This window comes from Collinsella sp. AM33-4BH, assembly GCF_003469205.1.
In the GTDB taxonomy this organism is placed as follows: domain Bacteria; phylum Actinomycetota; class Coriobacteriia; order Coriobacteriales; family Coriobacteriaceae; genus Collinsella.
This window is the reverse complement of record NZ_QSIN01000003.1, coordinates 1-57,671: the sequence shown is the minus strand read 5'-3', so window position 1 is coordinate 57,671 and position 57,671 is coordinate 1. Positions and strand designations below refer to the sequence as shown.

Genomic DNA, 57,671 nt, shown 5'->3' with positions numbered 1-57,671 from the left:
GGCACGGGGCGTGGGGCATCGACGACCAGATCGCACGCGGCGCCGGTGTGCTCCTCGAGTGAGGCGGCGATCGCGGTGACATCGCCGAGCGTGGCGCTCATGAGCATGAATTGCGTGTGGGGCAGGGTGAGCAGCGGCACCTGCCAGGCCCAGCCGCGATCGGGGTCGGCAAAGTAGTGGAACTCGTCCATGGCCACGCAGCCCACGTCGGCGTCCTCGCCCTTACGCAGTGCATCGTTGGCAAGGATCTCTGCCGTGCAGCAGATGACGGGCGCTTTGGTATTGATATGCGTGTCGCCGGTGATCATACCGACGTTATCGCGGCCGAGCACCTGTACCAGGTCGAAGAACTTTTCGCTGACCAAGGCCTTGATGGGGGCCGTGTAATAGCAGCGCTTGCCCTGCGCCATGCCCATAAAGAGCATGCCCAGCGCGACGAGTGATTTGCCCGATCCGGTCGGTGTGCCCAAAATGACGTGATCGCCGGCGGCCAGGTCCATGAGGGCCTCTTCTTGGTGATCCCACAGCTCGATACCGCGGTCGCGCGTCCATTCAAAGAAGCGCTCGAAGGCCTGATCGGGCGTGAGCCACGGTTCGGGCTCGCTGCCATCCTCGGGCTCCCACCAAGTGGGGGAGAGCGCGCCGAGCGAGCCGAACTCTGCCTCGGTTCCCGTGCCGCCCGAGAATGAGCTGGCAGCGCCGGCGCCGGAGACGGTGCTGGCGGCGGTATCTGTCGTGGTCTGTGCCATGTGGTTGCCTTCTCTCGCGTTTGTCCGCCATCCATTATGGCGTAGCGGCGGCGCGGGATGCCAGCGCGCGAGAAAATGCAGGAAATGGGCGTTCTGCTCAGCCGTTTGGTGCAGGCGCTAGCTAAGTGAGTAGACTTTTTGCAATAGTGCGAGCATATGGCTTTTTCGCAAGGGCTCTACCTGCGGTTTTATTTTCTCCTATGCGGGTTGTGCTTGGCTATTGCTAAAAAGTCTACTCACTTAGGTTTGAGGGTCGTTCGCCGGCGCCTACTTGCGCTTGTTTACCGACGCCGCGACCATCAGAGGCCCCTGGGATTCTTGCGGCAGGCGCTTTTTGCCTTTACGGGCGCGGTTTTTAAAGTTCTCGACTGCCTCTTCCATGCCCAGAGGTACATAGATGAGCCCATCGAGGTTATCGGGCAGGTAACAGGCAAGACTTTGCTCCTGCATGCGCCCCGCCGTGAGCTCATCGTCACTGGGCTGTGCGCCGGGTGTGGCGCAAATGCCGTAGACGACGGCGCCCATATCGCGCGTACGGCACTCATATTCGGTCTCGGGATGCTCGGGATGGTCGCGGCGGACATCGTCACTTACCCAACGTGTGTCGTAGCCGGCCGCGGCAAACTGCCCCAGGGCGTAGTCGCGCAATGGTTTACTGTCGGTGCGCAGCGTGACGGTGGCGCCGGCTGCAAAAAGCGGGCGATAGAGTATCAGATGGTCGACATGGACGAGTCGTTTTTTGGCGTACTTGGCCTTGGGCTGCGGCGTGGGAAAGTTGATGGAGATGGCATCGAGCTCGCCTGCGGCAAACAGCTGCGGCAGCGATGCGGCGCCTCGGGGCAGGACGAGTGCGTTGGACAGCTCCTGCTCGCAGATTTTCTGTGCGGCATAGGCAATGCAGATGGGTTCCTGGTCCATGCCGATAAAGAGGGTGTTTGGCTCGTGGGCCGCGCGCTCTACAAGGTACGTTCCCTTGCCACAACCAAGATCCAGATGAAGGTGTTCGAAAGGCTTGCTGCCTGCGGGCGCACAGGCCTCGCGCCAATCTCCGGCATAGGCCTCGGGGTTCGTCTCAATCGCATCGGCGTAGCGCTCCAGGCGCTCCTCGAGTACAAAGTTCTTAGGCGTGCGAACGTGGACGGCTCCCATGAGGCTCCTTGGTCATAAGTATGGAACGCATGGCTGCACGTTCCGGTGATGGGTTAGAAGGGGGGCGATTTGCCCAAAAGATGCGGTGCGGCTCAGCGACGAGTCGCTGACGCCTATAGACGCTTGAGAATCACGTAACGGTTGAGCTCGCCGCTGCGACCGTCGGCATGGAAGCGCTCGAGCTCGCGCACGGGGACCTCGCCGCTCTTGTAGAACGTACGCACGCCGCGCACCAGGTCGGTGATCTGCTGATCGTCAAAGTGATGGCAATAGCGGTAGGCGTGGCGGTCGTTTTGCCAGCCGATGAGGTGGTCGCCGGCTTCAAACTGCGCGGAATCGTAACCCTCAAACGGCGGGGTGAGCTCGGCACGGGCCTCGGCGCGAACGGCCTTGCGCGCCATGCGCTCGTCGTTCATAAACTCCCAAAAGCTGATGGCGATGATGCCACCCGGGCGCGTCTGACGCACCAAGGCGTCGAGCACGCGTACGCGGTACTCGCACGACGGCACGTGGTGCATAAAGCCAAAGCAGACCGAGATGTCGGCGAGCGGGGCGTCGAAAAGCACGTCGGGTGTCTCGGCGGGGTTGAGCTTCATGAGGGCATCGAGCACATCGAGCTCCTGGAAGTGCAGGTTGGGGATGCGCAGGGCGTGGCCGCGCGCATCGATGGCCAGGTCCTGGCATGAGTCGACGCCATAGAACTCGAAGGGGCAGCTGGCGTCTGCCGAGGGGCTTGCGCCGTCTACGCCTTTGGCAGCCAGCGTGCCGCCGGCGGCAAAGTTCTCGAATCGCATGTTGCCGCAGGCAAGGTCGAAGACACGGACGGGATGCTCGATGGTGGCCACATCGAGCTGGTCGAGCGCGATGTCCATGGTGCGCACCCAGCCGGGCCAAGGGGCCTGGCGTGTATCGGAAAAGGAGGCGGAGTGCTCGCGATAGAACGTATTGTTGAGCTGGATGAGCGATGAGGCGAAATCGCGGTTCACGGCGCGGGACTCCCTCCGTTGGCGGTGCGGAATAAACAGTACGACCATACTACCGTTAACGCCGCAACGGGGACAACCGAGCTGCGGGTCATTGCTTTGTTTGGACACATTTCCGCAGCTCATATGTGCCCGCAACCGCCGGTTGTCAAAAATCTCACTAGAATAGGTGGCATGCTTTTGGCGGTGGCGGATAGATTTTTAACTGTGCAAGGCGCCTTAAGAACAAAAACGGTCCGGCGGCACGGCTGGCATCACATAGGAGGAACCATGAATGTAGAAACTGCGCAGCGGCTCGCCGACCTTCGTCGCAGCAAGGGTTTTAGCCAAGAAGGGCTGGCGCGAAAGCTGGGGCTGTCGCGCCAGGCGGTCAGTAAATGGGAGCGTGCGGAGAGTTCGCCCGATACCGAGAACCTGATCTCGCTCGCAAAACTCTATGGCGTGAGTTTGGACGAGCTCCTCAATCCGAGCGATGAGATCGAGGACGATATCGAGTTTGAGAACGAGGACCGCGCCCGTCAGCGCGAGGCCGAGGCGGCGGAGCGCGCCCGTACCCATGAGGCGGCGGCACGTGCTACCGAGGCGGCAACGCAGGCGAGTGATGCCGCCGCCAAGGCGGCGCAAGCGGCAAGCTGGAGCGCGCAGGCAGCTAATGCGGCGACGGCTCAGGTGACGGGTGCCGGTGCGACCAGCGTGACTCCGGTGAAGGGTCCGTTCCAGTCGTTCCCGTACTGGGCCGTGTGCTGGCTGCTGTTCTTTTTGCTGATGTTCCTGTTTGGCGCCGGCCCCTTTGCCGCGCTGATTTTCTTTACGATCCCCATCTATCACTGGGCGGCACGTGCGCTCGATGGCGATTGGGCGCGCGGGGATATCCAGGTTGGTCCGGCGCCGGCGGTCGCTAGGACTAAGGGGGAGGACGTTTCCACAGCGGTTGACGCTGACATGGCTGCCGCGACCACCACTGAGTCGAGTGCCAAAGAAGGTGATGAATGATGAAGCTCTCGCATGAGTCTAAGAGGCGCTTGGGCATTGGCATCGGAGCGTTTGTGCTCATCATCGGGCTTGTTTTTGGCATTTCGCGGACTTTGATTCATTTTGATGGCCCGTGGGGTCTCGACGATGTTGTATCCGGCTTGTCTGGTATGGGCGATGCGTTCGACGAGGACGATTCCTTGAATAGCGGTAACTATTCCGCTCGGCCTCAACAGCTTTCGAGCGAAACGTTTGATGCCGACGCGTTCACATCCCTTGACTTGGATGTGACGTCGGGTACGGTTGAGGTCAAGTGCGTTTCCGACGGGCCGGTACGTGTCATCGAGAGTGGCCGCGTCGCAAAAGGAGTAGCTGCTTACGATGCGGCAACCCAGAATCTGGCCGTGGTTAAGGGTTCTGCGCTCAAGATTAGCCAGTTCGATTGCGATGACGAGCGCGCCATTGACCGCACGGTTACCGTCGAACTGCCGCGCGAAGTTGCCGATAACATGGTGGGCATTACAGCGAATGTAGGATCGGGCGATCTGACGGTCACGGACATTGCGTGTCATGACCTCAACTTGACTTTGGACTCGGGAGACATCGAGTTTGCGGGTACTGTAACCGACACCCTGAATGCCAAGGTAGGTTCGGGCGATGTGACGTTCGAGCTCTACCAGGCCCCCGCGAAGTCTATGGACGTAAGCGTGGACTCGGGCGATGTGGAGATAACGGTTCCGAACTCTACGGGCTTTAAGGCGAGCCTCACCGTGGGCAGCGGTGACTTCGAGAGCGATTTCCTTCCGCTTGGCTACGATGGCGAGACCATATTGAATCTTGAATTCGACAACGGTGATAAGTCTGCCACGTATCGTTTTAAGGTCGGTTCGGGCGACATGTCGTTCGATCCGGAGTGACATGCGGTTTTCGGAGGTCGGTGCATATAGGCATGCTCTTTGATGGAGGCGCCGGGGCCGTGACTGGCTCCGGCGCCTTTGCCTTTACAATGGGGGCATGGAACAGATTATTTTGAACATACTCGAGGCTCTGCGTCGCGGCGAGACCGTGGACGACAAGACCCTCGTCAAACTGATACATGCCGAGGCGCGCCGCGAGGGTGCCGACAAACGGGACCTGGCCAAGCGCCGACTGCTGCCGTTTTACCAGCGGGTTAAACGTGAGGAACCGGCTCGTTGGGCTGGGTGGAATGTCGACGCCGATCTGGAACGTCAACTGCTGCAGGTGCTGCGTATGAAGCCGCGCCGAACGGCCTCGGGCGTGGCGACCATTACCGTCATCACCAAGCCCTGGCCATGCTCGGGCGATTGCCTGTTTTGCCCCAACGATCTGCGCATGCCCAAAAGCTACCTGCACGCCGAGCCGGCGTGCGCCCGTGCGGAGCAAAACTGCTTCGATCCGTATCTGCAGGTGAGCGCCCGTTTGACGGCGCTTTCGCAGATGGGGCATGCGACCGACAAGATCGAGCTCATCGTGCTCGGCGGTACCTGGAGCGACTATTCGCAAGGGTATCAGGCATGGTTTATGTCGGAGCTCTTCCGTGCGCTCAATGATGATGCGGTGGCGGGCGTGGCGGCAAACCCCATGTTGGCGCGTCCGGGCATCAGCCGTGCCGAGGCGGGGCGCCTGCTCGATGACGCTCCCGCCGATGCCCTGCCGCCGGTGGTAACAGAGCGCCGCGAGCGCTATCGGGCTGCCGGCATTGCGACAGACGAGGCCAAGCTCGCTGCCGGCGTTGCCGACGAGCAGGAGCGTGTAGATGTTGCCGTGGGCGGCTATAACCGCGCGGTGTGTCGTCTGTACGGCCCCGGTACGCCGTGGGGCGAGGTCACCGAGTGGCAGACGGCAACGATGGAGGAGCTCGAGCGTCAGCAGCGCATCAACGAGACGGCGAAGCATCGCGTGGTGGGACTCGTTATCGAAACGCGTCCCGATGCCGTAACGCCGCAGGCGCTTACGCTCATCCGCCGCCTGGGCTGCACCAAGATACAGATGGGCATCCAAAGCCTTGACCAGCATCTACTCGATATCAACGAGCGTCGCATTTCGGTGGCGCAGATCGAGCGGGCGTTTTCGCTCGCGCGCCTGTTTGGCTTTAAGATCCATGCGCATTTTATGCTCAACTTGCTGGGCGCCACACCCGAGGGGGACAAGCGCGACTACGAGCGCTTTATGACCGAGGGGGCCTTTATGCCCGACGAGGTCAAAGTCTACCCGTGTGCGCTCATCGAGGGCTCGCGCCTGGTGGGCTGCTACGAGCGCGGCGAGTGGCGCCCCTATACCGAGGAAGAACTGCTCGATGTGCTGGCCGATGACATCGTGGTGACGCCGGCGTTCTGCCGCATCAGCCGCATGATTCGCGACTTTAGTTCCGATGACATCATGGTGGGCAACAAGAAGCCCAACCTGCGTCAGCTCGTCGAGAACCGCCTGGCTGCTCGGGGTGACGGTGCGACGGTGCGTGAGATTCGCTATCGCGAGATCAGCACGGCGGGTGCCGACCTGGACGAGTTGACCCTTGATGAGGAAGTGGCGTACGAGACGCCGGTGACTTACGAGCACTTTTTGCAATGGGTGACGCCGCGGGGCAAGATCGCGGGCTTTTTGCGGTTGTCGCTGCCCGATCGCGCTTTTGTTGCCGCGCATGTGGACGAGCTGCCGACGACGCCGGACGAGGCGATGATTCGCGAGGTGCACGTGTACGGCATGGCGGCGCGCGTGGGCGATCAGGGTCAGGCGGCGCAGCACCATGGATTGGGACGTTTGCTCGTGGAGCGTGCGTGCCAGATAGCTCGGGATGCCGGTTATACGCACATCAACGTGATCAGCGCGATCGGTACGCGCGAGTACTATCGCCATCTTGGGTTTTATGACCATGGACTCTATCTGCAGAAGGAGCTCTAGATGAACAAGCCAAGTGTTTCTGCCGGCGTCGTTGCCGGCGTTGCCCTGGGAGCCGCGGCGCTTGGTGCGGCCGCCGTCGCTGTTCGCGCTGCCTGTTTGCAGGTCGCACGTACCCGCAACGGGTTGGCACGTGTGAAGCGTGTGCACGACGAGAGCGGTGACGAGGTCTGCGTGCTCGTACAGGGCGGCGTCTACCAAAGCGCGAGCTATGTTGGCGATCGTTGGGCGGAGCCAGTCTTTGCGTACTATCGTGCATTTGACGATGTGTTTGAGGCCGAGGACGCAATGCGTGATGCTTACGGGCATGGTATCGACCGTATGCTCATGCTGGGCGGCGGCGGGTTTGCCTATCCCAAGTTTGCGCTGATGTCGCACGAGGGCCTGCGCATGGACGTCATCGAGTATGACGGAGAGATAACGCGCTTGGCGCGCCGTTGGTTCTATCTGGATGAACTGGAGCACGCGGTGGGCGATCGCCTGCGGGTGATTACCGCTGAGGCTCGCTCGTATCTGGGTGTGACGAGCGTGGGCCATCGTAGCTACGACGTGGTCGTGAGCGATTGCTTTGGCGGTGCCGAGCCCGTGCGCGAGCTGGCGACCGTTGAGGCGCTGCGCCTGGTGCGGGGCAGCCTGAACCCCGGGGGTATCTACGTGGCCAATATCGTGAGCGCAAACGAGGGGAGCGATGTGACGTTCCTTCGCGACTGCGCTGCCACGGCGCTCGAGGTATTCGTCCACGCCTGGGTGGTCCCATGTGGCGATGCGAAGTTCAGCGGCGAGGAAAACTACCTGCTCATCGCCAGCGACGGCGACTACGCCTTTGCCGAAGCCGTGCCCTTCGACACCGACTTCCTCGGCACCGTCCTTCACGACAAGTAAGTCTCCCCGTCCCAAAAAAGACTGGTCTTAGGCGTGGTCGCGCCAGCCGTGAACGCGCTGCTTCATGCCCTCTATGTCGAGCACGCCTTCGGCAAAGCCCTTGCGCACGAGCTCTTCGGGAACAAACTCGTCGTAGCGGTCAAAGTAAGGCACCTCGCCAGGATAGACGAGCTCGATGGGATCGAAGTCCTTTTCGGCCTCGGCGGCAAGCACCTCAAAGAACGTCTCCTCGTCGGCCTTCATCTTAAACTGCATAAAGTACGGGCGTGACGGATCGAGCCCGCGAAGGCCCAGCTCCGCGGCACATTTAATCTTGAGCATGCGCTCGAGCGCCAAAAAGGCGTAGCTGCCCAGCCAGGGGAAGAGCACCCAGGTATCGCCGCCCAGGTTAATGAGCGGCTTGGTTCCCGCCCCCGAAATCTCGGCGGTATGACGAGCCTGCGCCAAGCGGGCCCGTGCGTTACCCATAAGGTACGGATATGTCGCGTGCTCGTTGAGCGCCTTGCGCATGCGCTCGAGCACATGCGTGTTAATGTCGCCGGGGCAGTCGCCAAAGTAGGCCGGCACCCGGCCCTTGACCTGCGTGGCAAAGACAGTGTGGCGCTTCCAGTCCACTTCCTCGACAATCCAACAGTGTCCGGCGATGGCGATGCGCTCACCGGGCGGGGGCGGATTAACGATCGTGCCCAGCTCGGCCGATTCGCTCCGGACGGTAAACTCCTCGTTTTCCTGGAACACGGCGTAGAATTTAAAGTTGTTGATGATGCGCTCGCCCGCGAGACCCACGATGAGCCCGCCACCTTCGGTGACCTGGATATGGTCGATCTTAATGAGGTGACGTAGCAGCACGCGGTAATCGTCTGCCGAGACACGGTGGAAATAGCTGAGCGTGAGCACGCGCTGGGCAAGTTCGGCCGGCGTGAGCTCGCCGGTGCTGGCGAGGGTCGACATAGTCTGGTGATAGAGCAGGCTGTAGGGGAGACGATCGAGCTCGGGTGGCTCGACCCACTTTTCCTCGCGATAGAGTTGTACGAGCGCGATACCCTGCAGGAGCTTCCAGGGAATGGTTTCGGGCATCATCGTGCGCGGCTCGGGCTCTTCCTCGCGCATGACAAACCACATCTCGGGCGGAAGATCGCGACGGCCCGTGCGCCCCATGCGCTGCAAAAAGGAGCTGACGGTAAACGGCGCGTCAATCTGGAAGGCGCGCTCCAGGCGGCCGATATCGATACCGAGCTCCAACGTAGAGGTGGTGACGGTTGTCTGCGTCTGCTCCTCGTCGCGCATGAGCTCCTCGGCCGTCTCGCGTAGCGATGCCGAAAGATTGCCGTGATGGATGAGAAAACGGTCGGGCTCGTGCCGGCTCTCGCAGTAGCTGCGCAGCATGGAGCACACGGCCTCTGCCTCCTCGCGCGAGTTGGCAAAGACCAGGCACTTGCGGCCGCGCGTATGCTCAAAGATATAGCCCATACCGGGGTCGACGTTGTCGGGTGCCGTGTCGGTGGGGTTGAGAAGCGCCTGCTCGGTCGCACGTGGGATGTCGACTTCGCCCTCGGGGGCCGAGGAAGTGCGACGGTCTTTGGGAGCGGCCTTGCCCCGCGCCTGCTCACGACGTTGACGGTGTTCTTCCTGTGTAAGCTGTCCGCTGTGGCACATGTCTTGTCCGGATGCGGGCAGCGCCGCGGGCGCCGCCGTCTCAATACGCTCGCAAGCAAGCACTTCGGCTTCTTGTGGACCTGTGCCTACGAATCCTCGTTGCTGAGCCTGGGGGCCCGAGTTGTAGAAGTGCTCCATGGAGATGCGCCACACGCGGCGCGGTTCCTCAAAGCGGGGGATAACGCAGTCGCGCCCCGTTCCCTTCGAGAGAAAAGCGCCCGTGCGCTCGGGGTCGCCGATGGTGGCCGAAAGGCCAATGCGTCGGGGCTGTACGCCGGCCATGCGCGAGAGTCGCTCGATAAGGCAGAGCGTCTGCCCGCCACGGTCGCCGCGCATGAGCGAGTGGACCTCATCGATGACCACATAGCGTAGGTCGCAGAACATGCGCGGGATCGCCATGTGCTTATGGATTAAGAGCGCCTCGAGCGACTCGGGCGTAATCTGCAAGATGCCGCTTGGCTTTTTGATGAGCTTGGCCTTGTGCGACTGCGAGACATCGCCATGCCAGTGCCAGACGGGGATGTCGGCTTCTTCGCACAGGTCATTGAGACGGACGAACTGATCATTGATGAGCGCTTTGAGGGGGCCGATGTAGAGGGCGCCCACGCTCGCGGGCGGGTTCTCCCAAAATTCGGTCAGGATGGGAAAGAAGGCTGCCTCGGTTTTGCCGGAAGCCGTGGATGCCGTCAGGAGCACATTATCTTGCGTGTTAAAGATGGCATCAGCTGCCGCAACCTGGATAGAGCGCAAGCTCTCCCAATCGTGGGAGTAGATGAAGTCTTGGATAAACGGGGCGTAGCGGTCAAAGGCGTTCACGGGGCCTCCTTTCAAAAGCGAATCTCTCAACGCGGCGGGCAGTGGCTTGCTGCATTACTGTTTCAACGTTTGCCCAGATAGAGCCTGCCAAAATAAACCTGTCCCTTTTTGGCAGGTTAGATGGTGAATTCGGCGAAGTTACGGTCGCCGCCTGCGGTATCGGTGTCGCCTGTTGCGGCTGCCGGCGCCAGCGCGTCGCCGCCGACGCTTTGCAGCAGCTCGGCCACGTTGGCGTCGGGGTTTTGGCATAGGATGTCGAGCAACTCGATAAAGTCACGAATGACCTCGCGCGGCGTCAGGTGCGTGTCGGCTCCCACACGACCGAACTCAATCTTGAGGAAGTCAACCAAGTCGTTTTCGGTCAGCGTGGGCGTCCAGCCAAAGTAGCCGGCGTGAATTTGCATGAGTTTTTCGATCAGCACCAGCAACTCCTCGTAGGTGAGTGGTTGCAGGCGGATGATGGGCGCAAGCATGTCCTTAAGGTCCTCGCGCGCAAAGCGGCCCTGGGCGAGTCGGCTGCGTAGGGCCTCGTAGGAAAACACACCGCGGCGGCGGTCCTCGATGGAGGTCGGCGTGCCACCCATGATCATGCCCAGGTACTGCGCCTTGCCCTGAAGTGTGTCGTTGTACATGGTCAGGATCTTCTCGTAGTTGTACTGGCGCGTGATGGCGTTGGGAATCTTATACAGATTCACGAGCTCGTCGATGAGCACCAGCATGCCCTTGTAGCCGCTGCAAACCAAAAAACGCGCGATGAGTTTGACGTAGTCGTACCAGTCATCGTCGCTGATGATGGTTGAGGACCCCAGTTCGGCGCGAGCCTCGCTCTTGGTGCGGTATTCGCCGCGGATCCATTTGGTCACGCGGCTCATGGCCTCTTCGTCGCCCTCGGATACGGCCGTGCGATAGCGGCGAAGCATGCGGGTGAAGTCGAAGCCGTGGACCATCTCCTCGAGCGGGGTCAGTTGGGCATTGACGACCGACTCGTCGACGTTGGCACACGAGGCGACCCAGCGATCCAGAATAAGGTTGAGCGCACCGCCCTCGGGGCGCGTCTTGGTCGATATATTGCGGATGAGCTCGCGGTAGGTGGCAAGGCCCTGCCCCTGACCGCCCTGCAGGCGTCGCTCGGGCGACAAGTCGGCATCGGCGACGACGAATCCCTCGCCCATGGCGTGCGTGCGGATGGTCTGGAGCAAAAAGCTCTTACCGGCGCCGTAGCGACCGACTAAAAAGCGGAAGCTCGCGCCGCCATCGGCGATGAGACTTAAATCGGTGAGCAGGGCGCGGATCTCGACCTCGCGCCCTACGGTGATGTAAGGAAGGCCGATGCGCGGGACCACGCCGCCCTTGAGCGAGTTGAGAATGACGGCAGCGACGCGCTTGGGCACGCGGGGTGCTGCGGATGCGGTATCACTCATGGTCTAGGTATCCTCTCACGTCTGCTTCGTAGTCCTCGATAATCTGCGGCCCTGCCGCGCCGAATTCGATAACGGTGTCTCCCACCAGGTCAAAGAGCGCCTCGTTGATGGTATCGACAAGCATGTCCTCACTCTTGCCCGACTGCGCCACCGCCGATGCCGTCTGCGCTGCGTTTTGCTCGAGTAGTGCTCGAAGATAGGCGTCTGCGGCGGGATCGAGTGCGGACGCGGTGTCAGCGGACGTGGGTGCTGGTGCGAGGAGCGGGGCCACGACGCCAAACTGCTCGGTGGAGATGGTCGGCTCGCTAGCCTCGTCCTGCTGCATGGTCGTCGCGACTGGTTCGGCGATCGTGCCGGCCACGGGCTTGGCTTCCCGTCGTTCGGCAACTGTCACCTCGGCATCCGCAAGCGTGCCGTCCTCGTGTTCCTCGTCGATCAAAAGCGCTTCGCACGTTTGTGCGGCAGCGCTCCGAATGTGCCCCAGCTGGCTCAAATCGATATCGATCTTGACGGGCTGGTGTGCGGCGTCCCACGAAAGCCATGCCACAATCTCGTCATCGATAATCTTGGCCAGATATTTGGGGACCTTTTCTTCCTTAAGGGGATGGGCGGGGTCCAGCGCCAGGCGCAGGCGTTGGTCGCAGGCGCGCATCATTTCACCGAGCTTGCTGCTCTTTTGCCTGCTACCGTGAATCCGCATGCATTCCCAAAAACCGTTTTGGCAACGGTAGATATGGATGGGGTCCAGACGGTATTCGCAGTCCTCGTGGCGCTCGGGCGCAAAGAATACGGCCGAGGCAAACATGGTGTAGGGCATGGCCGTCTCCTCCCCAAATAAACTTGCCACGATGCCGGTCTTTCGGTGCGTGTCATAGTAGCGCGCCATGCGGACATACACGGCGCACGCCACGTGGCGCAGATCACGGTGGTGGCTGCGGTCGAGCCGCGAGCTACTTAGGTTGTACGTGGAGAGGGCGTTGATGGCGGCCATGAGTCGCTCCTCGCGCACCTCATCGGGCGGAAGGGGGAGCGTGGGCTCGGAGGTTTTGCGACGCTTAGGGGTCTGGCCGGACGGTGCCGGTACAAGGTCTCGTGCCGCGCGCCGCAGTTCGATAAGGGCGTTATCGAACATGACGGTTTTAGAGTCGCGAAGCAGCTTGGGGTCGAGCCCGTGGAACACGGCGTAATCTTGCAGCCACACGCGCGCAAACCGGTCGATGCCGGGCTCGAAGGCGCGATAGACATCCCAAAAAGCCTTGATCTTGTTAAAACCATCGAGTGGATTATCTACGCCAATGCCGCAGATCAGCTCATAGAGATACAGAAAGGCAAAGGACGTAGACGTTTCCTCGACGGTTCCGCGGCGCACTTGGGCACGCCAGGTAAAGTAGCCGCGCAGTTGCCGGTCGCTCATGGCGTTGTAGGTGGGAAAGTACGACTTAAAGGTGCCGTTGTAGGGACAGTCGTCCTCAAAGTCGGCCATCAGCAGGCCCTGGCGGTAAAAAAGCTCGGCTTCCGAAAGCCAGCGGCCCGCACCGCCCTTGGGGTCATCCTGCCAGCGCGATATCTCGCGCATTTTACGGTACTGGTCGGGGAGGAAATTCTGCATCTGTCGGCCGGTTTTGAGAATCGGCTCGTCTGCGTAGGTTTCGTTTGAGAAGCGGGCGGACTGATGGGTCCGGGCCTCGGCCATAATGCGCTCGATGAGCATCTTGATGTCCTGGTCGGCCACCGCTCCTCCTCTCGAACGCAGCTACGGTGACCTCATATCATAGCACAGCATCAAACAGATGTTCGAGATACCGCTGCGTTGCTAGATTTAGAACAGGAGGGCGTATATGACGGCGATGACGACGGAGGGAAGCATATTGGCCGTGCGGAAGGTCTGAGGACGGATGAGGTTGACGCCGACGCAGAAGATGAGCATGGAGCCTACGAGCGAAAGGCTGTTGAGGGCCGCTGCGGTCATGATGGGGGAGAGCGCGCCGGCAAACAACGTAATCGTCCCCTGGAACACGGTGACGGGCAGGGCGGAGAAGATGCAGCCGCGGCCAAGCGAGGCCGTCATGGTGCAGACGATGATGCAGTCCAGTGCGCCCTTGAGGGCAAGCGTTGACCAGTCGCCGAGCAGGCCGTCCTGAATCGATCCCACAATGGCCATGGCGCCGATGCACACGGTGAGTGAAGTCGAGACAAAAGCGTTGGTAAATTCGTTATCGCCCTCACTGCCAGTCTTGCGCTTGAGCCATTCGCCAAGGTTCTCGATGGCGGCCTCCAAGTTGATGGCCTCGCCGATGAGCGAACCGAGCGCAAATGAGACGATGAGCATGGTGGTACCGGTGGTCGCTAGCGCCTTTCCATCGATGATGAGCATCTTTTGCATGGTGCCGCTCAGGCCGATAAACAGGACGCACAGCCCCGATGCTTTCATGAGCGTGTCTTGGATGCGCGGTGTAATGAAGCGGCCGCCCGCTAATCCCAAAAGACCGCCCGCAACTAAAAGCGCAACGTTGATGATTGTTCCCAAGCCCGGCATGAGCCCTCCTGTATTGATGCCAACGTGGCAATCGTAGCAGAACGAAATGCGAGGCACATCGCGACTCATCTAATACGTTATATAAGTGGTATTAGGAATGATGCGCAGCATTTAAGCCTCAGGTGGTTGTCGGGACATAGGGATAGTAGTCAAAGCGCAGTGTCATAAGCCGCTGTGGGGATTCAATAGCCGCGGCGATGATATTGGCATCGCGGGCACGATCAAACCCTTCGAGTTCGATCTGATACGAGACGTCTTGCATAATGTCCAGACGTCGCCAGGCTAGAAGTGTGTCGCCATCGAATTCCAAGGTCTTGCTTCCGTCTGGGGCAACGGCGTATAGACGCAGTTTAGCGGTGGTTGCAGGGTCGACAACCGTGACCTTTTTAATTTCGTTTCGAGTATTCTTGGCGCCCAACAAGGTGAGCAGTGTTGGGGCCACGACCTCGCCCGATGGCAAAAAGACGACTTCGATGGATTCGGGAAATGCGATGATGGCCGACTTGCGGACGGGCTGATTGGCGGCGGCAACTTCGTTGTTTGCAGCATCGATGACCTCCGTGTGGTCGAGGGCGGCAAGCACGCAGCAGTTACCTTCATCGATCTCCTGAGGATCAGCAAGCCCCAGACTGTCCGCGAGCTCGGGATCGTTTGGACCGGTAGCGGGCTCATTCGGCGCTTCGAAAGAAGCTGGGACGCTGTTTGTCGGCGACGGCGTGTCGCCCGCACCTGCTTCTTTGTCCGTGCTCTCTTCTTGTATGGTTGCGTTGATGGGTTCGTCGTTTGAGGGGAGCGTCTTGGCGTCAAGCGCGGAGGGGAGAATTCCGATGGCTCCGGATCCATTCCACTCCATTTCGAGAAGCGCCGGGTCGGCAAGAATGCGTTGCCTGCTTTGCGCGTGGGCATCGATTTCAATAGGGCCTGCCTCTATCCCTCGTGTAAGGCTGAGTGATCCGGCTGGCTTCTCGAAATGAGCGTCTGTATCTTTGGTGCTGGCGGCGTAGAACAGCAGGGACGTTTCTCCCGCCGCGATGGCATCGGTGCCGGCTTTGGCCAGCCGCAACGATGCCGTGAATGAGAGGGTGGGCTGCGTGTCGTCTGCATTCGCGGCGGCGCAGCCCAGACATATACCGCCTCCTTTCTCGAAAAACGCACCGTCAAAGGCGACCTTCGCTCCGTTCGCCGAGTCATCGACCGAAGCGATGTCGATGCGCAGCTCTAAATTGCATGGATCGCCATCTGCATCGAGCACAACCGAGCGCCACGTGCAGACGGCGCACCCCGCCTGGGAGCCGTTTACCTTGTTCGAACGATTGATATCCACGACTATCGAGCCGTCCGTATTACGACGAAGGCATCCCGAGGTTGAGATTGCGGCCTGTGCAATCGAAAAACGCTTACACGCAATGGCGCTCGACGGATTTGGTGCGGAGCTTAGGGCTGCTGGTAAGGAGTCTGCCATGACGGGAGTCGCCCAAGCGGCGACAGGCGTTCCGGTTGCGAGCGCGCCGCAGAGTGCGACGACGGGCAAAAGGTTCTTCGATGCCATGGGGTCTCCTTAGCTAATTTAGTGCGGCCTATCCGTGTTTTGTTTCTGGCTGTGTTTGATGTGCAGACCGAGGCCGGCGGTCCCCGCGCCTGCTGTTGTGGCACCTACTGCCAAGAGCCATCGTCTGTCGCCTGTCTGCGCCAACGGTTCCTCGCGGTCGCCGCGGTCGAGTTCCGAGAGATCGACCGTCACTTGCGTGGCGGCCTGTGCCTGTTCTTGCTGGGCAAAGGCCATGGCTGGCCCAAACGCTAGGATGCTGACGGTGGCGGCCAGGGCGATAGCCTTATGCCGTGTGCGCACCGGGCTCGACCGTCCAGGTGATCGTTGCAACCTGATCGCCTTCGCCGGTTACGCGGAAGATGTCGCGCGTGACGCGGGCGACGTTTCCGCTTGTCTTGAGCTTAATTTTGTCCGTGCCGCCGGCAATGCCCTGGTAGCCCATGTCGAAGGCTGCATTCTTGGAAAGATCGAGGCCCGTCTCCTGCATTGCGGCGCTGGCGTTCTGGAGTGCGCCGTCGGGGCCGACCTTAAAGTCGATGGAATTCTGCGCGGTTCCGGCCTTGGCGTCGGCGGCAATGGTCCAGGTGTTCATGGCGTCGATCTTCATGTTGGTGACATGGATGCCGTAGGCCGAATGATTGTCGATGGTGGTCGCGTCTTCTGAGGGGCCCTGAAGCGTGCCGTCGGCCTTGGCGACGAAGGGAATAACCGTCGGAACTTTGAACTCTACGTTGTCGATCTCGGTCCTGACCATTACTTTCGTGGTTCCAACGCGCCCGGCTGCCAGAGCTGGCGTCGGGGCGGCGCCCATTGCGAGCGCGAGCGCGAGCCCTGCGCCCACGACGAGCGCTCTGGCTCCGTTCATGTTCCTGGTGATGTCCATGGTCGTTCCTTTCTATTCGCCGCGGGCCGTCCCCGCGATGATTGGACGAATGCTGGTGAATTGCGTGCGGTGCCGCGTCGGCCGAAAAAGCTAGTTCTCGGCTTGCTCAACCCGTACCCTGACACGTGTCGGATTGCCGTGGCTGTCGAGGGTCTTGGCATCGAGTGCCTGGATCTCGATGTATGCCTCGCCTTCTTTGATGTCGCCGGCGGGGCACGTCTCGATTGTCTTGCCGGTCTCGACCACACCGGATTCGTACATGGTCTCGTCGTTTTGGATGACGCGGAATCGCTGGGGAAATTTATTGTCTTGGACGTTTTGCACGTTGACGCGCAGCTTGCCGTCCTCCTGTAGCTGAGCGACCGGCGCGACCGAAATCGTCATCATGTTGTCGCGGACGATGGCATCGAGCTCATCTTGGATTTCTTGTCGCGATTTGCCCTCTGCCGTCGTGACTGAGGCGCCCGCTTCGGGCACGGGCTGCGACTGCCAGGCGTATAGCCCTACGGCGATGAGGGCGCAGACGATAGCCAGGCAGACAACGACGAGTTTCTTGCGACGCCCCAGTCCTGCGAGGCGGGGCGGCTTCTTCGCACTCATGCGGCGTCCTTGGTGGTGTAGACACGTGCGAACGTGGACGGGTCCGCTCCAAAGAGCATGTGAAGCATCAGGCGGCGCGAGTAGATGAGCTCGTCAAAGTCGTGAGGGAGCTCGATGTCGTGGATACGCGCGATGTGGTGGGCGAGCGCCGAGAACGACTCGGGGTCGCAGATAACATCGGTGGTGACGTGGTAGACCGCCGTATCGGGGAACGCCTCTTCGTCGAAAGGCAGGAGATAGGGATCGTCGTCGACCTCGATGGCGACGCCGTACTGGGGCCAGTAATATGCCATGGGAACCTCCCTGCTTCTGGGGCCAAAACTTCTATCGGTTTTGGTTGTCGACGCCGACCGTATCAGCCGCTACTTGACCAATTTCTGACCAAATGCTTGACGGATTGACATCTCCGCAGGTAAAAGGTGGAAAAAAATACTTCAACTTTTTTCGAGCGACAATCGAGCGGTCGGCGACGGCGGGGCGATATGTGTCAAAAGCATCGTCTGCCGAGGAAGCCTTGCCGTTCGCCGAATTGCACAAACGTAAAAATCGCCAATTATGGAGACGGTCTCGAACACGTCGACGAAACGATGCGGTAACATCTCCCTGCAAACACTGTAGTTAGCTAAAGGGGGAGTTCGCGTGTCTGCAACCATTAAACCCTTCACCGATGAGTTCGAAGAGTATGGCCGCGATGAATCTCGTGCATCGGGCGAAGCATCGAGCATCTCGTTTCCGACAACGGAAGACGAGGTCCGTGCCATTTTGGAAACGCTCCATGCCGAGCGTGTCCCGGTAACGGTTCAGGGCGCCCGAACCGGCCTTGCCGCCGGTGCCGTGCCCCACGGTGGGCATATCCTCAATACTTCCCGTATGAATCGCTACTTGGGCCTTCGCCGCGATGAACAAGGCCAATTTCTGCTGCGCGTGGAGCCGGGCGTTGTGCTCTCGGAGCTGCGTAAGCAGCTGAGCAAGAAGGTACTGCCGACCGCTGGTTGGGACCAGGCATCGCTTGAGGCCTACGAGGAGTTCCAAGAGTCCCCCGAGCAGTTCTTTCCCACCGATCCCACCGAGGCATCTGCCTGTCTGGGTGGCATGGCGGCATGCAACGCCTCCGGCGCCCGCAGCTACGCTTACGGCCCCATGCGCCCGCATATCACGGGACTCCACGTCGCGCTGGCTGATGGCGATTTGCTTGAGCTTCAGCGCGGCGAGGCTTTTGCCCAGGGCCGCCACCTGTCGCTCGTGACGGCAGAGGGCCGTACGCTCGAGCTCGATCTTCCCGGCTATACCATGCCCGAGACAAAAAATGCCTCAGGCTATTTCGTTGCGGACGATATGGACGCCATCGACCTCTTTATCGGCGCGTGCGGCACGCTCGGCGTTATCACCGAGCTCGAGATTGCCCTGCAGGCGGCGCCTGCGGTCGTTTGGGGTGTGAGTTGCTTTTTCGATAGCGAGGACAAGGCGGTGTCCTTTACCGATTCCGTGCGCCCTGTCCTGTCCCATGCGGCTGCCATCGAGTACTTCGATGCTGGCGCCCTGGATATTCTACGTCGCCAGCGCGAGCAGTCGACGGCGTTTGCCTCGCTGCCGGCGCTCGACAAAGAGGCCAAGGTATGTGTCTACGTGGAGCTCGATTGCGATGACGAGGCGCAGGCGACCGAGGAGCTGTACCACTTGGGATGGGTGCTGGAGCTTGCGGGCGGCCGCGACGATGCGACATGGGTCGCCCGCAACGAAGTCGATCGCGAGTGCCAGCGGTTCTTCCGCCACGCGGTGCCCGAGAGCGTCAACATGCTCATTGACGAGCGTCGCCGCACCGACCCCACCATTACCAAGCTGGGATCGGATATGTCGGTGCCCAATGCACGCCTTGCCGATGTCGTGGCCCTCTATCGCCGCACGCTGGCCGAAAGCGGGCTTGAGTCTGCTGCCTGGGGACACATCGGGAACAACCATCTGCATGTGAACATCCTGCCGCGCGATGCGCAAGACTACCGTCGTGGTGGAGAGCTCTTTGCCCAGTGGGCTTCCGAGGTCACGGCCATGGGCGGTGCCGTTTCTGCCGAACACGGCGTCGGCAAGATCAAGGCGGGCTTCTTGGAGACGATGTACGGCCACGAGGCCATGGTCGAGTCGGCGCGTCTCAAACTCCAGCTTGATCCTGCCGGCCAGCTGGGTCGCGGCAACCTGTTTACGGAGAAGCTCTTGGATGAACTCGTCCAGAAAGGGGGCGCGTGAAGATGAGTGATTTCCATATGGTGGTGTGCGTCAAGGCGGTGCCCGGAAGCACCGAGGTCAAGATGGACCCCAAGACCAATACTATCGTGCGTGATGGCAAGCAGGCGGTCATTAATCCCTTCGATGCAAGTGCTCTCGAATGTGCGCTAGCGCTGAAGGACGACTTTATCGGCTTTGGCATGGACGTGCGTGTGACGGTGGTGTCGATGGGCATCCCCGCGACCGAATCGCTGCTGCGCGACTGCATCGCCCGCGGTGCCGACGACGCGCTGCTGCTGACCGACCGAGCCTTTGCGGGCGCCGATACCCTAGCCACCACCTATGCCCTCAAATGCGGCATCGAGGCACTCGATGAGGACTTTGACCTGATCATCTGCGGCAAGATGGCAGTGGACGGCGATACGGCCCAGATCGGCTCCGAGCTGGCCGGCGCCTTTGGGGTCCCCTGCGTGACCGACGTGAGCTGTGTGCAGAGCGCGGGATTTACGACGTGTGGCTCGCTGGCGCCCGTTCACGGCTGCGATGCCGGCGAGGAGACGGTGTACCTGGAGATGCCGTGTGCGATGACGACTGCCAAGGAGATTGGCCAGCTGCGCATGCCGAGTATTGCCGGTATTCGCGCGGCCGAGGATGCAGACGTGCGTGTGGCCAGCGCTGCCGACGTAAACGCCGATCCCTCGCGTTGCGGCCTTGCCGGATCACCGACGCAGGTCGTGCGCTCGTTTGTGCCCGACCGTGACCAAACGTGCGAGGCCGTCGAGGGAACGGCGTCCGAGCAGGCGGTAAAACTTGCCAAGATTATTGAGGGGATGGCATAGATGAGCGGGCTGATTATCGATAGCGAAGCCTGTATCGGCTGCGGTCGCTGCGTTCGCGCCTGCGCCTCGGGCGGCATTGTGGTGGAGGGTGAGCGCCCCAATCGCTGTGCCCGCGTAACCGACGGCTGTATCCTGTGCGGTGGGTGCGTCGACGCCTGCCCCGTCAACGCCATCTCGATTGAGCGCGACGAGGCCGCCGGCGCGGCAGACCTTGACGCATATCGAGACATCTGGATCTTCGTGCAGACTGACGAGCACGATGCCGTTGCATCCGTGGCCTTCGAGCTCATGGGCAAGGGGCGCGAGCTTGCCGATGCCCGCGGCTGCCGTCTGGTGGCACTGGTCGGCATGAGCCCCGAGGGCTCACTCGGGGACCTGGAGCATCTGATTTGCGCCGGTGCGGACGAAGTTCTGGTCTGTCGTGACGAGCGCCTGCGTCAGAACGACGCGGAGGTCTACGCCCGCTTGATCTGCGATTTGGTAGCCGAGCGCAAGCCCGAGGCCATTCTGTACGGCGCGACCGCCTTTGGTCGCGAGCTGGCGCCCGGTGTGGCCGTGCGCTTGCAGACGGGCCTTACGGCCGATTGCACGGTGCTTTCGATGGATACGGAGACGGGTCTGCTGCAGCAGACGCGCCCGGCGTTTGGCGGCAACCTGATGGCCACCATTATCTGCCCCAACCACCGTCCTCAGATGGCAACGGTGCGCCCCGGCATCTTTAAGGCGCCCGAGTTTGACTATAGCCGCTCCGGCACGATTGCCCAGGTAGTGCTAGCGGATGACGTTAAGGCCCGTGTCGAGATCTCGATTCCCGCCGAGGAGTGGGGACAGCAGGCCTCAATTGCCGATGCCGAGCGTCTAGTCGTGGTGGGCCGCGGCATCGGCTCCAAGAAAAACCTACCGCTGATGCGAAAGCTTGCCGAGGCTCTGGGTGCCGAGCTTGGCTGCACGCGCCCCGTGGTGGAGGCCGGCTGGCTGGAGTATCGCCACCAAATTGGCCAGACGGGTGTATCGGTCTCGCCCAAGCTCCTCGTGAGCATCGGTGTCTCGGGCGCTATCCAGCATCTCGCCGGCATCGGTGGGGCGGAGTGCATTGTCGCCATCAATGAGGACCCGGATGCCCCCATCTTTGGTGCCGCCCAGTACAAGGTCGTCGGCGATGCCGTTGAGATCGTTGAGGAGCTGCTGGCTCAGCTTGAGCGCTAAGCGCGCGTCAGCCAGTCGCGCATCTCGTCCTTTAGGCGGCTCCAGGTTGCCTGCGTGGCGGGGTCGGTAAAGGGCCGCGTAATGCCAAAGGGCGCGTCGAGCAGGCGGTGGATATCGCCCTGTTCGCGCGCCAGCGCGCGGCTCGCTGGATAGACGAGCTCAAACATAAAGCAGATGAGTCCCACCAGGTAGTCTGCGGGCTCATCGCGCTCATCGCGTGCGACGCAGCGGTGCTCGTCAAAGGCGGTAAGCGCCGGTGCCGAGAAGTGGCTGGCGAGAAATGCGTCCTCATCCACCTTGAGGATGGTCTCGACGGTGCTGTCGGCGATGGTGCGCATAATGTCGATCTTGTCACCATCGCGCACGATCTCGCAGAAGCTCCGTGTACGGGTGTCGAGTTCCGTGGGCAGGCGAAAATTGCTGTGGTGGGCGATGCTCGCGCGGATCAGTTCGTCCTCTGCCGGGTCATCGATAAAGTCGCGGATGCTCGTTACGGCGGGTGCATCGGCGGGATTCTCGCCAAAGAGGACCTCGATGCCCAGCGCTGCATGGCTCATGCTCTCGGCGTCCTTAAAGGTGTCCCAGCGCCGCAACTGCTCAAAGCGGCCCATATCGTGTAGCAGGCCGCAAAGCCATGCCAGGTCAATGTCCTGCGCTGGCCAACCCTGTTCACGCGCCACGGCATCGCATACTTCGGCAACGTGGTACGTATGCTCGATTTTGAGTGCGATGCGTGGGTTGGTGGCGTCGTAGGCGTCGGTGTAGCTTTTGAAGGCCGCGCGCGCCCGGTCTCGATCGATAGCTGTCATAATGACTTCCTAAAAAGTTGTGTCTTTCGATCCGGTGGCAATTGTAGGTGAACTCGGTTGCTGTCGGATGATGATTCTGCCGTGTCGCTACATGCGGCTCGGAGACCTTGTCAGGATGAGAAGCGTATGGTGCTCAAAATCGTTAGAACCGTCTGGCCAGTGATGCTTACCTATGTTGCAATAGGCGCGCCGTGCGGAATGATCATGGGGCAGACGGGAATGGAACCCTGGATGGTCTTTGCTCTGAGCAGCACGTTCGTGACGGGCAGCGGGCAGTTTATGATCTGCAATCTGTGGCTGGCAGGTGTGCCTGCGGCGTCGATCGTCGCGAGCGTCGCCGCAATCTCCTCGCGCTTCGCTCTTTACTCGGCATCGATCGCACCCCATCTGGCGGGCGCCTCGAAGCGTCAGACGCTGGCTGTTGCCGCGACGCTCACCGAGGAGGCATACGGCATCTCGCTTGCCAAGCTGGTTGAGGGGGAGGATTGGGGCCCGCGCGAATCCTTCGTGCTCAACGTGATCCTCATCGCGACATGGGGCGCTTCGTGCACGATGGGTGCCATCGTCGGTGCCGTTGTCGATGTTCCCACCGCTATTGCGAGTTTCGTCTGCACGTCGCTCTTTATCTGTCTACTCTTTTCGCAGCGGCTGTCGCGCGGCAACGTTGTCGCGGCGGTTTCGGGCGCGGTGTCCGTCGCCGTATGCAAGTTTTTGGGCTTCACGAATATTGCCGTGCCGGCAAGCGTCGTGGTCGGCATTGCCATTGCGCTGGCGTGCGATGCTGTATTAGACGGAAGAGGTGCCCGCGATGCCCGTTAACGAGTTCTTGGTTCTGTGGCTGTCGTCGTGGGCCGCTATCGCGTTCTTTCGCGTCGCGCCGGCGTTTGCCTTGCGCGGGAGAACGCTGTCGCCCCGCATTACCGAGGCCCTGGGTTATATCCCGCCCGCTGCCTTTGCCGCGCTGGTCGCCAACGACTTGGTGAGCCCCGGCGCGTTCGACGCGGGACCCTGGCCTGCCTTGGTTCCCTGGATTGCGGCTGCCGGCGTCGTGGCCGTGGCGGTCAAGACAAAATCGATGCTGTGGTGCTGTGTTTCGGGCATCGTGTTCTATATCGTTTTGAGCCTCATATAAGAGCAGGGCACGTTTAGCGCCCCTGTCCAACGAATCGAATTTCTCACCGAGCTGGTCTATTTCTTTTGGTACCATGGTCAAACTTTACTGTAGCAAAGCGTGACGTGGGCTTTTGTACCCCGTCAGCGGAAATGGGGGTTTCATGGCACAGGAAGCAACCGCCAACGAGCAAAAGAAATTCAAGGTCCCGCGCATCCCGGGCGACATCATGATTTATCCGATGATCGTCGGTCTTTTGCTCAACACCTTCTGCCCGCAGGTTTTTGAGATCGGCGGATTCTTTACGGCTGCCTGCCGCGGTGGCTCAAATACCATCGTCGCCGCGATCCTGCTGTTTGTGGGCGCCGGCATCAGCTTTAAGTCCACGCCGGGTGCCATCAAGACCGGTATCGTCGTGCTGATCCCCAAGCTGGTCGTCGCAGCGGCTCTCGGCCTGGGCGTGGCATATTGCTTTAACGACAACTTCCTGGGTCTGAGCTCCGTGTCTATCATCGGCGGCATCACGTTTTGCAACATGGCGCTCTATACGGGCATCATGGGCGAGTTCGGCGATGAGTCCGAGCAGGGCGCCGTCGGTATCCTGTTCTTTACGGCTGGCCCCGCCGTCACGATGATCATCCTCGGTGTTTCCGGCCTCGCCAACATTCCCATTGGCACCATTATCGGCTCCATCTTGCCACTCGTTATTGGCATGGTTCTGGGCAACCTGTTCCCGTTTATCAAGAACCTGCTGGTTCCCGGTGCCAATCCCGCGATTGCCGTCATCGGATTTCAGCTCGGTGCGTCCATGAGCCTTTCGAGCTTCATCACCGGCGGCATCTCGGGCATTCTGTTGGGCCTCATCACCCTCTTTATCGTTGGCCCCATCACCTTTGCCTTCGAGCGCTTGTGCGGCGGCAACGGCAAGGCCGCCGTTGCTTGCTCCACCATCGCCGGCACGGCTATGACCACGCCGGTTGCTCTTGCTGAGGTCGCGCCGCGCTATGCCGAGCTTGCGCCCACCGCGTACGCTCAGATCGCCACCGCCGTCATCATCACGGCCATCATGGCCCCGATTCTGACCGGCTGGGTCGATAAGAAGTTCTGCCACGGCGAAGAGGATCTGTCGGTCGAAGGCGTCGAGGCTATTGAGGAGGCCGTCGCGACCGACATCGACGGCGAGTAATCGTCGACGCGAGTCAATCAAGCCGGCGTGTGCAATTCGCGCCGTATGGGCGCCCGAACGAGAGCTGTCTTGCAGTGACGTTCGGGCGCTCTGCTATTATTCCCTATACCCCTGCGGAGTAAAGGGGTGTTTATTGCCCTGATTCGAATTGGGCGATTCTGACCACTTGGGTATTGAAGGGATGGCGCTAGTGGTTAAGGCACTCAAGATTGAGATATTCGTGCTATGCATGATTGTTCTTATCGGGCTTGCCGTGCGAAGTCGTCGCTCCTTGTTCTCGAGCACCCAGCAGCTATTGTTTAGCATGCTTGGCTACACCTCTGCCGCGTACATATTATTCGATATGATCTGGACGCTTTCGGACGGTGTGGACGGCACGTTGGGCATTGCTGCCAACTGGATTTCCAACGCGGTTTCGTTTTCGCTCTTTGCTATCGCGTGTCTCATTTGGTTTATCTATTCCGAGACGGTGCAGGGTTCTCGCCTTTTGACCTCGCGCTATAGGGTGGTGCTTGTAGCGTTGCCTACGGCTCTGGTGGTCGTGCTGGCGTTTACCAGTTACTGGACGCACGCCCTGTTCTATATCGATTCGCAGGGCGTGTATCGTCGCGGCTTTGCCTATATGATCCAGCCCATCGTCAGCTACTGTTACGTTATACATACGTCCCTGCATGCGTTTGTGCAATCTCGCAGGGTCGAGAGCCTGCAGACGAAGGCCATCTATCGAACCTTGGCGTTTTTCGCCATTCCGGCCCTGGTGGGCGGTACCTTTCAGGTCGTATACTCGGTGCCCGGCCTTTGTGTCGGCATAATGATTAGCATGTTGCTGCTCTACATCATCTACCAGGAGCAGCTCATCTCGACCGACCCGTTGACTGGACTTAACAATCGCAACCGTTTTGAGACCTATATGCTGTCGCTCTTCTCAAATGTGGATCAGGCCGAAGATGTATATCTGCTTATGATGGACGCCGACGGCTTTAAGCAGATTAACGATCGCTATGGGCATGTGGAGGGCGACCACGCTCTTCAGGTCATATCCGCTGCGCTCAAAGAAGTCTGCTCGGCGTCTGGCGGCTTTATCGCACGTTATGGTGGCGATGAGTTCGTGGTGCTCCAAAAGGCAGTGGCGGAACAGGATATCATGCATCTGTGCGCGACAATCAACGATGAGCTCGCGCGCGCCGAGGTTCCGTATCTGTTGCGGATGTCCATCGGCTACGCACGGGTCGGTGATGGCGTCGATACCTGGCAAGACTTGCTTCGTGCTGCCGACGCGGAGCTCTACCGCGTAAAGCGCGAGAAGAAGAAAGCCGGCGCCCAGATACGCTAGAAAAAGGGCGCACGCTGGCGGGCGTGGCGGCCCTCGGCTCTCCGATGTACTCCATTAAGCTAAAGCATGTGAACCCCCTCTGCTAAATAGGGGTAGTTCGTTAGACCTTTTTGGGCCTGTTGACAATGATGATGCCGCCGCAGACCAAGAGCAGGGCAACGATGACGGTAACGGGGCTCGTGCCGGCGCCCTCGCCAAGCAGCAGTGCGCTCAGCAGTACGCCAAAGACCGGGTTCATAAACCCAAAGACCGAGACGCGGCTGACGGGGTTGACGGCAAGCAGGCGCGACCACAGCGAGTAGGCGACCGCGGAGATAAGCGCCATGTAGATGATGAGCACGATGGCGGGGACAATCGCCGTGGGGGAGAGCGCGCCACCCATCAAAAAGCCGATGGCGGTGAGGACCAGGCCGCCGACCAAGAACTGCCACCCGGCAAGCAAGACGCCGTCGTGCTTGCGCGAGAAGATGCCGATCAGGCAGGTCGAAAGAGCACCCGCGACAGTGGAGGCTAGGATAAAGCCCTCGCCATCGAGCCTGAAGCCAAAGGTGCCATCTGCGCCCGAGAGGTTGACGAGCGCGACGCCGGCAAAGCCCAGCGCACAGCCAAGCACCTTGGCCGTATTGAGCTTCTCGGTGTGAAATGCCAGGGCGGCAAAGAGGATTGCGAGGAAGTTGGCGCTGGCCTCGATGATGGAGCTCGACATGGCGCTGGCGCGCGAGAGGCCCAGATTGAAAAAGAAGTACTGCCCGATAGTCTGGAAGAGCGACAAGACAAAGATGGGCTTGATGTCGCGAGCCTGCGGAATGAGGGGGCGGCGTTGGGCCGCACTCATCCCAACGATAACCAGGGCGCCGGCAAGCGTGAAGCGCAAGCCCGCAAAGAGCAGCTGCGAGGCGCTATCGTGCGCCGGGATACCAAAGAGTGCGTAGCCGATCTTGATGCAGGGAAAGGCCGATCCCCAGAGTGCACAGCAAACAAGACAGCTCAGGATGAGTCCGGGCAGGGTGGCGAGATACGGCTTGCGGCTTTCCATGATGTCCTTCCTGCATGCGCGAAGCAAAAAAGAACCCGCCACCGGATGTGTCGGTGGCGGGTGTTGTTACCCGAGGGGATTGTACCCGATGGGAAAGGTTTAAGCGAAGTAGGCCACGCCGCTCTCAAAGATCGGCATGAACTTATCGCCGGGGACATGCTCGGGCACGTTGCGGTACAGGTTGTCGCCGCGACGCTCGGCATGGCCCATCTTGCCCAGGACGCGGCCGTCGGGGCTCGTGATGCCCTCGATGGCGAGTGCGGAGCCGTTGGGGTTGACGGAGAGATCCATGCTGGGCTTGCCGTTCTCGCCCACGTACTGCGTGGCGACCTGGCCGTTGGCGATCAGCTGGGCGAGCACTTCGTCATTGGCGACAAAGCGGCCCTCGCCGTGGCTGATGGCGACGGTGTAGGGGTCGTCCAGGCTGCACTGCGACAGCCACGGGGACAAGTTGGACGAGATGCGGGTGCGCACCAGACGGCTCTGGTGGCGACCGATGGTGTTGAACGTCAACGTGGGCGCATCGGGCGTGGCGTCGACGATGTCGCCGTAGGGCACCAGACCGAGCTTGATCAGGGCCTGGAAGCCGTTGCAGATGCCCAGCATCAGGCCATCGCGGGCCTTGAGCAGGTCGCGGACTGCCTCGGTGACCTCGGGAGCGCGGAAGAACGCCGTGATGAACTTGGCGGAGCCGTCGGGCTCGTCGCCGCCCGAGAAGCCGCCGGGGATCATGACGATCTGGCTTGCACGGATGCGGCGGGCAAGCTCGTGGGTGCTCTCGGCGACGGCCTCGGGCGTGAGGTTGTTGATCACGAAGGTGTCGGCCTCGGCACCGGCGGCACGGAAGGCGCGGGCGCTGTCGTACTCGCAGTTGTTGCCGGGGAACACGGGGATGATCACGCGCGGGCGGGCGATCTTGGCGCCGCCGTACACGTGGATATCCTTGGCGCGGAAGTCGATGGTCTCGACCTCGGGGGTCTCGCCGGCGCTGCGGTAGGTGAAGACGCCCTCGATGCCGCTCTCCCAGGCCTCCTGGAGCTCGGAGAGCTCGATGACTTCGGAACCGGTGTCGATGACATAGCCCTCGACGGTGGTGCCCAGGGGCTCGACGACAACGCCGTCGGCGACCTCGGGCAGCTCGGCATCCTCGGCGAGCTCGACAATAAAGCTGCCGTAGAGCGGGGTGAAGAGGCTCTCCACGTCTACATCCTCGGCAAGCTCGATACCGATCTGGTTACCGACGCACATCTTAAAGAGGCTCTCGGCGCCGCAGCCGTAGCCGGGCGTGGAGATGGCCAGGGCGTTGCCGGTAGCAGTGAGCGCCTCGACGGCGTCAAACGCGGCGAGCAGCTGCTGAGCATCGGGGCGGTAGTCCTCGCCATAGGTGGCGGGGGCGATGCGGACGACGCGGTGCGTGAGGCCCTTGAACTCGGGCGAGACGGCGCGGGCGGCCTTGCCCACGGCGACGGCGAAGCTGATCAGGGTCGGCGGAACGTTGAGCTCGCCGGCCTCGTCCTCAAACGAACCGCTCATGGAGTCCTTGCCGCCGATGGCGCCGGCACCCAGGTCGACCTGGGCCATAAGGGCACCCAGGACGGCAGCCATGGGCTTGCCCCAGCGCTCGGCCTCGGTGCGCAGGCGCTCGAAGTACTCCTGGAAGGAGAGGTAGGTGCGCTTGTGCTCAAAGCCGGCGGCAACGAGCTTGGCGATGGACTCGACCACGGACAGGTAGGCGCCCGCAAACTGGTCGGCCTCCATCAGATAGGGGTTGAAGCCCCATGCCATGGCGCTCGCCGTGGTGGTCTCGCCGTCCACGGGGAACTTGGCGACCATGGCCGAGCTTGGGGTGAGCTGCGTCTTGCCGCCAAAGGGCATGAGCACGGTCGCGGCGCCGATGGTGGAGTCGAAGCGCTCGGAAAGGCCCTTGTTGGAAGCGACGTTGAGGTCGGTGACGAGCGAGGTCATGCGCTCGGCGAGCGTGGTACCGGCCCAGCTGGGCTGCCACACACTGCGGGCGCAGACGTGGACGACCTGGTGCTTGGGCGCACCGTTGGAGTTGAGGAACTCGCGGGACAGATCGACGATGGCGACGCCGTTCCAGGCCATGCGCATGCGCGGCTCGGCGGTAACCTCGGCGATAACGGTCGCCTCCAGGTTCTCCTCGGCGGCGTAGCCCATGAACTCCTCGACGTCACCGTCGGCGACGGCGCAGGCCATGCGCTCCTGGGATTCAGAGATGGCGAGCTCGGTGCCGTCAAGACCGTCGTACTTTTTGGTCACGGTATCAAGGTCGACATACAGGCCGTCGGCAAGCTCGCCTACGGCGACCGAGACACCGCCGGCGCCAAAGTCGTTGCAGCGCTTGATCAGACGGCAGGCATCGCCGCGGCGGAACAGGCGCTGCAGCTTGCGCTCGACCGGGGCGTTGCCCTTCTGGACCTCGGCGCCCGATGTCTCGATGGACTCGGTGTTCTGGGTCTTGGAGGAGCCGGTGGCACCGCCGATGCCGTCACGGCCGGTGCGGCCGCCCAACAGGATGATCTTGTCGGTGGGGGCGGGGCACTCGCGACGCACGTGGTTTGCCGGGGTAGCGCCCACGACGGCGCCGACCTCCATGCGCTTGGCGACGTAGCCGGGGTGATAGAGTTCGTTGACCTGACCGGTGGCAAGGCCGATCTGGTTGCCGTAGCTGGAGTAGCCGGCGGCAGCAGTGGTCACGAGCTTACGCTGCGGCAGCTTGCCCTCGAGCGTCTCGGACACGGGGACGGTGGGGTCGCCGGCGCCGGTGACACGCATGGCCTGGTACACGTAGCTGCGGCCCGACAGCGGGTCGCGGATGGCACCGCCCACGCAGGTGGCGGCACCGCCGAAGGGCTCGATCTCGGTCGGGTGGTTGTGGGTCTCGTTCTTAAAGAGGAACAGCCAGTCCTGGTCCTCGCCGTCGACATCGACCTTCACCTTGACGGTGCAGGCGTTAATCTCCTCGGACTCGTCGACATCGGTCATGACGCCGGTCTTCTTGAGGTACTTGGCGCCGATGGTGCCCATGTCCATGAGGCAGACGGGCTTGGTGTCGCGACCGAGTTCGTGGCGCATCTCCATGTAGCGGTCGAAGGCCTGCTGCACCACGGCGTCGTCGATCGTCACGTCGTCCAGGACGGTGCCGAAGGTGGTGTGGCGGCAGTGATCGGACCAGTAGGTGTCGATCACGCGGATCTCGGTGATGGTGGGGTCGCGATCCTCATCGCGGAAGTACTGCTGGCAGAAGGCGATGTCCGCCTCGTCCATGGCAAGGCCGCGCTCGGAAATAAAGGCGGCAAGGCCGGCCTCGTCGAGCTCGCGGAAGCCGTCGAGCACCTCGACGGGCGCAGGCTCGGGGGTCTCCATGTACAGTGTCTTGGGCAGGTCGAGCGAGGCGATGCGCGCCTCGACGGGGTTCACCACGTAGTGCTTGATAGCCTCGACGGCGGCTTCGTCCAGAGCGCCCGAGACCATATAGACCTTGGCGGAGCGCACGGCGGGGCGCTCGCCCTGGCTGATGAGCTGCACGCACTCGCTGGCGGAGTCGGCGCGCTGGTCAAACTGGCCAGGCAGGAATTCGACGGCAAAGACGGCGCCGTCGCTTGCGGGGAGCTCGTCGTAGGTCACATCGACCTGGGGCTCGCTAAAGACGGTCGGCACGCAGGACCGGAAAAGCTCCTTGTCGATGCCCTCGACGTCGTAGCGGTTGATAATCCTCAGGGCCTCGATGCCCTTGATGCCGAGAATTTCGGTCAGCTCGCCCTTGAGCTGCTGAGCCTCGACGTCGAACCCGGGTTTCTTCTCCACGTAGATACGAGAGACCATTGGTTCCTGCCTTCCTGATCGGTTGGGCGTACGGTACGGTATGCGGCAGCGGTCGGTTTGCGGGGTCTGCCCTGCGGTCGCCTTGAGCCACATGTTTGTAAACCTCACTATGATACGACAGCTCGCGGCGCGTTGAGGACGGCGAGGGTGCTACAGTGAAGCGCAAACAAGAGAAAGGCATCACATGGCATTCGTTTCGCTCGCCATCATCGCACTCGTGGCCTTTGCGAGTCCTTTTATCGCCTCGGCGATTCCCGGAAAACCCGTTCCCGAGACGGTCTTTTTGCTCGTGCTCGGCGCGGTACTGGGACCCCATATGCTCGGCGTCATCCATGTAGATGCTGAGGTCTCGCTTGTGTCCGAGCTGGGCCTGGCCTTTTTGTTCCTGCTTGCCGGCTTTGAGATCGACCCCAAGAGCATCACGGGCGTCGAGGGGCGCTACGGCTTGGCGACGTGGGTCGTCACGTTTGGTATCGCCTGGCTTGCCGTGCGCTTTACCCCGTGGTTCTCAGTCAGTCATTTCGACGGTATCGCTGTGACGCTTGCTCTTACCTCCACGGCGCTCGGCACGCTCGTGCCCATCATGCGTGAGCGCTCGCTTACCGGCACGCGCGTGGGCGACTCGATTCTCGCGTATGGCACTTGGGGCGAGCTCGGTCCCGTGCTCGCCATGTCGGTGCTGTTGTCTGCCCGCACTGGCATCCAAACGCTCGTTATCCTTGGCTTGTTTGCGGTGGTTTGCGTGTTGCTGGCCGTGGTCCCGAGCCGCTCCAAGCGCGTCGGCAGCCGCTTCTTTGCATTTGTTGAGGAGCGCGCCGATACCACGTCGCAGACCTTCGTGCGCCTGACGGTGCTCATCCTGGTCACGCTCGTGGCATTCTCGGCTGTCTTTGATCTCGACATCGTGTTGGGTTCTTTTGCCGCCGGCTTTGTCCTGCGCTATATCATCCCCGAGGGCAACCATACGCTCGAGACCAAGCTCGACGGTCTGGCCTACGGTTTTTTGATTCCGGTGTTCTTTACCGTATCGGGCGCAAAGATCGATCTGACGGCCGTGGCGTCGCGCCCGGGTCTGCTCGTGGGCTTTATCGTGGCGTTGTTGATTATTCGTGCCGTGCCCATTCTTATTTCCATGAGCATTTGTCCTGCGACGCGCGATGTGTCGGCGTATGGTCGCATTACCGTGGCCCTGTACTGCACCACGGCGCTGCCGATCATCGTTGCCGTTACGAGCGTTGCCGTCAACGCGGGCGCGCTGTCGCAAGATATTGCGTCGGTCATGGTTGCCGCCGGTGCCATCACGGTGTTCTTGATGCCATTGCTCGCGCAGCTCTTCTACCGCGTGGTGGATGCCGCACCGGTCGCCGCCGTGGCAGAGGTTGCCGAGCATCCATCCGATGCGCTCGACATCTTGCGCGCCCACCACGACCTAGCGAGCTTGCTCGCGCGCGAGCACGAGCTGCTGACCTCGCATGGCCATGGTCGCGTATTCGAGGGCCTGCCTACGCTCGATACGATTGCCGAGCGTCTTTCCGCCGAGGCGGCGAGCGGCCACATCGATGCCCGCATCGTGGACGCGGCGCACCTGCTTGCCGATAAGACCTATGGAGACGAGGTCGACCCGTCCGAGCTGACTCCGCGTGAGCGCCGCCGCCTGGAGCGCGCCAAGCTCGCTGTGCGCGAATACCGCCGTCGCATGCTGGAGCTCTATGCGCGCGAAGAAGCCGAAGACGACGACGGTAAGTAGTCGATACTTTCTCGGGGAAGCCGCGTCCCGCTTTGAAGGCTCGGAACGGGATGTGGTTTCCGAAACGGGGGCCGTTGGGAAGCTGTGTCCCGGAATGGGCGCTCAGAGTGGGATGCAGTTTCCGCAAGGAGGTCCTGGGGGAAACCGTGCCCCGTTCTGATCCGAAATACTGGGACATAGTTTCCCTTTCATAACAGGAGAAGGCGCGCTGTCTGCAGTTGATTCAGACGGCGCGCCTTTTTGGTTGAGCTATGTTGAAGCTTGAAGCCAAAGCTTGTGGCTCCTTAGGAGCGGGCGGCTCCGTCGACGGGGAGCACGGCGCCCGTGACATAGGAGGACATGTCGCTCGCCAGGAAAACAAAGGCGTTGGCGACATCCTCGGGCTCGCCCATGCGACCCAGCGGAATGGTGGCGATGATGGGCTTGATGACCTCTTCGGGCAGGTTGGCGACCATGTCGGTCTTAGTCACGCCGGGGGCGACGGCGTTGACGCGGATGCCCATGGGAGCGAGCTCGCGCGAGAGCGACTGGACCATACCGTTGACGGCAAACTTGGACGTGGGGTAACCGACGCCGGAGGGCTGGCCGTACTTGGCGACCATCGAGCTTGTGGTAGTGATGGTGCCGCCGTGGCCGGCCTCGGTCATGATCTTGGCGGCAGCCTGGTGGCCATTAAAGACGGCGACGACGTTGAGGTCCATAACTTTGGCGAACTCCTCGGCCGTGTAGTCCAAGAGGGGTGAACGCTGGGAGATACCGGCATTGTTGACGACCGTGTCCAAGCCGCCCATGTCGGCTGCAGTCTGCGTAAAGGCCTCAGTCACGGCCTCGAGCGAGGTGAGATCGCAGGAGCGACCCCAGACCTTGGCGTCGGGATAGGCGGCTGTCAGCTTCTCAACGGCCGTGTCGGCAGTCTCCTGGCGCGAGCCAAAGACGGTGACGGCAGCGCCTTCCTCGATAAAACGGCAGGCGATGGCATAGCCGATACCGCGTGTGCCTCCGGTGATGATTGCTTTCTTGCCCTCGAGCAACATGGTGCTTCCTCTCATCGCGGGCGGACATTCGCAGCACAGCGTAGCGGTAGTCGGAATCGGCCGCGTTTGCATATCGGTGAACGGTAGCCCGCGTTACCGATGAGCGGCTCGCGCAAATATGCTTTGCCGTTGTGCTTAGGGCAGGTGACAAAAGGGCTCCCGTCCCACATCGGACGGGAGCCCTCAAGGCGCGTATTGCTAGGCGAGCGTTGGGCTAGTTCGCCATGACGCCTTCGGTCCAAGCCTCAACGTCCTCGATGCGCAGGACGTTGGCGACCTCGGCCACGCAGCCGACGCTGGCAAGCTCGGCGGCGGCAGCCTGGACGTCCTTCTCGAGCGCGCGGTGCGTCAGGAAGATGACCGAGCAGGCATCGCTGACGCCCGATTTGCCGTCCTCGACCTGGTTGATGAGCGAGATCGAGATGTTGTGCTTGGCAAAGATGTCGACCGTCTCGGACAGGGCGCCCACGCGGTCGGCGACTTTCAGGCGCACATAGTACTTGGTCTGGAGCTCGTCCATGGGCTTAAAGGTGAGGTTGTGGCCATAGGGCTCAATCTCGGGCAGCGGAGCCACGCCACGGCTGATCTGCTCGGAGAGCGACAGGATATCGCCCACGACGGCGCTCGCGGTGGGGAAGGAGCCTGCGCCCGCGCCGTAGAACATGGTCTCGCCCACGGCGTCGCCTACCACGTAGACGGCGTTCATGGCGCCGTTGACCTTGGCGAGCATATGGTCTGCGGGGATCAGCGTGGGATGCACGCGAACGTCGACGCCAGCGTCGGTGTTGCGGGCGATGCCGAGCAGTTTGATGGTGTAGCCGAGCTCGCGGGCCTGGGCGATGTCCTCGGCGCCGATGGTGCGGATACCCTGCTGGTACACATCATCGGTGGTAACGCGGGTGCCAAAGCCGATGGAGGCGAGGATGGCCGTCTTGCTGGCGGCATCGAAGCCGTCGACGTCGGCGGACGGGTCGGCCTCGGCATAGCCCTTAGCCTGTGCGTCGGCGAGCACGTCAGCGTAATCGGCGCCCTCGGCGTCCATGCGCGACAGGATGTAGTTGGTGGTGCCGTTGAGGATGCCGGCGATGGTCAGGATCTTGTTACCCACCAGGTCGTGCTCGAGTGTGCTGACAATGGGGATGCCGCCACCGCAGCTGGCCTCGCACTTAATCTGCACGCCGCACGCACGCGCCTTCTCGGCAAGCGTCTCGACATGGCGGCCCAGCAGGGCCTTGTTGGCGGAGACGACATGCTTGCCGTTCTCGAAGGCAGTGGTGAAGATCTCGGTTGCGGGATGCTCGCCACCAATCAGCTCGACGACGATGTCGACGGCGGGGTCGGTGACGACATCGTGCCAGTCGCTCGTAAAGGCCTCGCGCTCAATGCCTGCCGCCTCGGCCTGCTCCCAAGCAAGCGCGCAGGCGCGGGTCAGCTTAAGGTCGATGCCGTAGGCTGCCAGGTACTCATCGTGGTGGCTCTTGATCAGACGGGCCACGCCGCCGCCGACGGTTCCCAGACCGATCAGACCGACGTTCACGGTGCGCAGGGGTTCGCTCATAGATAACTCCTTCGTGCATCTTATGGATGGATAAACCGCTTAAAGGTTGAGTGCATTCTAGCGTGAACCGGGGGCGCGTGCTCGCCAGGCAACAGGAGCCGCACAAAACGGCACCCCCGAAACGCTGCGGAAACATTGGAAACATGCTCGCTACAAATGAACTTCCGTAACAAACTGTCAACGTTTGCGCCATAAGGTTTGCCCCGTACCGCAAAACAGCCGCACCGCGGCCAGCGAAAAGGGGGACACCATGTTTAGTATCAACAACGCACTGAGCCGTAGGAGTTTCTTGGCAGGAGCCGCGGCGCTCGGCAGCACCGCCGCGCTCGCTGGCTGCTCTTCGAGTGGCTCTGACGGCGGCTCCGCCGATGACGGCAAGACCTTCAAGATCGGTGTTATCGGCCCTCTGACCGGCGCCGCGGCAACCTATGGCGTTTCGGCCGAGAAGGGTGCCAAGCTCGCCGCCGAGGATTTCTCGACCAAGGACCTCAAACTCTCGCTTAAGTCCGAGGACGACGTCGCCGACGGCGAGAAGGCCATCAACGCCTTCAATACCTTGTGCGACTGGGGCATGCAGGCGCTTGTCGGCCCCGTTACCACCGGCGCCGCCGTCGCCGTCTCGGGCGAGATCGCCGACGATATGCTCATGGTCACGCCTTCGGCCTCGTCGCTCGATGTCACCAAGGGAAAGACCACGGTCTTTCAGGTTTGCTTCACCGACCCCACCATGGGCGCCAGCGCCGCGAAGTTCTTGGCCGAGAAGTACGCGGACGCCAAGATCGCCCTGTTCTACAACTCCGGCGATACGTACAGCTCGGGCGTTGCCGACGCCTTTGCCGAGCAGGCCAAGGCATCCAAGCTCGATGTCGTCGATACCGAGACCTTTAAGGACGACTCTTCCACGAGCTTTACCAACCAGCTCACCAAGGCCAAGGAGGCCGGCGCCACGCTTATTTTTGCTCCGATCTATTACACGCCGGCGTCCGTCCTGCTCAAGAACGCCAAGGACATGGGGTACGACATGACGCTTATGGGCACCGACGGCATGGACGGCCTGCTCTCCGTTGAGGGCTTCGATACCTCTCTTGCCGAGGGCGTGCTGCTCATGACCCCGTTCTCTGCTGACGATGAGAAGAACGCCGACTTCGTCAAGGCCTATAAGGACGCCTACGACGAGACGCCCAATCAGTTTGCCGCCGATGCCTATGACTGCGTCCATGCGATTGCCGAGGCTATCGATAAAGCGGGCATCGACATTACGGCTGACGGTGCCGACATTGCCGACGACCTTGCCCGCGCCATGCGCAAGATCAAGATCGAGGGCCTGACGGGCGAGCTGACGTGGAATGACGAGGGCCAGGTCGAAAAGCCCGCTACGGCCTATGTGATCCAGGACGGCAAGTACATCGCCGCCTAAGTGCGCATAAAACGCTACCGGTGAGGCTGTTTTATTCAGGGCGGGGACGCCTGTAACAGAATGGAAACATTACTTTTACACAATAAAGTGGCATTACTGCATAAAATAATAGAAATACGCAGAAATATGGATAAATGAACAAATCCAAAGAAAAGTTGAAATAATCGCCACTTTTCCTAACTAAAGCGTCTACTATTTTGCGAACGCCGAACACGGCGAAGGATGGCCTGTCGGGCAACCAAAACCCGACGAGATTTGAGAGGAGAGCCGCATGTCGAGCCTCACCGGTAAGTCATTGAACCCTGTTATGAATCGCAGGAGCGTTATCGCGAGCGCAGCAGGTCTGGGGGCGATGTCCATTCTAGCTGGCTGCTCCTCCAACGGCGGCGACAGCGGTTCCGCGTCGGGCGACGCTTCGTTTAAGATCGGCACCATCGGCCCGCTGACCGGCGCCAACGCGTCCTACGGCAAGTCCGTTACACAGGCTGTCGAGCTTGGCTGCAAGGATTTCTCGACCAAGGAGCTGCCGCTTGTCAGCAAGGCCGAGGACGACCAGGCTGACGGCGAGAAGGCCGTCAACGCCTTCAACACCCTGCTCGACTGGGGCATGCAGGCCCTCGTCGGTCCGACCACCACGGGTGCGTCGGTCGCCGTTGCCGCCGAGTGCGGCAACGACCCCGAGACGTTCATGATCACCCCGTCCGCGTCCTCCGAGGACGTTACCAAGGGCAAGGATTGCGTCTTCCAGGTTTGCTTTACCGACCCCAACCAAGGTGTCAACGCTGCCAAGTTCCTGGCAGAGAAGTATGCGAACGAGAAGTTCGTGCTGTTCTATAACTCCGGCGATGCCTATTCTTCGGGCATCGCAGATTCCTTTAAGGCCCAGGCCGCTAAGTCTAAGCTTGAGATTGTCGACGAGGAGACCTTTAAGGACGACTCCGCCACGAGCTTTACCAACCAGCTGACCAAGGCCAAGCAGGCAGGCGCCACCATGATCTTTGCGCCGATCTACTACACGCCGGCGTCCGTCCTGCTCAAGAACGCCAAGGACATGGGCTACGACGTCAAGATGATGGGCTGCGACGGCATGGACGGCATCCTGGGCGTTGAGGGCTTCGACACCTCTCTTGCCGAGGGCCTGCTGCTTATGACCCCGTTCTCCGCCGACGACGAGAAGAACGCCGACTTCGTCAACGCTTACAAGGATAAGTACGGTGATACCCCCGACCAGTTTGCCGCCGACGCCTACGACGGCGTGCATGCTGTGGTCGAGGCTCTCAAGGAGGCCGGCCTGGGCGTCGACGCCGACCCCACCGAGGTTGCCGAGAAGCTGCCTAAGGCTATGCTCAAGATTACTGTTGACGGCCTGACTGGCAAGCTCTCCTGGAACGACAAGGGTCAGGTCCAGAAGGACCCGACGGCGTACGTCATTACCGACGGCAAGTACGTACAGGCCTAATAGGCCGCCTTACATAGAGCGGTTTTGATCCCAAGCAGGGGAGGTTTTGGCCTTCCCTGCTTGCTTGGTATCTAGGGACGATGTAACGTCCCTGTTTCATACATCAACTGGAAACCTATTCGAAAGGGGGATGTGGAACATGACGGTCTTTATCCAATACCTGGTCAACGGCCTGTCCATGGGCAGCGTCTACGCCATCATCGCGTTGGGCTACACCATGGTCTACGGTATCGCCAAGATGCTCAACTTCGCTCACGGCGACGTCATCATGGTCGGTGCCTATGTCTCGTTCTGCGCCACGTCGTATCTCGGCCTCCCGGGCTGGGCATCTGTAGTTCTCTCTTGTGTGGTCTGCACGGTTCTCGGTGTTCTCATCGAGGGTCTGGCATACAAGCCGCTGCGTCAGGCGGGCCCGCTGGCCGTTCTGATCACGGCCATCGGCGTGTCCTACTTCCTGCAGAACGCCGCGCAGCTCCTGTGGGGCGCCACGCCCAAGAACTTCACTTCGCTCGTCACCTTCCCGGTGCCGGAGTTCTTGGCCAAGTTCAACGTAAGCGCCGTTTCGCTCGTCACCATCGTCGCCTGCCTGGTTATCATGGCCGGTCTGATGTTCTTTACAGGTAAGACCAAGATGGGCAAGGCCATGCGCGCCGTGTCCGAGGACAAGTCCGCCGCTCAGCTCATGGGCATCAACGTCAACCGCACTATTTCGATGACCTTTGCCATCGGCTCCGCCCTTGCCGCCATCGCTGGCGTGCTCCTGTGCTCCTACTCGCCGGTCCTGCAGCCCACCACGGGCGCCATGCCTGGCATTAAGGCCTTCGACGCCGCCGTCTTCGGCGGCATCGGCTCCATCCCCGGTGCCTTTGTCGGTGGCATTCTCATCGGCATCATCGAAGCGATGGCGCAGGCTTACATTTCCACGAGCCTTGCCAACTCCATCGTCTTTGGTGTTTTGATCATCGTCCTGCTCGTCAAGCCTGCCGGCCTCTTGGGCAAGTACGTCCCCGAGAAGGTGTAGGTGAGCGTTATGAAGTTCCTTAAAGACAAGCAGACGCGTCACGACTTTGTCACGTACGCCATGTGCATCGTGGCATTCGCCATCGTGTTCTTCATGCAGTCCAACCATATGATCCCGCGCATGATCGCCGGCCAGTTGGTTCCCATCACGGCCTACATCGTTATGGCCATCTCGCTCAACCTCGTTGTCGGCATCGCGGGCGACTTGTCGCTGGGCCACGCGGGCTTTATGAGCGTCGGCGCCTATACGGGCATCGTTACCGCGGTTGCCCTCGAGAGCGCCGTCCCCTCCGATCCAATACGTCTTGTCATCAGCATTGTGGTCGGCGCTATCGCCGCTGCCATCTTGGGCTTCTTGATCGGTATCCCGGTCCTGCGCCTGAGCGGCGACTATCTGGCCATCGTGACCCTGGCTTTTGGCGAGATCATCAAAGAGATCGTCACCTGCCTCATTGTGGGTGTCGACTCCCGCGGCCTGCATGTGATCTTTAACATCACGGGCAACTCCACGATCGACGACCTGCACCTGCTCGAGGACGGCACCGCCATCATCAAGGGCGCCCAGGGTGCCTCGGGCGTGTCGACGTACTCGACCTTCCTCGCCGGTGCCATCCTGGTCATGGTCGCGCTCGTGATTGTACTCAACCTGGTGCGCAGCCGTACCGGCCGTGCCATCATGGCCGTGCGCGATAACAAGATTGCAGCCGAGTCCGTAGGCATCTCCGTCACCGAGTACCGCATGATCGCCTTCGTGGTTTCCGCTGCCCTCGCCGGTGCTGCCGGAGCTCTCTTCGGCGGTAACTTCTCGCAGCTCTCCGCCACCAAGTTCGACTTCAACACGTCGATCCTCATCCTGGTGTTCGTGGTCCTGGGCGGTCTGGGCAACATGCGCGGCTCCGTCATCGCGGCGGCGTTGCTCACGGTGCTTCCTGAGCTGCTCCGTCAGTTCTCGGACTACCGCATGCTCATCTACGCCATCGTGCTGATCCTGGTCATGATCTTTACCAACAACCCGCAGCTCAAGGCGTTCTTCGGTCGCGTCAAGGACCGTTTTGCTTCCAAGAAGGAGGTGGCAGCCGATGCCCAGTAAATTTGAGTTCAACAAGGGCAAGATGGTCCCGTATCCTTCTGGCGCCATCGTTCCCGATCGCGACCTGGGCCAGCGCCCGGCGCTCGAGTGCATCCACCTGGGCATTGAGTTCGGTGGCCTTAAGGCAGTCGACGACTTTAGCCTGACTATCGGCAAGACCGAGATCGCCGGCCTGATCGGCCCCAATGGTGCCGGTAAGACCACGGTCTTCAACCTGCTCACCAAGGTGTACCAGCCCACGCACGGCACCATCCTGCTCGACGGTGAGGACACCTCGGGCAAGTCGGTCTACCAGATCAACCGCATGGGTATTGCCCGCACCTTCCAAAACATCCGCCTGTTTAACACCATGACGGTGGAGGATAACGTTAAGGTCGGCCTGCATAACCAGGAGCGTTACTCCGGCTTTGAGGGCGTGCTGCGCCTGCCGACGTATTGGAAGCACGAGAAGGCCGCCCACGAGCGCGCCATGGAGCTGCTGTCCATCTTTGATATGGAGCATCTGGCAAATGAGCAGGCCGGCTCGCTGCCTTACGGCGCTCAGCGTCGTCTGGAGATCGTCCGTGCGCTTGCCACCAACCCCAAGCTGCTGCTGCTCGACGAGCCTGCCGCCGGCATGAACCCGTCCGAGACCGCCGAGCTCATGGAGAACATCGTCAAGATTCGTGACACCTTCGGCATCGCCATCATGCTTATCGAGCACGACATGTCGCTCGTTATGAACATCTGTGAGGGCATCTGCGTGCTCAACTTTGGTAAGGTCATCGCCAAGGGCACGGCCGAGGAAATCCAGAACAACGACGCCGTTATCGAGGCGTATCTGGGCAAGCAGGATAAGGGGGAGAACTAAATGGCAGAGCCGATGCTTTCCGTCTACAACATCAACGTCTGGTACGGTGCCATCCACGCCATCAAGGACATCTCCTTTAACGTCAACGAGGGCGAGATCGTGGCTCTGATCGGTGCGAACGGTGCCGGCAAGTCCACAACGCTCAAGACCGTCTCGGGCCTGCTGCGCTCCAAGACCGGCTCCATCAAGTTTATGGGCGAGGACATTACTCATACGCCCGCCGATAAGCTGGTTGGTAAGGGCCTGGCCCAGGTGCCCGAGGGCCGTCGCGCCTTTTTGCAGATGACGGTCGAGGAGAACCTGGAGATGGGCGCCTACACGCAGCCCAAGTCCACGGTTGCTCCGGGCCTTGAGCGCGTCTACGAGCAGTTCCCGCGCCTGAAGGAGCGCCGTCGCCAGGTCGCCGGCACCCTTTCGGGTGGCGAGCAGCAGATGCTCGTTATGGGCCGCGCCCTTATGAGTAACCCCAAACTGCTTATGCTCGACGAACCTTCCATGGGTCTGGCGCCGATTCTGATTGAGCAGATCTTCCAGATTGTCGAGGACCTGCACAAGGCCGGCACCACGGTGCTTCTGGTCGAGCAGAACGCGCAGATGGCGCTCTCGATCGCCACACGCGGCTACGTGCTCGAGACCGGCAAGATCACCATGACCGGCACCGGCCAAGAGCTCCTGCACGACGATAACGTCCGCAAGGCCTATCTCGGTGGCTAGGAGGTTCCGCCGTTCTACCGAACGGCGGACCGGCCGACGCTGCGCGGGCGCCAGAGCGACAACTTGTCATTCAAAGAGGGCGGCATGACCAGAAGGTCTATGCCGCCCTCTTTTCATGCCAATTTGTTCGCTCTGGCGCCCGCTCGCTGTCCGTCCTCTGCCTGCGGCGTTGCTTTGGTTCTGACATTTGGGGTAGTCGCTGGGGACGTTCTTGAATGACTTGTCGTTTAAGAACGTCCCCAACGACTAGGTCAAAAGGCTCCGAGCGCGGCGTGCTCACGCCCGTCGTGGTGTGCCCGAAGGGGGATGGCCGCTACGAGCTCGATCATTTGCGAGGAGAAGACGAACCAGCCGTTGCAGATCCAATATGGATCTCGCCGACCTCGGCAAGCTGCTCGATGAGCGGAAGCCCTGTCGGGTCGTCTATTTCAACACCACCCAGAATGATGGTGTCATCGCGCAGGTCGATCTGTGTGTTGAACACAGCGAGGTTAAAGCCGGAGGCCACAAATCCGATAGCAGCCAGGACGAGCCCCGTGGCAACAAGCCCACCCGCTACGGCAAGGTAAATCTTTTTTACGCTGGACATGTTTGCACTCCTTCCTATGCCGTAAGCGGCGCCGCTTCAGCGCCCCTGCGGCTCTTATTGCCTCGATCTTTCCAGAAGGGCGAAACGGCTTTCTTCGCCCAAAGGGCAGAGAGGCACGCGATCTGCTTGGACGCCGTCCAGGCACCGGCTCCCGCGAGGAGCGCCACACCGATGGAAACGAATCCCATTCCCATCGAGGTTAAAACGTACGGAACATGCCCGATAATGATGCCGTCCGCGGTGAACAGGAGCCCCACCACGCCCGCGCCCCCGAATGCCGCGGCCACGATCCACACGCAGAGCGCAAGAACCCAAATGCAGATGTAGACTGTAGCGGCAACGGCGACGAACGCGAGCAGCAGCGGAATCCATACCGGAGAGCCCACGATGGCGAGCGCCCATAGAAGCGCCGTGCTCTTGCGCTTGGTCCTCGCAATTGCGCGCGGCACGGCGGGCAGTTCGTCGAGCGTTGCCTCGGCGACCTCACCGAGCGTGCCCATGGCGGCCACAGCCTCGGCCTCCGTCATGCCGTCCTCCATACGGTCGGCGATGGCCTCCGCGTAGAACTCCTGCGTTTCCCTTACCTGATCTGCCGGCAGGCAGGCCAGAAGCTCGCCCAGCCGGTTCAAGAACTCATCGCGCGTCATGGTGCGCTCCCTTCACGTAACGGTAGATTTCCTGCACGGATGGCCATTCGGCGAGGAACTCGGCGATACGCTCATGCCCGGTTTCCGTGATGCGGTAGTACCTTCGCAGCCGCCCGTTGTGCTCGGCGGAGCGCGCCGTGATGCACCCCGCTTTCTCCAGGCGCTTGAGCAACGGATAGAGCGTGGACTCCGTGAGCCCCATGCTCGCGGGCACGTCCTTCACGATCTGATAGCCGTAGGATTCCTCGCCCGAGACGGCCGCGAGCACGCAGGCCTCGAGGAAGCCGCGCTTCATCTGTGCCTCCATCCGCACACCTCCTTTCGTAGTATACTGTGCAACACCTACTATATGACACATAGTATATGATGTCAACAGTTGTCGTATAGGGAGTCCGGTCTGTCTGTCCCCGGTATAGCGACGAGTGTCGGTTGACGCATCGCGCGAAACACCAACCAGTGCTCCTTTGATGCAACTCTCATTCGACCACATTTCTGAGCAGCTACCTTCCCGCACCAAAGCGTGCCTCATCCCGGGATAGTCGTTGGGGACGTTCTTGAATGAATAGTCGTTTAAGAACGTCCCCAACGACTACTTCTATACAGCAAAAAGGGGTGCTGACCATTTCGGTCAGCACCCCTTTAAGTTGCGGTGAAATAGGGACTGAATACGGGCTCCAGAGGCCAAAACAGTCCCTATTCCACCGCAACTTCATGGGGATGTGTGACAATGCCCGTCGGAAAACATCTGCTGTCTTTGGGGGTCTATCTATGCTGTACGAGTTTTGTGCCGAGAACTTTGAGCGGGTGCCGGCGGCTATCGATGCCGGTGCAAGGCGTATTGAACTGTGCGACAACCTTGCCGTCGGTGGCACTACACCCTCGGCCGGTGTTATCAGCGCTACAGTCAGCTATGCTCACGAGCATGACGCGCGAGTGATGTGCATGATTCGCCCGCGTGGCGGTGACTTTCATTACAACCAAGACGAGCTGCGCATGATGGAGATGGACCTGGGCCTTGCCGTAAGCGCCGGCGTTGACGGCTTGGTCTTTGGCTGCTGCAAGCCCTGTGCCGGCGGCTGGGCGCTCGACGAGCTCACCCTTGGCGCCCTCGTTATGGCTACGGGTTGCGCGACCGAGGAGTGCAAGCGCGAGTCCCTTGACATCACCTTCCACATGGCATTTGACCAGCTTTCGCCCGAGGCTCAGCTCGATGCGATTGATACACTTGCCGACTGCGGCGTTACGCGCATCCTCACGCATGGCGGCGCGGCCGGTACGTCGATCGAGGATAATTTCGATCACCTGGCTCGTTTAATCGAGTATGCGGGCGATCGTTTGACCATCCTTCCCGGCGGCGGCATCACTACGGCAAATCGCGACGCGGTCGCAGCGGCGCTAGGCGTCTCCGAGCTCCATGGCACCAAGATCGTGCCGTTGGAGGTATAACCCGTGGCGCTGGTATTTGACGTTCAGCAGGCGAACGGTAAGCCCGACGATAATCGTCGCCCTGGCACCGCGTGCCCCTTTTGCGACACGGAGGGGCTCGCCAACATCATCGAGCGCGATGGTGACTGCATCTGGCTCGAGAATAAGTTCAAGACCTTGCGGGCCACCCGTCAGACCGTATTGATCGAGTCGGCCAATCACGACGCCGACCTGGCGACCTATGAACCGGATGAGCTGCATCATGTGATGCGGTTTGCCCTGGGCTGTTGGCAGCAGATGATCGATTCCCAACAGTACCTCAGCGTGCTCATGTACAAGAACAAAGGCCCGCTTTCGGGCGGCAGCCTCGTCCATCCTCACATGCAGATTGTGGGTTTTGAGCAGGAAGACGGCTATGCTTCGCTGACTTCCGCCAATTTCGAAGGCATCAATGTCTGGCGGCAGGGGAGAATCTCGGTCAACATCTCAACCGAGCCGATCATGGGATTCTTTGAGGTCAACGTCTCGGCTCCACAGGGAATCGCCGCCAGCGACGACGCCCGCGACCAAGCCGAAGCGGACCTGTTTGCCGATGCGATTCAGGTGGCCCTGCGCTATATCCTGCACGAACACCACGGCGGTCGCGCGGAGTCGTACAACTTGTTCTTCTACCACATGGACGGCCGGACCATTGCCAAGGCGTTGCCACGTTGGGTGGTATCGCCCTACTTCGTGGGCTATCGTCTGGCCCAGGTTAATGCCGAGACCACGCTCTATATCGATGCTGAGCGCCTACGCGCGCATCTGGAAACGCTCGTATAGCAAGGCGAGCGCCTGCGAAAAGTGTGCTGCCTAGCGTGCCATCGCGTCGCGCCCGGCCTTGACCCGCTTGCGCTGTTTGGCGCGCTCCTCGCCGGTCAGTCGCTCAAAGAGATGTCCGATAACCGAGGCGAGCACCTGCTGAAACAGCGTTCCGCACATGACGGGAAACACGACCTCGCCGGGAAAATACTGCGTGGCGATGACGGCGCCCGAAGAGATATTGCGCATGCCGCAGGTAAAGCACATGGTGGTCGTCTCGCTATACGGCAGGTGCAACGCGCGGGCGACCAGAATGCCGACGACAAAGCCGCTGATGGCGAAGGTCAAAATAAAGAGGGCGACTTCCAGGCGCACCGCATTCATGTGTAGCACGTACTCGCTCATGGCGGTGGAGTTGGAGGCGATGACACCCATCATCATGAACTTGCAGGCGGGCGAAAGCGCGGGGGAGAGTTTCTCGTGTCCCCATCCGCGCGTGAGCTCGTTGATCACGATGCCGAGCACGGCGGGGATGGCGATCATAAAGGCCATGTCCTGCATCATGCTCGGCACATCGATCGAGACGGTGGCACCCAGCAAGAGCTTCAGCGTGAGCGGAATCGTCACAGGCGAGATAACCGAGGACGTCAGGATGATGGTGAGCGCGAGCGGGCCGTTGCCGCCGAACATACTAATCCACATAAAGGCGGTGACTGCCACGGGTACGCTGTACTCGAGCACGATGCCGCAGACAAGGTTGGGGTTGGAGCCAAAGAAGAGTGACCCTATGGCATAGGCTGCTATGGGAATGAGCACCGCCGAGACGAGCAGCGCCAAAATCAGGTGCAGGGGACGGCGGAACACCTCAGCGACCTGGTGGAAGGTGTTACTGAGCGCGCCTTGGAACGTCATAAAGGCGAAGAGGGCGGGAACAATGGGCTTGAGCACGCCGATCTGCTGGGGAAAGAGCACGCCGAGCGCCACGCAAATCGGAACGATGATCTGCATATGCCCTGCGAGGAACTTTCCCAGTCCAACCCATTGCTTCATATGCGCTTGCGACTCCCTTTGCTCGTGAATCCGTTTTGAATGGATATGCTAGACGCTCGCATGCGTCCGTGCGTCAGAAACGCTCGAATATTTCGAGGGTATTACCGCCCTCGTTTATCGAAACCGCGGCGTGCTGGACGTTGTGCGTCCGTGCCGCACGGTATAATAAATCCGTTCAACAGATCTGCCTGCCGAAGCGGGCATACACAGAGGACTCATCGCTATGAACCGTGAGAGGTATCGCGGCGACCTGCCCCTATCGGGGGTGGGCGCCTATGTCATCGCTTAAGACGACGCATCGCTGGGCGGTCGCTCGGCAAAACCCCGAGCTCGAAAAGGAACTTTCGGCTGGCCTGGGCATACCCGGGTTGGTGGCGCGCATTATGGTTGCGCACGGCATTACATCCATCGAAGAAGGCCAGCTGTTTTTGACGCCTTCGCTCGATCGCGACTGGGCGGACCCGCTCGTTATTCCGGGCATGGCGGTCGTCGCCGACCGCGTTGAGCGTGCTATTCGCAGCCACGAGCGCATCGCCGTCTTTGGCGATTTTGACGTCGACGGCATTACGTCGACTTGTCTGTTGACCGAGGCGCTACGTTCGTTTGGCGCCAACGTCACGCCGTTTATCCCGCATCGCTTTGACGAGGGCTACGGCCTGTCGCGTGCGGCGCTCGACCGCGTCAACGAGCTCGCCCAACCCAACCTGATTGTGACCGTCGATAACGGTATTGCTGCCAAGGAAGAGGTCTCCTATCTGGAGAGCCTGGGGATCGATTTGGTGGTCACGGACCATCACGAGCCGTCCGACCAGGTGCCGCAGGGCGTGCCCCTGACCGACCCCAAGCTCGAGGACGAGGGTCCCTCGCGCGAGCTTGCCGGTGCCGGCGTGGCGCTTAAGCTGGTGCAGGTTCTGGGAGAGCGTTTGGGCAAGCCGTCGTATTGGCGTTCGCTGATAGAGGTCGCGGCGCTGGGCACCGTGTCCGACATGATGCCGCTCACGCCCGAGAATCGCGCACTGGTCGCCGAGGGCATCCAGCAGATGCGCGTGACGGCCCGTCCCGGCTATATCGCGCTTGCCGCACTTGCCAAGGCCGACCTTTCTACCATTACGGCCGACGGCCTGTCGTTTTCACTCATCCCTCGTCTGAACGCTGCCGGCCGCATGGCTGATCCCAAGCTGGCGCTTGACCTGCTGCTTGCCCGTGATCCTATTGAAGCAAGTGCACTGGCAGCCGAGCTCGAGGAAATCAATCGCCAACGCCGCGAGATCGAGGCCGAGCTTACGCGCGATGCCATGGCGAAGGTCGAGGAGACTTATGACGGCGGGCGCGCAATCGTCGTGGGCGGCGAGGGCTGGCACGAGGGCGTCAAGGGCATCGTGGCGAGCCGCCTGACCAATCGCTACCACGTGCCGGCGCTGCTCTTCTCGATCGAGGACGGCGTTGCACGCGGATCGGGCCGCTCGGTGGGCAAAGTCAACTTGTTCGATGCCGTCGAGCGTTGCTCCGACCTGTTGATTCGTCGCGGCGGGCATGCCGGTGCGGTAGGTGTGACCATCGAGACATCCAAGCTCGACGAGTTCCGTCGTCGCCTTTCCGCCGTGCTATCGGAGATTCCCGCCGAGGACTTCGAAGACATCGACGAGGTTGCCGCCACGGTCGACCTTTCCGAGCTGAATATTGAGACTATAGAGCAGATTTCCCGTCTTGAGCCGTTTGGCCAGGGCAATAAGGTGCCGCTTCTGGCCGCCGAGGGCGTGACGATGTGTGACCGCGCCGTGGTGGGCAAAACCGGCGAGCACATGCGCTTTGTGGCGACCGATGGCGCCGCGAGTGTGCCGGCAATCATGTTTCGTGTGCCGCAGATCGACAGGCTTATCAATTGCGACAGCGCCGTCGACTTGGTGTTCGAGGCGGTGGCCGAGCATTGGCAAGGTCGCGTAAAGCCCAAGCTCATGATTAAGGATGTCTTGGTCCGCGATACCACGGCGCCCAGCGTTGACGACCCGGCATGTGAGCTTCGCCGCGGCGTGGAGCCTGCGGACGCCGGTCTTCGTCTGGAGTCCCGCAAGCGCCAAACGCTCGCTCAGCTTTCCTATACCGAGCTGACGCGCTCGCTTATCCATAGCTTTATCGGCTCGAACCAGCCGCACCGCGCTCAGGTCGAGGCACTCGACGCCCTGGCCGATCACCAAAGTGTTCTGGCCGTTATGGGAACGGGGCGCGGCAAGTCTCTTATCTTCCATGTGCACGCCGCGCGCGAGGCGGTTCTTCGCGGGCGTGCGAGCATCTTTGTCTATCCGCTGCGCGCGCTCGTTGCCGACCAGGCCTATCACCTCTCGTCGACGATGGCCGCGCTCGGCATTGGCGTAGGCGTGCTGACCGGCGAGACTGTGGAGGCGGCGCGCGATGACGTGTTTGCCGGCTTGGCTTCGGGCCGTACCGGCATCGTGCTCACGACGCCCGAGTTCCTGTCCATTCACCGCGACCGCTTTGCGCGTTCTGGACGTATCGGTTTTGTCGTTATCGATGAGGCGCATCATGCCGGTCTTGCCAAGGGCGGCGACCGCAGCGCATACCTCGACATGCCCGATATCCTCAAGGCCTTGGGCGATCCGGTCGTTCTGGCCACGACCGCCACCGCAACGGCTCCGGTCGTGTCGGAGCTTGCCCGCGTGCTGCCGATTACCCGTACGGTGGTCGACGAGACGGTGCGCGAGAACTTGCAGCTCGAGGACGACCGCGATCTTGCGAGCCGCGAAAACCGCCTGGTGTCCATCGTCGCGACGGGGGAGAAGACCGTCATCTACGTCAACTCGCGTGATCAGTCCGTGGCGCTTGCCAAGACGCTACGCAAACGCGTGCCCGACTACGCGTCGCATATCGCCTTTTACAACGCGGGCCTTACGCGCGCCGACCGCCATCGCGTAGAGGAGGCGTTTCGTGACGGATGCCTCAGCTGCATCGTCTCGACCTCTGCCTTTGGCGAGGGCGTCAACCTTCCCGATATTCGCCATGTCGTGCTCTACCACATGCCGTTTGGCGCGATTGAGTTTAACCAGATGAGTGGCCGCGCCGGTCGCGACGGCCAGCCCGCCGTGATTCACCTGCTCTATTCGTCGCGCGACGCCCGCATTAACGAGCGCCTACTCGACTGCTATGCGCCCGAGCGCGACGAGCTCGTCACGCTCTATCGCGCGCTGCAAACTATGTGGCGCTCCAACCGCGGCAAGACCGGGGACGATTCCTTTAGCGCGAGCGATATCGACATCGCGCAGATGTGCCTTGCCATCGATGCTCGCACGCCGGTCGACGAGCGCTCGGTGGAAAGCGGCCTGGGAATCTTCGAAGAGCTTGGTTTTTGTCGCGTTTCGGGGTTTGACGACACCCGTCGCATCGCGATGGCCGAAAACCCCGGCCGTGTGCAATTGAGCAGGTCAATTCGCTATTTGGAGGGCTTGCGCTCGCGCATGGAGTTCTCGGCTTTCCGGAGCTGGGCGCTCGATTCGTGCGCTTCTGATATGCTAGCCAAAGTTAACCGCCCGATCGTACCGCGGGCCTAGGGGAAGGGGACTTCGATGGATGCCGCAGCCCGTACCGCCCATGATTCCACCCTCCAGCCGTTTTCGGAGATGGAGCACTATAAGCATGCCGATGAGCTGCCGCCCGAGATTATGGCGGACAGCTACGACAGGCTGGAGCGCCTGTGCCTCAAATATATGAATGAGGACGACTTTTCTAAGGTGGAGCAGGCCTATTGCTTTGCTGCCGAGAAGCACTGCAACCAAAAGCGCCGCTCGGGTGAGATGTACATTAACCATCCCGTCGAGGTGGCTATCATTTTGGCCGACCTCAAGATGGACTGCGATGTGGTGTGCGCCGCGCTGTTGCACGATACCGTCGAGGACACCGAGACCTCGCTTGCCGATGTTTCCGGCCTGTTTGGCGATACGGTGGCCGAGCTCGTCGATGGCGTGACCAAGCTCACCAACATTGAAGTCGATAGCATGGACGAGAAGCAGGCGCTTACGCTGCGCAAGATGTTCCTCGCCATGTCCAAGGACATCCGCGTCATTATCGTTAAGCTTGCCGACCGCCTGCATAACATGCGCACCCTTGCAGCCCTGCGCGAGGACCGTCGCCTGTTTAAGGCTCGCGAGACCATGGACGTGTACGCGCCCCTGGCCGACCGTCTGGGCATGAGCTCTATTAAGTGGGAGCTCGAGGACCTGTCCTTCTTCTACCTGGAGCCCGATGCCTACCAGCGCATCGCGCGCATGGTGGCTGAGTCGCGCGAGGTTCGCGAGCGCTATCTGGCCGAGACCATCAAGACGCTCACCGATGAGCTCAACCGCATTGGCCTGGAGGGCTTCCAGATTAATGGCCGCTCCAAGCACTATTGGTCCATTTACCAAAAGATGAAGCGCAAGGGCAAGGAATTCTCCGAGATCTACGACCTAGTGGCACTGCGCGTCATCACGCATTCGGTGCGCGATTGCTACTCCACGCTCGGCGCGGTGCACACACTATGGCACCCCATGCCCGGTCGCTTTAAAGACTATATCGCCATGCCCAAGGTCAATAACTACCAGTCGCTCCATACGACGGTTATCGGCCCCACAGCTCGTCCGCTCGAGATTCAGATTCGAACCTACGAGATGCACGAGCAGGCCGAGTACGGCATTGCCGCCCACTGGCTCTATAAGAAGTCGGGCGGATCGTCTGCGTCTAAGACCAATGACGCTCAACGTCTAGACGACCAGATTAACTGGCTCAAGCATTCGCTCGATTGGGCTGCGTCTGATGAAATCACCGACGCCAAGGAATACCTGCACTCGCTGAAGGTTGACTTGTTTGACCAGGAGATTTTTGTCTTTACGCCCAAGGGCGAGGTCATGGCACTTCGTGCCGGCTCCACGCCGCTCGACTTTGCCTACGCCGTTCACACCGAGGTAGGCAACCACTGCGTCGGCGCTAAGATCAACGGTGCGGTGGCCCCGCTCACGCACGAGATCAAGACGGGCGACCGCGTTGAAATCCTGACCAACAAGAGCTCCAAGCCGTCGCGTGATTGGCTCAAGATCGTCAAGACGCCTTCGGCCAAGTCAAAGATCCGCCGCTATTTTGCCGCCGCAACCAAGGACGACGACGCTGCCGCCGGTCGCGATATACTGGCCAAGGACCTGCGCAAGCGCGGGTACGGCATCTCTACGCCGCGATCCACGCGTGCGCTCAACGCCGTGGCGGAGCAGTTTAATTACAAGCAGCTCGAGGACCTGTTTGCCGCCGTCGGCGCCGGCAAGGTTGCCCCGCGCGCTGTGGGTAACAAGGTCGAGCAAATCTTGGACCCCAAGCCCGAGGAGCAGCTCTCCAAGGCCGAGGCTATCGCCGAGGTCGTCAAGCAGCCTGCCCGCGGTTCCAACCGCAAGCCGCAAAAGCGCGGCAAGAGCGCCAGCAACGGCATTATCGTCAAGGGCGAGAGCAACAGCGGCTTGCTGGTTCGTCTGGCGCATTGTTGCAACCCTGTGACGGGCGACGACATCGTGGGCTTCATCACGCGCGGCCGCGGCGTTTCGGTGCATCGCGCCAATTGCCCCAACGTCAAGGGTCTTATGGAGCATCCCGAGCGCATGATCGAAGTGGAGTGGGACGGCGCTGCCGACGCCCTCTTCCAGGTCGAGATCGTGGTCGAGTGCCTGGACCGCATGGGCCTGCTCAAGGATGTCACCATTGCCATTGGCGATGCGGGGGGCAATATCCTTTCTGCCGCCACGTCGACCAACCGCGAGGGTATTGCAACCCTGCGCTTTATGGTCGAGATTTCTGACGCGAGCGGTCTGGATCCGCTGCTGGCATCGATTAGCAGTGTCGACTCGGTCTATGACGCGCGCCGTTTGATGCCTGGTGAGGGTGGAGCTCAGCTCAAGCGTCGTGTGTAGGCTTGCCGGCGCAGCAGATTTGACATTGGCTACGTTCGAGGCATCGTTTGATGCCTCGACGCTTATAGAAGGAGGACGTACGCATGGCTGTTGCGACTTTGGATTTAACCCCTCGGGGCTCGGTTTCAATCGAAACCCTTGTCAACGGTCCCATCCAGACCAACAGCTACGCCGTGATTTCCAGCGGCGAATGCCTGATCATCGATCCCGCGTGGGAGGGCGAGAGCATCGTTGGGCATATTCGAGCCGGACATCCCGATGTGCATGTGCTCGGTGCCGTTTGTACGCACGGTCACGCCGATCACGTGGGCGGTGTCGCTGGAGTTCGGGCCGCCGTTGGCCCTGACGCCCTGTACGGGCTGTGTGACAAGGACGCAGCTGTGCCGCATGCGAACATCGAGGAACAACGAGCTATGTGGGGCATTGAGACGCCTGACCCCGGGGAGCCGACGCGCCTGCTCGCCGAGGGCGATACGATCGAGGTGGGCGATATCTGCCTGCAGGCGATCGAGACGCCAGGGCATACGCCGGGAGGGATCGTCTTGTTTGCTGCCACGGAGCAGGGGAACATTGCTTTTGTGGGCGACACACTATTCCCGGGCAGCCACGGCCGCACCGATCTTGCCGGTGGCGACGAGGCAGCGATTCTGCGCTCGCTCTCCAAGCTCGCCCGGCTTCTCCCGCCCGATACCGTTTGCCTAACCGGCCATGGCGATTCGACATCCATGGCACGCGAGCTCATGCAGAACCCTTTCATGCAGGTGTAGCTTTATAGTCAGCTCCTGAAGCACGAGAAGCGTCCAAACGTCAAGCTATTTTTCCCCAACGGGTCGATTCCGTAGGGCAAACGGTCAAAAAAAGTCTGTTTGGACGATATTCGTGAACAAACGAACGTTTATGCTCGGGTACGCCGTGGTAAAATCTCAGGCGTTATCGGAGCAACCTTACAGGAGGTTTCTTTTATGCTCGTCAACGCAGCAGACATGCTCAAGAAGGCCGAGGCCGGCAAGTACGCTCTCGGTGCCTTCAACACCAACAACCTCGAGTGGACCCTGGCTATTCTCCAGGCCGCCGAGGAGGCCAAGTCTCCGCTGATCCTTCAGTGCACCGCTGGTGCCGCTAAGTGGATGGGCGGTTTCAAGGTCTGCGCCGACATGGTCAAGGCTGCCGTCGAGGCCACGGGCGTTACCGTTCCCGTCGCCCTTCACCTCGATCACGGTTCTTACGAGGACTGCTTCAAGTGCATCGAGGCCGGCTTCACATCCATCATGTATGACGGCTCTCACGAGGAGACCTTCCAGCTTAACCTCGACCGCACCAAGGAGCTCGTTGAGCTTGCCCACTCCAAGGGCATGTCCATCGAGGCCGAGGTCGGCGGCATCGGCGGCACCGAGGACGGCGTGACCTCCAACGGCGAGCTCGCTGACCCCGCTGAGTGCAAGCAGATTGCTGACCTGGGCGTCGACTTCCTCGCCTGCGGCATCGGCAACATCCACGGCGTGTATCCCGCCGACTGGGCTGGCCTTTCCTTCGAGCGTCTGGGCGAGATCAAGGCCCAGACCGGTGACCTGCCCCTCGTCCTGCACGGTGGCACCGGCATCCCCGAGGATCAGATCAAGAAGGCCATCTCCTTGGGCATCTCCAAGATCAACGTCAACACCGACCTGCAGCTCGTCTTCGCCAAGGGCGTCCGCGAGTACATCGAGGCTGGCAAGGATCAGCAGGGCAAGGGCTTCGACCCCCGCAAGCTCCTCAAGCCTGGTCGCGACAACATCGTTGCCCGCACCAAGGAGCTCATGGAGGAGTTTGGCTCCGTCAACAAGGCGTAAGTAGCGGTTTAACTTTCCCGCCGGAGGCCCCGTTTCCCCTACGCTGGTTCCCTCGCGCTCACCTGGCTTCGCCAGAAGTCGCGCGACGGAATCAGCTCCGGGGAAGCGGGGCCTCCTTTGTTAACTCGCTGCAGGGTTACTGGGCTGAATTTATTTATTGACTACCGTTCAGCGGTGTTGATGGCTCCTTTGTTGGGGCTTTCTTTTCTATCTCGCTACAATGTGCTTCAAGAGTTCTAATGACATGGAGTTTGATATGGCTGTTATTGATGTGCTGCCTTCGGATGGGAAGGTTATTGACGAGGGTCCTGTTGGTTGCTCTGTCGATGTTTGCTGTGATGATTTTCGCCATCTCGATATTGGGCTACCGCCCGAGATTCTCCGTCTTAAGGATGCCGGGTATTTGACGCAGGCTGTTGCTGCTTGCGATCGCCTTTTGGAGCAGAACCCCGAGCCTTTGCTGGCTGCTTGTGTTCGTGCGGAGCGGTATCGCATGCTCGAGACACCGCTTCATTTTTCGGTGTCGCGAGATCGGGCTATTGCGATGATTCGCGAGGAGTGGCCTGAGTTTACCGAGGAGCAGTTTGACGATCTGATTGATCGTAAGCGTATTGACTGGCGCTTTATCGATGGTGAGCTGTTTGTTCTCGATAACTTCCTCGATTCACTTCGCGTGTATCCCAAGGAGGTTCCGGGCCTGCGCCCCGATTCTACGGATGGAATTGCGCTGCGCAACCAGATGCTCAAGGATATGGAGTCGCAGGGCGGGCTGTCTCGTGGCATCACGCTTAAGGCGTGCGTGTCTGTCCCCGGCGCGTTGGAGGGAGAGACCGTTCGTGCGTGGCTTCCCGTTGCCGCCGCCTGTCGTCAACAGTCTTATATCGAGGTTCTCGATATGACGCCGGAGGGCACCGTTGCCTCTGAGAACGTTTCGGCTCGTACTGCCTCCTGGTCATCTTCGACCGAACATTCATTCTCGGTGACCTATCGCTATCATATCGATGCCGCTTATCGTGATATCTATGGAGGTGCGCTTCCGGCGCATCCTTGCATGGACGCGCCGCTGCCCGTCGACACCTCCGAGGATTGTCCGCACATTGCGTTTACGCCGTACCTGCGACAGCTGACGGAGCGTGTTATTGACGGGTTCGAGGATCCGCTCGATCGCGCCCGTGCTATCTATGATTACCTGACGCAGCATATCGACTATCGCTATCAGCCGCCGTACTTGCTTTTGGGATCTATTGCCGATGACTGCGCGCATTCGCTCCGCGGCGATTGCGGCGTTATGGCGCTCACGTTTATCACCATGTGCCGTATCGCGGGCGTGCCTGCCCGTTGGCAGAGCGGCCTGTATGTTGCGCCCGATTCGGTGGGGTCGCACGACTGGGCAGAGTTCTATACGCCGCAAACCGGTTGGCTCAACGCCGACGTGTCATTTGGATCTTCTGCTCGCAGGATGGGGGAGGAGTGGCGTCGCCGTCACTACTTTGGCAATCTCGACCCGTGGCGTATGGTGGCCAACAATCGATTCCAGGCAGAGTTTGAGCCCTCTTTCGACGGCATGCGCGAGGACCCTTACGATAACCAGATGGGTGAGGCTTCGGTTGACGGTCGCGGATGCCGTCGGCGCGAGATGCTCCGCACGGTCGAACTCATCGAAATGCTCGAAGTTCCATTTTCGGACTAATCGGTAGAAAGCTGTGATAAACTAACTCACGCATTGTGTGCCCGAGTGGCGGAATTGGCAGACGCAGTGGACTCAAAATCCACCGTTGGCAACAACGTGCGAGTTCGAGTCTCGCCTCGGGCACCATTCATGCAAGCGAGCGTTCAAGGGGGTTGCGGCCCCCTTTTTGTGCCGAACTCGCGTGAGCGCGCGAAGCGTTAAGCAAACAGGCTTGTGGCCTGTTTGTAACGGAGCGTGGCGAGGGCGCCACGCGCCCGAAGCCTGGAGCTTCGCGAAGCGAAGGCCCTTCGAGTCTCGCCTCGGGCACCATACATACAAGCGAGTGTTCAAGGGGGGGGGGTCAAGGCCCCTTTTTCGTGTACGTAATGTGATAACGTGCTGTACGTGTTATTATTCGCAAGGCGTTGTTCCCGCAATGCCCTAAAGAGGAACCTGAGGGTTCCCACCTTTTGGCGCCAATGAGCAGCTGACTGGTCATACAACTTAGATTCCCTTCCTCAAATCGAGGAAGTCTATGTGTACGACCTGGTTGCAAAGAAGCGCCGGGTTATTTTTTTATGAATGGAGGTAGGGAAAATAGCTAAGTCTGATGACACCCGCATCAACGACGAGATCACTGCATCTTCGTGCCGTTTGATTGGCGTCGATGGCTCACAGCTCGGCCTGTTCGCCATCCGCGATGCCCAGCGCGTCGCTGACGATCAGGGTCTCGACCTGGTCGAGATCGCTCCCAACGCGGAGCCGCCGGTCTGCAAGGTCATGGACTACGGTAAGTTCAAGTACCAGCAGGCCATGAAGGCCAAGGCCGCTCGTAAGAACCAGTCCAAGGTCGAGGTCAAGGAAATGAAGTTCCGACCCAAGATCGACGTTGGCGATTACGAGACCAAGAAGGGCCACGTTCTGCGTTTCCTCAAGAAGGGCGCACGCGTTAAGATCACCATCATGTTCCGCGGCCGTGAGATGGCTCATCCGGAGCAGGGTCTTAACGTTCTCGAGCGTCTCGCCGAGGATCTCAAGCCTTACGCTACGGTCGAGTCCAAGCCTAAGATGGAAGGCCGTAACATGCTTATGCTGCTCGCCCCGATTAAGGGCGCCTTCGATGAGGATAAAGCGGCAAGCGATACCAAGTAACTAGTGTTCTGTAACCGATTAAGGAGTATTTCATGCCTAAGATGAAGTCCCACAGCGGCACCAAGAAGCGTTTCCGCAAGACTGGTACCGGCAAGCTTATGCGCGCCAAGGCTTTCAAGAGCCACATCCTGAGCAAGAAGTCCACCAAGCGTAAGCGTGGCTTCCGTCAGGAGACCGAGATCGCCGCTGCCGACCGCAAGGTCATCAAGTCGCGTCTCGCCTAAGTTCGCGTTCCCGTTTTTCGTTTTACCGTCTAGGAGTTGATAGAACATGGCACGTATTAAGCGCGCTGTTGCCGCCAAGAAGAAGCGCCGTACCGTTATGCACCGTGCGAAGGGTTACTACGGTGCCGCTTCGCGTACTTACAAGCATGCTAAAGAGCAGGTCCAGCACTCCCTGCAGTATCAGTATCGTGATCGCCGCAACAAGAAGCGCGAGATCCGTTCTCTCTGGATTACTCGTATCAACGCTGCTGCTCGTCTGAACGACATCTCTTACTCTCAGTTCATGCACGGCCTGAAGGTTGCCGGCATCGAGCTCGACCGCAAGGTCCTGGCTCAGATGGCTTACGAGGACATCGAGTCCTTCAACGAGCTGGCTACCATCGCCAAGAAGGCTCTCGAGGCCTAATAGATTCTCTTGAATCGCTAGGGGAGTGTCGCGTTGTGCGCGGCGCTCCCTCTTTTTATCTGAAGCGCGGTTTACATTGCTAAAAGCGCGGGTAGATAAACACTTATAGGTGACCGATCTCTATATATTCCTGAACCAAAGGGTCATCATCTGATACGTGCGGAAGATCCGCACCAGTCTTTCTATTACCTATAGAAAGCAATATGTTGTGTAGGACTTGTGAAGAGTGGAATTGACGTCCCACAGGGCTTCGCGGTCTGGCAATATATCTCCTTGCCGCGCGGCCCGGTCGGACCGGACCAGCCGCGGGGCGTGCACCTTGAGAACCGGATACTGCGAGGATGGACACA

At 60.7% G+C, this 57,671-nt stretch carries 49 protein-coding genes and 1 tRNA gene (1 of these 50 running past the window's edge); 29 read left to right on the top strand and 21 right to left on the bottom strand.

Annotated elements, in window-relative coordinates; all coding sequences use genetic code 11:
• From DW821_RS03280 to DW821_RS03270, 3 genes are all read right to left on the bottom strand, one after another.
• Positions 1–749 carry the beginning of an RNA helicase gene (locus DW821_RS03280; protein ID WP_118065545.1) on the bottom strand. It extends 1,933 nt beyond the left edge of the window, so the window shows 749 of its 2,682 coding nt (coding positions 1–749); it begins with the start codon at positions 747–749; its stop codon lies off the left edge, out of view.
• Between the two features lie 267 nt (positions 750–1,016).
• Entirely contained in the window at positions 1,017–1,898 is an 882-nt protein-coding gene (locus DW821_RS03275; protein WP_118065543.1) for a tRNA (guanosine(46)-N(7))-methyltransferase TrmB, read from the bottom strand.
• A gap of 113 nt (positions 1,899–2,011) precedes the next feature.
• The gene (locus DW821_RS03270; RefSeq protein ID WP_118065541.1) at positions 2,012–2,884 is read right to left on the bottom strand and encodes a hypothetical protein; all 873 of its coding nucleotides are present in this window, start codon (positions 2,882–2,884) and stop codon (positions 2,012–2,014) included.
• A gap of 267 nt (positions 2,885–3,151) precedes the next feature.
• Between DW821_RS03270 and DW821_RS03265 the strand changes: the two genes are divergently transcribed.
• The 4 genes from DW821_RS03265 to DW821_RS03250 all read left to right on the top strand — a co-directional run bounded on the left by DW821_RS03265 (position 3,152) and on the right by DW821_RS03250 (position 7,654).
• Complete coding sequence (locus tag DW821_RS03265; protein WP_118065539.1) at positions 3,152–3,874, top strand: helix-turn-helix domain-containing protein; 723 nt, start codon at positions 3,152–3,154, stop codon at positions 3,872–3,874.
• Positions 3,874–4,770 carry a DUF4097 family beta strand repeat-containing protein gene (locus DW821_RS03260; RefSeq protein ID WP_158567531.1) on the top strand — a complete coding sequence of 299 codons (897 nt, stop codon included), beginning with the start codon at positions 3,874–3,876 and terminating at the stop codon, positions 4,768–4,770. Before DW821_RS03265 ends, DW821_RS03260 begins: the two co-directional genes overlap by 1 nt.
• 97 nt (positions 4,771–4,867) lie before the next feature.
• A complete protein-coding gene (locus tag DW821_RS03255) occupies positions 4,868–6,775 on the top strand; it encodes an elongator complex protein 3 (RefSeq protein ID WP_118065535.1) in 1,908 nt (635 codons plus the stop codon).
• Complete coding sequence (locus tag DW821_RS03250) at positions 6,776–7,654, top strand: spermidine synthase (RefSeq protein WP_118065533.1); 879 nt, start codon at positions 6,776–6,778, stop codon at positions 7,652–7,654. It begins immediately after the preceding gene.
• A gap of 27 nt (positions 7,655–7,681) precedes the next feature.
• Here DW821_RS03250 and DW821_RS03245 read toward each other — a convergent pair whose 3' ends face one another.
• The 9 genes from DW821_RS03245 to DW821_RS03205 form a co-directional block, all read right to left on the bottom strand.
• Positions 7,682–10,126, bottom strand: coding sequence for a DEAD/DEAH box helicase (locus DW821_RS03245; RefSeq protein ID WP_118065531.1), 2,445 nt, complete (start codon positions 10,124–10,126; stop codon positions 7,682–7,684).
• A 116-nt stretch (positions 10,127–10,242) separates the two neighbouring features.
• The gene (locus DW821_RS03240) at positions 10,243–11,547 is read right to left on the bottom strand and encodes an ATP-binding protein (protein WP_118065529.1); all 1,305 of its coding nucleotides are present in this window, start codon (positions 11,545–11,547) and stop codon (positions 10,243–10,245) included.
• Positions 11,540–13,279, bottom strand: a complete 1,740-nt coding sequence (locus tag DW821_RS03235; RefSeq protein ID WP_233552983.1) for a TerB N-terminal domain-containing protein — start codon at positions 13,277–13,279, stop codon at positions 11,540–11,542. Before DW821_RS03235 ends, DW821_RS03240 begins: the two co-directional genes overlap by 8 nt.
• 87 nt (positions 13,280–13,366) lie before the next feature.
• On the bottom strand, positions 13,367–14,083 hold the full coding sequence (locus tag DW821_RS03230) for a DUF554 domain-containing protein (protein ID WP_199572790.1): 717 nt from the start codon (positions 14,081–14,083) through the stop codon (positions 13,367–13,369).
• A gap of 118 nt (positions 14,084–14,201) precedes the next feature.
• Positions 14,202–15,632: a hypothetical protein gene (locus DW821_RS03225; RefSeq protein WP_118065527.1), complete on the bottom strand. Its 1,431-nt coding sequence runs from the start codon at positions 15,630–15,632 to the stop codon at positions 14,202–14,204.
• A gap of 18 nt (positions 15,633–15,650) precedes the next feature.
• Complete coding sequence (locus DW821_RS03220; protein WP_147330834.1) at positions 15,651–15,866, bottom strand: hypothetical protein; 216 nt, start codon at positions 15,864–15,866, stop codon at positions 15,651–15,653.
• A 49-nt stretch (positions 15,867–15,915) separates the two neighbouring features.
• Positions 15,916–16,515, bottom strand: coding sequence for a hypothetical protein (locus tag DW821_RS03215; RefSeq protein WP_089573324.1), 600 nt, complete (start codon positions 16,513–16,515; stop codon positions 15,916–15,918).
• A 90-nt stretch (positions 16,516–16,605) separates the two neighbouring features.
• Positions 16,606–17,115, bottom strand: a complete 510-nt coding sequence (locus DW821_RS03210) for a hypothetical protein (protein ID WP_117803729.1) — start codon at positions 17,113–17,115, stop codon at positions 16,606–16,608.
• Positions 17,112–17,408: a hypothetical protein gene (locus tag DW821_RS03205; RefSeq protein WP_089573322.1), complete on the bottom strand. Its 297-nt coding sequence runs from the start codon at positions 17,406–17,408 to the stop codon at positions 17,112–17,114. The genes DW821_RS03210 and DW821_RS03205 overlap by 4 nt, the downstream gene beginning before the upstream one ends.
• Positions 17,409–17,754: 346 nt before the next feature.
• On the opposite strand from DW821_RS03205, the gene DW821_RS03200 reads away from it, so the two are divergent.
• From DW821_RS03200 to DW821_RS03190, 3 genes are read left to right on the top strand one after another with little or no spacing between them, the layout of a single operon-like run.
• Positions 17,755–19,356 carry an FAD-binding oxidoreductase gene (locus DW821_RS03200; protein ID WP_117736797.1) on the top strand — a complete coding sequence of 534 codons (1,602 nt, stop codon included), beginning with the start codon at positions 17,755–17,757 and terminating at the stop codon, positions 19,354–19,356.
• A gap of 2 nt (positions 19,357–19,358) precedes the next feature.
• The gene (locus DW821_RS03195) at positions 19,359–20,174 is read left to right on the top strand and encodes an electron transfer flavoprotein subunit beta/FixA family protein (RefSeq protein WP_118065525.1); all 816 of its coding nucleotides are present in this window, start codon (positions 19,359–19,361) and stop codon (positions 20,172–20,174) included.
• Positions 20,175–21,380: an electron transfer flavoprotein subunit alpha gene (locus tag DW821_RS03190; protein WP_117736799.1), complete on the top strand. Its 1,206-nt coding sequence runs from the start codon at positions 20,175–20,177 to the stop codon at positions 21,378–21,380.
• Here DW821_RS03190 and DW821_RS03185 read toward each other — a convergent pair.
• A complete protein-coding gene (locus tag DW821_RS03185) occupies positions 21,377–22,189 on the bottom strand; it encodes an HD domain-containing protein (RefSeq protein ID WP_118065523.1) in 813 nt (270 codons plus the stop codon). The two genes, DW821_RS03190 and DW821_RS03185, sit on opposite strands and share 4 nt — an antisense overlap.
• 126 nt (positions 22,190–22,315) lie before the next feature.
• Here DW821_RS03185 and DW821_RS03180 point away from each other — a divergent pair, with 126 nt between their 5' ends.
• The 4 genes from DW821_RS03180 (at position 22,316) to DW821_RS03165 (ending at position 25,819) form a co-directional block, all read left to right on the top strand.
• Positions 22,316–23,008, top strand: a complete 693-nt coding sequence (locus DW821_RS03180; protein ID WP_118065521.1) for an AzlC family ABC transporter permease — start codon at positions 22,316–22,318, stop codon at positions 23,006–23,008.
• The gene (locus tag DW821_RS03175) at positions 22,998–23,321 is read left to right on the top strand and encodes an AzlD domain-containing protein (RefSeq protein ID WP_118065519.1); all 324 of its coding nucleotides are present in this window, start codon (positions 22,998–23,000) and stop codon (positions 23,319–23,321) included. Before DW821_RS03180 ends, DW821_RS03175 begins: the two co-directional genes overlap by 11 nt.
• A gap of 142 nt (positions 23,322–23,463) precedes the next feature.
• Positions 23,464–24,486, top strand: a complete 1,023-nt coding sequence (locus tag DW821_RS03170) for a 2-keto-3-deoxygluconate permease (RefSeq protein ID WP_118065517.1) — start codon at positions 23,464–23,466, stop codon at positions 24,484–24,486.
• A 190-nt stretch (positions 24,487–24,676) separates the two neighbouring features.
• Positions 24,677–25,819 carry a diguanylate cyclase gene (locus DW821_RS03165; RefSeq protein ID WP_158555308.1) on the top strand — a complete coding sequence of 381 codons (1,143 nt, stop codon included), beginning with the start codon at positions 24,677–24,679 and terminating at the stop codon, positions 25,817–25,819.
• 100 nt (positions 25,820–25,919) lie between these two features.
• On the opposite strand, the gene DW821_RS03160 is transcribed toward DW821_RS03165, so the two are convergent.
• Both DW821_RS03160 and DW821_RS03155 read right to left on the bottom strand, forming a co-directional pair.
• The gene (locus DW821_RS03160) at positions 25,920–26,855 is read right to left on the bottom strand and encodes a DMT family transporter (RefSeq protein WP_118065513.1); all 936 of its coding nucleotides are present in this window, start codon (positions 26,853–26,855) and stop codon (positions 25,920–25,922) included.
• 99 nt (positions 26,856–26,954) lie between these two features.
• On the bottom strand, positions 26,955–30,701 hold the full coding sequence (locus DW821_RS03155) for a phosphoribosylformylglycinamidine synthase (RefSeq protein ID WP_117774094.1): 3,747 nt from the start codon (positions 30,699–30,701) through the stop codon (positions 26,955–26,957).
• Positions 30,702–30,885: 184 nt separating this feature from the next.
• Here DW821_RS03155 and DW821_RS03150 point away from each other — a divergent pair, with 184 nt between their 5' ends.
• Positions 30,886–32,448, top strand: a complete 1,563-nt coding sequence (locus DW821_RS03150) for a cation:proton antiporter (protein WP_006234446.1) — start codon at positions 30,886–30,888, stop codon at positions 32,446–32,448.
• A 284-nt stretch (positions 32,449–32,732) separates the two neighbouring features.
• Here the strand turns inward: DW821_RS03150 and DW821_RS03145 are convergent, their stop codons facing one another.
• Together DW821_RS03145 and DW821_RS03140 are read right to left on the bottom strand one after the other, a co-directional pair.
• Entirely contained in the window at positions 32,733–33,482 is a 750-nt protein-coding gene (locus DW821_RS03145) for an SDR family NAD(P)-dependent oxidoreductase (RefSeq protein WP_117645711.1), read from the bottom strand.
• A 214-nt stretch (positions 33,483–33,696) separates the two neighbouring features.
• Positions 33,697–35,040 carry a homoserine dehydrogenase gene (locus DW821_RS03140; RefSeq protein ID WP_117645709.1) on the bottom strand — a complete coding sequence of 448 codons (1,344 nt, stop codon included), beginning with the start codon at positions 35,038–35,040 and terminating at the stop codon, positions 33,697–33,699.
• 250 nt (positions 35,041–35,290) lie between these two features.
• Here DW821_RS03140 and DW821_RS03135 point away from each other — a divergent pair, with 250 nt between their 5' ends.
• The 6 genes from DW821_RS03135 (at position 35,291) to DW821_RS03110 (ending at position 41,590) form a co-directional block, all read left to right on the top strand.
• Positions 35,291–36,457: an ABC transporter substrate-binding protein gene (locus tag DW821_RS03135; protein ID WP_117637820.1), complete on the top strand. Its 1,167-nt coding sequence runs from the start codon at positions 35,291–35,293 to the stop codon at positions 36,455–36,457.
• A gap of 271 nt (positions 36,458–36,728) precedes the next feature.
• Positions 36,729–37,916, top strand: coding sequence for an ABC transporter substrate-binding protein (locus DW821_RS03130; RefSeq protein WP_117635471.1), 1,188 nt, complete (start codon positions 36,729–36,731; stop codon positions 37,914–37,916).
• 139 nt (positions 37,917–38,055) lie between these two features.
• Positions 38,056–38,937, top strand: coding sequence for a branched-chain amino acid ABC transporter permease (locus DW821_RS03125; protein ID WP_117635470.1), 882 nt, complete (start codon positions 38,056–38,058; stop codon positions 38,935–38,937).
• Positions 38,938–38,946: 9 nt separating this feature from the next.
• Complete coding sequence (locus DW821_RS03120; RefSeq protein WP_117635469.1) at positions 38,947–40,026, top strand: branched-chain amino acid ABC transporter permease; 1,080 nt, start codon at positions 38,947–38,949, stop codon at positions 40,024–40,026.
• Positions 40,016–40,876: an ABC transporter ATP-binding protein gene (locus DW821_RS03115; protein ID WP_118065511.1), complete on the top strand. Its 861-nt coding sequence runs from the start codon at positions 40,016–40,018 to the stop codon at positions 40,874–40,876. Before DW821_RS03120 ends, DW821_RS03115 begins: the two co-directional genes overlap by 11 nt.
• A gap of 12 nt (positions 40,877–40,888) precedes the next feature.
• Entirely contained in the window at positions 40,889–41,590 is a 702-nt protein-coding gene (locus DW821_RS03110) for an ABC transporter ATP-binding protein (RefSeq protein ID WP_035137222.1), read from the top strand.
• Positions 41,591–41,915: 325 nt separating this feature from the next.
• Here the strand turns inward: DW821_RS03110 and DW821_RS03105 are convergent, their stop codons facing one another.
• From DW821_RS03105 to DW821_RS03095, 3 genes are read right to left on the bottom strand one after another with little or no spacing between them, the layout of a single operon-like run.
• Positions 41,916–42,179 (bottom strand): hypothetical protein, encoded by a 264-nt coding sequence (locus DW821_RS03105; RefSeq protein ID WP_117776090.1) that lies wholly within the window; start codon positions 42,177–42,179, stop codon positions 41,916–41,918.
• A gap of 14 nt (positions 42,180–42,193) precedes the next feature.
• The gene (locus DW821_RS03100) at positions 42,194–42,826 is read right to left on the bottom strand and encodes a DUF1700 domain-containing protein (protein WP_117637815.1); all 633 of its coding nucleotides are present in this window, start codon (positions 42,824–42,826) and stop codon (positions 42,194–42,196) included.
• Positions 42,813–43,133, bottom strand: a complete 321-nt coding sequence (locus tag DW821_RS03095) for a PadR family transcriptional regulator (RefSeq protein ID WP_199410663.1) — start codon at positions 43,131–43,133, stop codon at positions 42,813–42,815. The genes DW821_RS03100 and DW821_RS03095 overlap by 14 nt, the downstream gene beginning before the upstream one ends.
• Before the next feature lie 461 nt (positions 43,134–43,594).
• On the opposite strand from DW821_RS03095, the gene DW821_RS03090 reads away from it, so the two are divergent.
• Positions 43,595–44,272: a copper homeostasis protein CutC gene (locus DW821_RS03090; protein ID WP_118065509.1), complete on the top strand. Its 678-nt coding sequence runs from the start codon at positions 43,595–43,597 to the stop codon at positions 44,270–44,272.
• Between the two features lie 3 nt (positions 44,273–44,275).
• The gene (locus DW821_RS03085; protein ID WP_118065507.1) at positions 44,276–45,073 is read left to right on the top strand and encodes a DUF4931 domain-containing protein; all 798 of its coding nucleotides are present in this window, start codon (positions 44,276–44,278) and stop codon (positions 45,071–45,073) included.
• A 30-nt stretch (positions 45,074–45,103) separates the two neighbouring features.
• Here the strand turns inward: DW821_RS03085 and DW821_RS03080 are convergent, their stop codons facing one another.
• On the bottom strand, positions 45,104–46,102 hold the full coding sequence (locus DW821_RS03080; protein ID WP_118065505.1) for a bile acid:sodium symporter family protein: 999 nt from the start codon (positions 46,100–46,102) through the stop codon (positions 45,104–45,106).
• Between the two features lie 275 nt (positions 46,103–46,377).
• Between DW821_RS03080 and recJ the strand changes: the two genes are divergently transcribed.
• The 9 genes from recJ (at position 46,378) to rplT (ending at position 57,321) form a co-directional block, all read left to right on the top strand.
• Positions 46,378–49,665: a single-stranded-DNA-specific exonuclease RecJ gene (recJ, locus tag DW821_RS03075; protein WP_118065503.1), complete on the top strand. Its 3,288-nt coding sequence runs from the start codon at positions 46,378–46,380 to the stop codon at positions 49,663–49,665.
• A 15-nt stretch (positions 49,666–49,680) separates the two neighbouring features.
• Complete coding sequence (locus DW821_RS03070; RefSeq protein ID WP_118065501.1) at positions 49,681–52,041, top strand: bifunctional (p)ppGpp synthetase/guanosine-3',5'-bis(diphosphate) 3'-pyrophosphohydrolase; 2,361 nt, start codon at positions 49,681–49,683, stop codon at positions 52,039–52,041.
• Positions 52,042–52,124: 83 nt separating this feature from the next.
• Positions 52,125–52,808, top strand: a complete 684-nt coding sequence (locus DW821_RS03065) for an MBL fold metallo-hydrolase (RefSeq protein ID WP_118065499.1) — start codon at positions 52,125–52,127, stop codon at positions 52,806–52,808.
• Between the two features lie 195 nt (positions 52,809–53,003).
• Positions 53,004–53,870 (top strand): class II fructose-1,6-bisphosphate aldolase, encoded by an 867-nt coding sequence (gene fba, locus DW821_RS03060; protein WP_006234429.1) that lies wholly within the window; start codon positions 53,004–53,006, stop codon positions 53,868–53,870.
• A 256-nt stretch (positions 53,871–54,126) separates the two neighbouring features.
• Positions 54,127–55,560 carry a transglutaminase-like domain-containing protein gene (locus DW821_RS03055; RefSeq protein WP_118065497.1) on the top strand — a complete coding sequence of 478 codons (1,434 nt, stop codon included), beginning with the start codon at positions 54,127–54,129 and terminating at the stop codon, positions 55,558–55,560.
• A 39-nt stretch (positions 55,561–55,599) separates the two neighbouring features.
• Positions 55,600–55,686, top strand: a tRNA-Leu gene (locus tag DW821_RS03050).
• 435 nt (positions 55,687–56,121) lie between these two features.
• Entirely contained in the window at positions 56,122–56,691 is a 570-nt protein-coding gene (infC, locus tag DW821_RS03045) for a translation initiation factor IF-3 (RefSeq protein ID WP_006234423.1), read from the top strand.
• A 32-nt stretch (positions 56,692–56,723) separates the two neighbouring features.
• A complete protein-coding gene (rpmI, locus tag DW821_RS03040; RefSeq protein WP_006234422.1) occupies positions 56,724–56,915 on the top strand; it encodes a 50S ribosomal protein L35 in 192 nt (63 codons plus the stop codon).
• Positions 56,916–56,961: 46 nt separating this feature from the next.
• Positions 56,962–57,321, top strand: a complete 360-nt coding sequence (gene rplT / locus DW821_RS03035) for a 50S ribosomal protein L20 (protein ID WP_006234421.1) — start codon at positions 56,962–56,964, stop codon at positions 57,319–57,321.
• The last annotated feature ends 350 nt before the right edge of the window (positions 57,322–57,671 follow it).

Excerpts from the sequence above, each read along its gene's own strand:
- DW821_RS03265 (WP_118065539.1), top strand. The coding sequence starts at position 3,152 with ATGAATGTAGAAACTGCGCAGCGGCTCGCCGACCTTCGTCGCAGCAAG.
- DW821_RS03185 (WP_118065523.1), bottom strand. The coding sequence starts at position 22,189 with ATGACAGCTATCGATCGAGACCGGGCGCGCGCGGCCTTCAAAAGCTAC.
- DW821_RS03155 (WP_117774094.1), bottom strand. The coding sequence starts at position 30,701 with ATGGTCTCTCGTATCTACGTGGAGAAGAAACCCGGGTTCGACGTCGAG.
- DW821_RS03105 (WP_117776090.1), bottom strand. The coding sequence starts at position 42,179 with ATGTCCAGCGTAAAAAAGATTTACCTTGCCGTAGCGGGTGGGCTTGTT.
- DW821_RS03150 (WP_006234446.1), top strand. The coding sequence starts at position 30,886 with ATGGCATTCGTTTCGCTCGCCATCATCGCACTCGTGGCCTTTGCGAGT.
- DW821_RS03055 (WP_118065497.1), top strand. The coding sequence starts at position 54,127 with ATGGCTGTTATTGATGTGCTGCCTTCGGATGGGAAGGTTATTGACGAG.
- DW821_RS03070 (WP_118065501.1), top strand. The coding sequence starts at position 49,681 with ATGGATGCCGCAGCCCGTACCGCCCATGATTCCACCCTCCAGCCGTTT.
- DW821_RS03190 (WP_117736799.1), top strand. The coding sequence starts at position 20,175 with ATGAGCGGGCTGATTATCGATAGCGAAGCCTGTATCGGCTGCGGTCGC.
- rplT (WP_006234421.1), top strand. The coding sequence starts at position 56,962 with ATGGCACGTATTAAGCGCGCTGTTGCCGCCAAGAAGAAGCGCCGTACC.
- DW821_RS03210 (WP_117803729.1), bottom strand. The coding sequence starts at position 17,115 with ATGAGTGCGAAGAAGCCGCCCCGCCTCGCAGGACTGGGGCGTCGCAAG.
- DW821_RS03205 (WP_089573322.1), bottom strand. The coding sequence starts at position 17,408 with ATGGCATATTACTGGCCCCAGTACGGCGTCGCCATCGAGGTCGACGAC.
- DW821_RS03220 (WP_147330834.1), bottom strand. The coding sequence starts at position 15,866 with ATGGCCTTTGCCCAGCAAGAACAGGCACAGGCCGCCACGCAAGTGACG.
- DW821_RS03170 (WP_118065517.1), top strand. The coding sequence starts at position 23,464 with ATGGCACAGGAAGCAACCGCCAACGAGCAAAAGAAATTCAAGGTCCCG.
- DW821_RS03225 (WP_118065527.1), bottom strand. The coding sequence starts at position 15,632 with ATGGCATCGAAGAACCTTTTGCCCGTCGTCGCACTCTGCGGCGCGCTC.
- DW821_RS03240 (WP_118065529.1), bottom strand. The coding sequence starts at position 11,547 with ATGAGTGATACCGCATCCGCAGCACCCCGCGTGCCCAAGCGCGTCGCT.
- DW821_RS03160 (WP_118065513.1), bottom strand. The coding sequence starts at position 26,855 with ATGGAAAGCCGCAAGCCGTATCTCGCCACCCTGCCCGGACTCATCCTG.
- DW821_RS03250 (WP_118065533.1), top strand. The coding sequence starts at position 6,776 with ATGAACAAGCCAAGTGTTTCTGCCGGCGTCGTTGCCGGCGTTGCCCTG.
- DW821_RS03260 (WP_158567531.1), top strand. The coding sequence starts at position 3,874 with ATGAAGCTCTCGCATGAGTCTAAGAGGCGCTTGGGCATTGGCATCGGA.
- DW821_RS03115 (WP_118065511.1), top strand. The coding sequence starts at position 40,016 with ATGCCCAGTAAATTTGAGTTCAACAAGGGCAAGATGGTCCCGTATCCT.
- DW821_RS03065 (WP_118065499.1), top strand. The coding sequence starts at position 52,125 with ATGGCTGTTGCGACTTTGGATTTAACCCCTCGGGGCTCGGTTTCAATC.
- DW821_RS03215 (WP_089573324.1), bottom strand. The coding sequence starts at position 16,515 with ATGGACATCACCAGGAACATGAACGGAGCCAGAGCGCTCGTCGTGGGC.
- DW821_RS03195 (WP_118065525.1), top strand. The coding sequence starts at position 19,359 with ATGAGTGATTTCCATATGGTGGTGTGCGTCAAGGCGGTGCCCGGAAGC.
- infC (WP_006234423.1), top strand. The coding sequence starts at position 56,122 with ATGGAGGTAGGGAAAATAGCTAAGTCTGATGACACCCGCATCAACGAC.
- DW821_RS03110 (WP_035137222.1), top strand. The coding sequence starts at position 40,889 with ATGCTTTCCGTCTACAACATCAACGTCTGGTACGGTGCCATCCACGCC.
- DW821_RS03095 (WP_199410663.1), bottom strand. The coding sequence starts at position 43,133 with ATGGAGGCACAGATGAAGCGCGGCTTCCTCGAGGCCTGCGTGCTCGCG.
- DW821_RS03175 (WP_118065519.1), top strand. The coding sequence starts at position 22,998 with ATGCCCGTTAACGAGTTCTTGGTTCTGTGGCTGTCGTCGTGGGCCGCT.
- DW821_RS03275 (WP_118065543.1), bottom strand. The coding sequence starts at position 1,898 with ATGGGAGCCGTCCACGTTCGCACGCCTAAGAACTTTGTACTCGAGGAG.
- DW821_RS03080 (WP_118065505.1), bottom strand. The coding sequence starts at position 46,102 with ATGAAGCAATGGGTTGGACTGGGAAAGTTCCTCGCAGGGCATATGCAG.
- DW821_RS03135 (WP_117637820.1), top strand. The coding sequence starts at position 35,291 with ATGTTTAGTATCAACAACGCACTGAGCCGTAGGAGTTTCTTGGCAGGA.
- DW821_RS03125 (WP_117635470.1), top strand. The coding sequence starts at position 38,056 with ATGACGGTCTTTATCCAATACCTGGTCAACGGCCTGTCCATGGGCAGC.
- DW821_RS03180 (WP_118065521.1), top strand. The coding sequence starts at position 22,316 with ATGGTGCTCAAAATCGTTAGAACCGTCTGGCCAGTGATGCTTACCTAT.
- DW821_RS03145 (WP_117645711.1), bottom strand. The coding sequence starts at position 33,482 with ATGTTGCTCGAGGGCAAGAAAGCAATCATCACCGGAGGCACACGCGGT.
- DW821_RS03100 (WP_117637815.1), bottom strand. The coding sequence starts at position 42,826 with ATGACGCGCGATGAGTTCTTGAACCGGCTGGGCGAGCTTCTGGCCTGC.
- DW821_RS03140 (WP_117645709.1), bottom strand. The coding sequence starts at position 35,040 with ATGAGCGAACCCCTGCGCACCGTGAACGTCGGTCTGATCGGTCTGGGA.
- DW821_RS03130 (WP_117635471.1), top strand. The coding sequence starts at position 36,729 with ATGTCGAGCCTCACCGGTAAGTCATTGAACCCTGTTATGAATCGCAGG.
- DW821_RS03090 (WP_118065509.1), top strand. The coding sequence starts at position 43,595 with ATGCTGTACGAGTTTTGTGCCGAGAACTTTGAGCGGGTGCCGGCGGCT.
- recJ (WP_118065503.1), top strand. The coding sequence starts at position 46,378 with ATGTCATCGCTTAAGACGACGCATCGCTGGGCGGTCGCTCGGCAAAAC.
- DW821_RS03255 (WP_118065535.1), top strand. The coding sequence starts at position 4,868 with ATGGAACAGATTATTTTGAACATACTCGAGGCTCTGCGTCGCGGCGAG.
- rpmI (WP_006234422.1), top strand. The coding sequence starts at position 56,724 with ATGCCTAAGATGAAGTCCCACAGCGGCACCAAGAAGCGTTTCCGCAAG.
- fba (WP_006234429.1), top strand. The coding sequence starts at position 53,004 with ATGCTCGTCAACGCAGCAGACATGCTCAAGAAGGCCGAGGCCGGCAAG.
- DW821_RS03230 (WP_199572790.1), bottom strand. The coding sequence starts at position 14,083 with ATGCCGGGCTTGGGAACAATCATCAACGTTGCGCTTTTAGTTGCGGGC.
- DW821_RS03120 (WP_117635469.1), top strand. The coding sequence starts at position 38,947 with ATGAAGTTCCTTAAAGACAAGCAGACGCGTCACGACTTTGTCACGTAC.